The 57,671-nt window shown below is 69.5% G+C and carries 48 protein-coding genes (1 of these 48 running past the window's edge); 19 read left to right on the forward strand and 29 right to left on the reverse strand.

Annotated features, from left to right (window positions below; translation table 11 throughout):
* The 5 genes from J2850_RS18130 to J2850_RS18150 all read left to right on the forward strand — a co-directional run.
* Positions 1–3,816: response regulator (locus tag J2850_RS18130; protein ID WP_209984234.1), on the forward strand; the 3,816-nt coding region annotated here is incomplete at its 5' end.
* Positions 3,813–6,188, forward strand: a complete 2,376-nt coding sequence (locus J2850_RS18135; protein ID WP_246513190.1) for a response regulator — start codon at positions 3,813–3,815, stop codon at positions 6,186–6,188. The genes J2850_RS18130 and J2850_RS18135, both read left to right, overlap by 4 nt.
* Before the next feature lie 64 nt (positions 6,189–6,252).
* Entirely contained in the window at positions 6,253–6,627 is a 375-nt protein-coding gene (locus J2850_RS18140; protein WP_209984237.1) for a hypothetical protein, read from the forward strand.
* A gap of 30 nt (positions 6,628–6,657) precedes the next feature.
* The gene (locus J2850_RS18145) at positions 6,658–6,927 is read left to right on the forward strand and encodes a DUF5985 family protein (RefSeq protein ID WP_209984241.1); all 270 of its coding nucleotides are present in this window, start codon (positions 6,658–6,660) and stop codon (positions 6,925–6,927) included.
* Positions 6,927–7,202 (forward strand): DUF5985 family protein, encoded by a 276-nt coding sequence (locus J2850_RS18150; protein WP_209984244.1) that lies wholly within the window; start codon positions 6,927–6,929, stop codon positions 7,200–7,202. The genes J2850_RS18145 and J2850_RS18150 overlap by 1 nt, the downstream gene beginning before the upstream one ends.
* A gap of 9 nt (positions 7,203–7,211) precedes the next feature.
* Here the strand turns inward: J2850_RS18150 and J2850_RS18155 are convergent, their stop codons facing one another.
* The gene (locus tag J2850_RS18155; protein WP_209984247.1) at positions 7,212–7,616 is read right to left on the reverse strand and encodes a hypothetical protein; all 405 of its coding nucleotides are present in this window, start codon (positions 7,614–7,616) and stop codon (positions 7,212–7,214) included.
* A gap of 219 nt (positions 7,617–7,835) precedes the next feature.
* On the opposite strand from J2850_RS18155, the gene purT reads away from it, so the two are divergent.
* Positions 7,836–9,005 (forward strand): formate-dependent phosphoribosylglycinamide formyltransferase, encoded by a 1,170-nt coding sequence (gene purT, locus J2850_RS18160; protein ID WP_209984250.1) that lies wholly within the window; start codon positions 7,836–7,838, stop codon positions 9,003–9,005.
* Positions 9,006–9,034: 29 nt separating this feature from the next.
* Here purT and J2850_RS18165 read toward each other — a convergent pair whose 3' ends face one another.
* The 11 genes from J2850_RS18165 to J2850_RS18215 all read right to left on the reverse strand — a co-directional run bounded on the left by J2850_RS18165 (position 9,035) and on the right by J2850_RS18215 (position 19,223).
* Positions 9,035–10,270, reverse strand: a complete 1,236-nt coding sequence (locus J2850_RS18165) for an MFS transporter (protein ID WP_209984254.1) — start codon at positions 10,268–10,270, stop codon at positions 9,035–9,037.
* Positions 10,271–11,437, reverse strand: coding sequence for a thiolase family protein (locus J2850_RS18170; protein WP_209984258.1), 1,167 nt, complete (start codon positions 11,435–11,437; stop codon positions 10,271–10,273).
* Entirely contained in the window at positions 11,434–12,975 is a 1,542-nt protein-coding gene (locus J2850_RS18175; protein WP_209984261.1) for a class I adenylate-forming enzyme family protein, read from the reverse strand. Before J2850_RS18175 ends, J2850_RS18170 begins: the two co-directional genes overlap by 4 nt.
* On the reverse strand, positions 12,968–13,516 hold the full coding sequence (locus J2850_RS18180; RefSeq protein ID WP_209984263.1) for a biotin transporter BioY: 549 nt from the start codon (positions 13,514–13,516) through the stop codon (positions 12,968–12,970). Before J2850_RS18180 ends, J2850_RS18175 begins: the two co-directional genes overlap by 8 nt.
* Positions 13,517–13,542: 26 nt before the next feature.
* Positions 13,543–14,166: an energy-coupling factor transporter transmembrane component T family protein gene (locus J2850_RS18185; RefSeq protein WP_209984265.1), complete on the reverse strand. Its 624-nt coding sequence runs from the start codon at positions 14,164–14,166 to the stop codon at positions 13,543–13,545.
* Positions 14,166–14,840 (reverse strand): energy-coupling factor ABC transporter ATP-binding protein, encoded by a 675-nt coding sequence (locus J2850_RS18190; RefSeq protein ID WP_209984268.1) that lies wholly within the window; start codon positions 14,838–14,840, stop codon positions 14,166–14,168. The genes J2850_RS18185 and J2850_RS18190 overlap by 1 nt, the downstream gene beginning before the upstream one ends.
* Before the next feature lie 227 nt (positions 14,841–15,067).
* Entirely contained in the window at positions 15,068–15,832 is a 765-nt protein-coding gene (locus J2850_RS18195; protein WP_209984628.1) for an amino acid ABC transporter ATP-binding protein, read from the reverse strand.
* A gap of 104 nt (positions 15,833–15,936) precedes the next feature.
* Positions 15,937–16,641: an amino acid ABC transporter permease gene (locus tag J2850_RS18200; protein ID WP_209984271.1), complete on the reverse strand. Its 705-nt coding sequence runs from the start codon at positions 16,639–16,641 to the stop codon at positions 15,937–15,939.
* Between the two features lie 4 nt (positions 16,642–16,645).
* The gene (locus J2850_RS18205; protein WP_209984274.1) at positions 16,646–17,293 is read right to left on the reverse strand and encodes an amino acid ABC transporter permease; all 648 of its coding nucleotides are present in this window, start codon (positions 17,291–17,293) and stop codon (positions 16,646–16,648) included.
* Positions 17,294–17,605: 312 nt separating this feature from the next.
* Positions 17,606–18,430, reverse strand: a complete 825-nt coding sequence (locus J2850_RS18210) for a transporter substrate-binding domain-containing protein (protein WP_246513191.1) — start codon at positions 18,428–18,430, stop codon at positions 17,606–17,608.
* Between the two features lie 64 nt (positions 18,431–18,494).
* The gene (locus tag J2850_RS18215; protein WP_246513192.1) at positions 18,495–19,223 is read right to left on the reverse strand and encodes a histidine utilization transcriptional repressor HutC; all 729 of its coding nucleotides are present in this window, start codon (positions 19,221–19,223) and stop codon (positions 18,495–18,497) included.
* Between the two features lie 267 nt (positions 19,224–19,490).
* On the opposite strand from J2850_RS18215, the gene J2850_RS18220 reads away from it, so the two are divergent.
* From J2850_RS18220 to J2850_RS18230, 3 genes are read left to right on the forward strand one after another with little or no spacing between them, the layout of a single operon-like run.
* Positions 19,491–20,813, forward strand: coding sequence for a paraquat-inducible protein A (locus tag J2850_RS18220; protein WP_246513193.1), 1,323 nt, complete (start codon positions 19,491–19,493; stop codon positions 20,811–20,813).
* Between the two features lie 11 nt (positions 20,814–20,824).
* Positions 20,825–22,570: a PqiB family protein gene (locus tag J2850_RS18225; protein ID WP_209984280.1), complete on the forward strand. Its 1,746-nt coding sequence runs from the start codon at positions 20,825–20,827 to the stop codon at positions 22,568–22,570.
* 20 nt (positions 22,571–22,590) lie between these two features.
* Positions 22,591–23,181, forward strand: coding sequence for a PqiC family protein (locus tag J2850_RS18230; protein ID WP_209984282.1), 591 nt, complete (start codon positions 22,591–22,593; stop codon positions 23,179–23,181).
* A gap of 67 nt (positions 23,182–23,248) precedes the next feature.
* Here J2850_RS18230 and J2850_RS18235 read toward each other — a convergent pair whose 3' ends face one another.
* Positions 23,249–23,782, reverse strand: a complete 534-nt coding sequence (locus J2850_RS18235) for a hypothetical protein (RefSeq protein WP_246513194.1) — start codon at positions 23,780–23,782, stop codon at positions 23,249–23,251.
* 138 nt (positions 23,783–23,920) lie between these two features.
* Positions 23,921–24,820 carry a LysR family transcriptional regulator gene (locus J2850_RS18240; protein ID WP_209984284.1) on the reverse strand — a complete coding sequence of 300 codons (900 nt, stop codon included), beginning with the start codon at positions 24,818–24,820 and terminating at the stop codon, positions 23,921–23,923.
* A 123-nt stretch (positions 24,821–24,943) separates the two neighbouring features.
* Between J2850_RS18240 and J2850_RS18245 the strand changes: the two genes are divergently transcribed.
* Together J2850_RS18245 and fghA are read left to right on the forward strand one after the other, a co-directional pair.
* Positions 24,944–26,062 (forward strand): S-(hydroxymethyl)glutathione dehydrogenase/class III alcohol dehydrogenase, encoded by a 1,119-nt coding sequence (locus tag J2850_RS18245; RefSeq protein WP_209984286.1) that lies wholly within the window; start codon positions 24,944–24,946, stop codon positions 26,060–26,062.
* A gap of 30 nt (positions 26,063–26,092) precedes the next feature.
* Complete coding sequence (gene fghA / locus J2850_RS18250) at positions 26,093–26,944, forward strand: S-formylglutathione hydrolase (RefSeq protein WP_209984288.1); 852 nt, start codon at positions 26,093–26,095, stop codon at positions 26,942–26,944.
* Between the two features lie 112 nt (positions 26,945–27,056).
* On the opposite strand, the gene J2850_RS18255 is transcribed toward fghA, so the two are convergent.
* The 9 genes from J2850_RS18255 to J2850_RS31825 form a co-directional block, all read right to left on the reverse strand.
* Positions 27,057–28,280, reverse strand: a complete 1,224-nt coding sequence (locus tag J2850_RS18255) for a DUF1513 domain-containing protein (protein ID WP_209984290.1) — start codon at positions 28,278–28,280, stop codon at positions 27,057–27,059.
* Between the two features lie 3 nt (positions 28,281–28,283).
* On the reverse strand, positions 28,284–29,399 hold the full coding sequence (locus J2850_RS18260; protein WP_209984292.1) for an imelysin family protein: 1,116 nt from the start codon (positions 29,397–29,399) through the stop codon (positions 28,284–28,286).
* 49 nt (positions 29,400–29,448) lie between these two features.
* A complete protein-coding gene (locus J2850_RS18265; RefSeq protein WP_246513195.1) occupies positions 29,449–30,744 on the reverse strand; it encodes a di-heme oxidoredictase family protein in 1,296 nt (431 codons plus the stop codon).
* Complete coding sequence (locus tag J2850_RS18270; protein ID WP_209984294.1) at positions 30,737–32,233, reverse strand: multicopper oxidase family protein; 1,497 nt, start codon at positions 32,231–32,233, stop codon at positions 30,737–30,739. The genes J2850_RS18265 and J2850_RS18270 overlap by 8 nt, the downstream gene beginning before the upstream one ends.
* A gap of 144 nt (positions 32,234–32,377) precedes the next feature.
* Positions 32,378–33,652: an imelysin family protein gene (locus tag J2850_RS18275; protein WP_209984296.1), complete on the reverse strand. Its 1,275-nt coding sequence runs from the start codon at positions 33,650–33,652 to the stop codon at positions 32,378–32,380.
* 432 nt (positions 33,653–34,084) lie between these two features.
* Positions 34,085–35,245, reverse strand: a complete 1,161-nt coding sequence (locus J2850_RS18280; RefSeq protein ID WP_209984298.1) for a trans-sulfuration enzyme family protein — start codon at positions 35,243–35,245, stop codon at positions 34,085–34,087.
* Between the two features lie 163 nt (positions 35,246–35,408).
* Positions 35,409–36,479: an AbrB family transcriptional regulator gene (locus tag J2850_RS18285; RefSeq protein ID WP_307354436.1), complete on the reverse strand. Its 1,071-nt coding sequence runs from the start codon at positions 36,477–36,479 to the stop codon at positions 35,409–35,411.
* Positions 36,480–36,633: 154 nt separating this feature from the next.
* On the reverse strand, positions 36,634–37,995 hold the full coding sequence (locus tag J2850_RS18290) for a methyl-accepting chemotaxis protein (protein ID WP_209984301.1): 1,362 nt from the start codon (positions 37,993–37,995) through the stop codon (positions 36,634–36,636).
* A gap of 371 nt (positions 37,996–38,366) precedes the next feature.
* A complete protein-coding gene (locus J2850_RS31825; protein WP_209984304.1) occupies positions 38,367–40,031 on the reverse strand; it encodes a methyl-accepting chemotaxis protein in 1,665 nt (554 codons plus the stop codon).
* Positions 40,032–40,428: 397 nt separating this feature from the next.
* Between J2850_RS31825 and J2850_RS18300 the strand changes: the two genes are divergently transcribed.
* Positions 40,429–41,631 carry a quaternary amine ABC transporter ATP-binding protein gene (locus tag J2850_RS18300; RefSeq protein ID WP_246513196.1) on the forward strand — a complete coding sequence of 401 codons (1,203 nt, stop codon included), beginning with the start codon at positions 40,429–40,431 and terminating at the stop codon, positions 41,629–41,631.
* Positions 41,624–42,532 (forward strand): ABC transporter permease, encoded by a 909-nt coding sequence (locus J2850_RS18305; protein WP_209984307.1) that lies wholly within the window; start codon positions 41,624–41,626, stop codon positions 42,530–42,532. The genes J2850_RS18300 and J2850_RS18305 overlap by 8 nt, the downstream gene beginning before the upstream one ends.
* Before the next feature lie 11 nt (positions 42,533–42,543).
* Here the strand turns inward: J2850_RS18305 and betI are convergent, their stop codons facing one another.
* Complete coding sequence (betI, locus tag J2850_RS18310; protein WP_209984311.1) at positions 42,544–43,119, reverse strand: transcriptional regulator BetI; 576 nt, start codon at positions 43,117–43,119, stop codon at positions 42,544–42,546.
* 201 nt (positions 43,120–43,320) lie between these two features.
* On the opposite strand from betI, the gene J2850_RS18315 reads away from it, so the two are divergent.
* From J2850_RS18315 to J2850_RS18330, 4 genes are all read left to right on the forward strand, one after another.
* Positions 43,321–44,322 (forward strand): choline ABC transporter substrate-binding protein, encoded by a 1,002-nt coding sequence (locus J2850_RS18315; protein WP_209984315.1) that lies wholly within the window; start codon positions 43,321–43,323, stop codon positions 44,320–44,322.
* Positions 44,323–44,586: 264 nt separating this feature from the next.
* Positions 44,587–47,259: a sensor histidine kinase gene (locus J2850_RS18320; RefSeq protein ID WP_211113963.1), complete on the forward strand. Its 2,673-nt coding sequence runs from the start codon at positions 44,587–44,589 to the stop codon at positions 47,257–47,259.
* A gap of 153 nt (positions 47,260–47,412) precedes the next feature.
* The gene (locus J2850_RS18325; RefSeq protein WP_307354435.1) at positions 47,413–48,888 is read left to right on the forward strand and encodes an ABC transporter substrate-binding protein; all 1,476 of its coding nucleotides are present in this window, start codon (positions 47,413–47,415) and stop codon (positions 48,886–48,888) included.
* A 10-nt stretch (positions 48,889–48,898) separates the two neighbouring features.
* Positions 48,899–50,332: a diguanylate cyclase gene (locus tag J2850_RS18330; RefSeq protein WP_209984321.1), complete on the forward strand. Its 1,434-nt coding sequence runs from the start codon at positions 48,899–48,901 to the stop codon at positions 50,330–50,332.
* An 18-nt stretch (positions 50,333–50,350) separates the two neighbouring features.
* On the opposite strand, the gene J2850_RS18335 is transcribed toward J2850_RS18330, so the two are convergent.
* The 3 genes from J2850_RS18335 to J2850_RS18345 are packed head-to-tail and all read right to left on the reverse strand — an operon-like array spanning position 50,351 to position 54,224.
* Positions 50,351–51,976 (reverse strand): multicopper oxidase family protein, encoded by a 1,626-nt coding sequence (locus J2850_RS18335; protein WP_209984322.1) that lies wholly within the window; start codon positions 51,974–51,976, stop codon positions 50,351–50,353.
* Between the two features lie 18 nt (positions 51,977–51,994).
* Positions 51,995–53,689: a GMC family oxidoreductase gene (locus J2850_RS18340; RefSeq protein ID WP_209984325.1), complete on the reverse strand. Its 1,695-nt coding sequence runs from the start codon at positions 53,687–53,689 to the stop codon at positions 51,995–51,997.
* Between the two features lie 13 nt (positions 53,690–53,702).
* Positions 53,703–54,224, reverse strand: a complete 522-nt coding sequence (locus J2850_RS18345; protein ID WP_209984328.1) for a sugar dehydrogenase complex small subunit — start codon at positions 54,222–54,224, stop codon at positions 53,703–53,705.
* A 554-nt stretch (positions 54,225–54,778) separates the two neighbouring features.
* Here J2850_RS18345 and J2850_RS18350 point away from each other — a divergent pair.
* Positions 54,779–55,768, forward strand: coding sequence for a pyridoxal-phosphate dependent enzyme (locus J2850_RS18350; RefSeq protein ID WP_209984331.1), 990 nt, complete (start codon positions 54,779–54,781; stop codon positions 55,766–55,768).
* 160 nt (positions 55,769–55,928) lie between these two features.
* Entirely contained in the window at positions 55,929–56,585 is a 657-nt protein-coding gene (locus J2850_RS18355) for a YitT family protein (protein ID WP_211113964.1), read from the forward strand.
* 36 nt (positions 56,586–56,621) lie between these two features.
* Here the strand turns inward: J2850_RS18355 and J2850_RS18360 are convergent, their stop codons facing one another.
* Both J2850_RS18360 and J2850_RS18365 read right to left on the reverse strand, forming a co-directional pair.
* Positions 56,622–57,344 carry a protein tyrosine phosphatase family protein gene (locus tag J2850_RS18360; protein WP_209984337.1) on the reverse strand — a complete coding sequence of 241 codons (723 nt, stop codon included), beginning with the start codon at positions 57,342–57,344 and terminating at the stop codon, positions 56,622–56,624.
* Between the two features lie 53 nt (positions 57,345–57,397).
* Positions 57,398–57,671: the final stretch of a hypothetical protein gene (locus J2850_RS18365; RefSeq protein ID WP_209984339.1), read on the reverse strand. Its footprint extends 740 nt past the window's final position; 274 of the gene's 1,014 nt are visible here — the last part of the coding sequence; its start codon lies beyond the right edge, outside the window; its stop codon occupies positions 57,398–57,400.

Genomic DNA, 57,671 nt, shown 5'->3' on the forward strand with positions numbered 1-57,671 from the left:
GACCTGTCGAAGAAGATCACGGTGGACGTGAAGGGCGAGATCCTGGAGCTGAAGTCGACCATCAACACGATGGTGGACCAGCTCAACAGCTTCGCCTCGGAAGTCGTCCGCGTGGCGCGCGAGGTCGGCATCGAGGGCAAGCTGGGCGGCCAAGCGCAGGTGAAGGGCGTCGCCGGCACCTGGAAGGACCTGACCGACAACGTCAACATGATGGCCGCCAACCTGACCGGCCAGGTGCGCAACATCGCCGAGGTCACGACGGCCGTCGCCAAGGGCGACCTGTCGAAGAAGATCACGGTGGACGTGAAGGGCGAGATCTTCGAACTGAAGTCGACCATCAACACGATGGTGGACCAGCTCAACAGCTTCGCCTCGGAGGTGACGCGCGTGGCGCGCGAGGTGGGCTCGGAGGGCAAGCTGGGCGGCCAGGCCAAGGTGGAGGGCGTCGGCGGCACCTGGAAGGACCTGACCGACAACGTCAACATGATGGCCGCCAACCTGACCGGCCAGGTGCGCGGCATCGCCAGCGTCGTCACCGCGGTCGCAGACGGCGACCTGAAGCGCAAGCTGGCGGTGGACGCCAAGGGTGAGATCGCGGCGCTGGCCAGCACCATCAACGGCATGATCGACACGCTGGCCACCTTCGCCGACCAGGTCACCAACGTGGCGCGCGAGGTCGGCATCGAAGGCAAGCTGGGCGGCCAGGCCCGCGTGCCGGGTGCGGCGGGCCTGTGGAAGGACCTGACGGAGAACGTCAACCAGCTCGCCGCCAACCTGACCACCCAGGTGCGCGCCATCGCCGAGGTGGCGACCGCGGTGACCAAGGGCGACCTGACCCGCTCCATTACCGTGGAGGCGATGGGCGAGGTCGCGGCGCTGAAGGACAACATCAACGAGATGATCCGCAACCTGCGCGACACGACGCAGAAGAACGCGGAACAGGACTGGCTGAAGACCAACCTCGCCAAGTTCACCCGCATGCTGCAGGGCGAACGCGATCTGGTCACCGTCTCCAACATGATCCTGTCGGAGATCGCGCCGCTGGTGAATGCCCAGCACGGCGTCTTCTATGTCGCCACCCGCGAGCGCGACGACGCGCTGCTTGAGCTGGTGGCCTCCTACGCGCTGAAGGAGCGCAAGAACCTCTCCAACCGCTTCCAGCTCAAGGAAGGGCTGGTCGGCCAGTGCGCCTACGAGAAGAAGCGCATCCTGCTGACCAACGTGCCGCGCGATTACGTCGCCATCAGTTCCGGACTGGGCGAGGCGCCACCGCTGAACATCATCGTCCTGCCCGTCCTGTTCGAGGACGAGGTGAAGGCGGTGATCGAGCTGGCCAGCTTCAACCGCTTCAGCGAGACGCACCAGAGCTTCCTGGAGCAGTTGACCGAGAGCATCGGCATCGTGCTGAACACGATCGCCGCCAACATGCGCACCGAAGGGCTGCTGAAGCAGTCCCAGCGGCTGACCCGCGAGCTGCAGAGCCAGCAGGAGGAGCTGACCGCCACCAACGGCCGGCTGGAACAGCAGGCCGCCTCGCTGCGCAAGTCGGAGGAGCTGCTGAAGGCCCAGCAGGAGAAGCTGACCACCACCAATGAGGCGCTGGAGGAGAAGGCGGAACAGCTCGAGCAGCAGAACATCGAGGTGGAGCGCAAGAACCGCGAGGTGGTGCTGGCCAAGGCGGCGCTGGAGGAGAAGGCGGAGCAACTGGCCCTCACCTCGAAATACAAGTCGCAGTTCCTCGCCAACATGAGCCACGAGCTGCGCACGCCGCTGAACAGCCTGCTGATCCTGTCCAAGCTGCTGGCCGACAATGCCGGATCCAACCTCAGCGACCGCCAGGTGGAGTTCGCCCGCACCATCCATGCCGCCGGGTCCGACCTGCTGGGGCTGATCAACGACATCCTCGACCTGTCGAAGATCGAATCCGGCACGGTCACGCTGGAGGTGGGGGAGGTGGTCCTCGCCGACCTGCGCAGCCATGTCGAACGCACCTTCACCCAGATGGCCCAGGAGAAGGGGCTGGCCTTGACCATCGAGATGGACGAGAGCCTGCCTCCGGCGATGCAGACCGACGAGAAGCGCCTGTCCCAGGTGCTGAACAACCTGCTGTCCAACGCCTTCAAGTTCACGGAGGCCGGCGGCATCACCTTCCAGGTCCGTCCCGTCTCGGACGGCTGGAGCGCCGGGCATCCGACGCTGGGCGCGGCGCCGATGGTGCTGGCCTTCACCGTCACCGACACCGGGATCGGCATCCCCGAGGACAAGCAGCGCATCATCTTCGAGGCCTTCCAGCAGGCCGACGGCACCACCAGCCGCAAGTACGGCGGCACCGGGCTCGGCCTGTCGATCAGCCGCGAGATCGCCCGCCTGCTGGGCGGCGAGATCCGGGTGTCCAGCGTGGTGGGGGAGGGCAGTTCCTTCACCCTCTATGTCCCGCGGGTGCATGACGCCTTCGCCGTGGCCTCCGGGCAGCTCGCCGCACCGGCCGCCCTGATCGCGCACCGTCCGGCGGAGGATGCCTCGCTGCAGGAGCCGGCCGGCCAGCCGGACCTCCTGCCCTCCGGCGAGGACCGCGAGCAGCCGTCGTCCGGGGAACCGGTGGTCCTGATCGTCGAGGACGACCCGACCTTCGCCTCCATCCTGATGGACCTGGCGCGCGAGAAGGGCTTCCGCACGCTGCTGTCGACCGGCGGGGCGGCGGCGCTGCCGCTGGCGCGCAAGCACCGGCCGGATGCCGTCCTGCTCGACATCGGGCTGCCGGACATGGATGGCTGGGCGGTGCTCGACCTCCTGAAGCGCGACCCCCAGACCGGACACATCCCGGTCCATGTCATCTCGGCCAAGGACGAGCGGCGGCGCGGGCTGGCGATGGGCGCCTTCGACTATTCGGAGAAGCCGGTGGAGCGCGAGGCGATCTTCGATGCCCTCAACCGGGTGCGGAGCTTCCGCGACCGGACGCACCGCAAGCTGCTGGTGGTCGAGAAGGACAGCCGGCAGCCGGGGGCGGTCGCCGCCCTGGTGGGCAACGGCGACGTCGAGACCCTCACCGTCACCTCGACCGAGGCGGCGACCGCCGCACTCGCCGCCGACCGCTTCGACTGCATGGTGCTCGACCTGTCGAGCCCGACGCTGGCAGGGCCGACGGCCGAGGACTTCGAACTGGTGGAGTGGCTGCGCAGCCGCGACGCGATCTCCTGGATGCCGGTGGTGGTCTATATTTCCGCCGAGATCGCGCCGGAGGACGAGGCCCGCCTTCGCCGCCTCGCCGAGACGGTGGTCCTCAAGAGCACCCGGTCGCCGGCGGCCCTGCTGGACGAGACGGCGCTGTTCCTGCATCGGGCCATCGATCGCCTGCCCGAGGACAAGCGGCTGAGCATCCTCGACCTGCGCCGGCACGACCCGTCGCTGGCCGGCAGGCGCGTGCTGGTGATCGACGACGACATCCGCAACATCTTCTCGCTCGCCAGCGTGATGGAATCCCACTCGATCGAGGTCCTGCATGCCGAGAGCGGGCGGGAGGGCATCGAGCGGCTGCGGGCCGATCCGGCCATCGACGTCGTTCTGGTCGACATCATGATGCCGGAGATGGACGGTTACGAAACCATGCGCCGGATCCGCGGCATCGAGGAGTTCCGCACCCTGCCGATGATCGCCGTCACAGCCAAGGCCATGAAGGGGGACCGCGACAAGTGCATCGAGGCCGGTGCCACCGACTACATCGCCAAGCCGGTGGACATCGACCATCTGCTGTCGCTGCTGCGGATCTGGACCGCCAGGAGCGGACGGCAGCTCTCCCGCACGGGGATGCCGGCATGACGCGGCGCAAGCTCCGCCCGGCCCGCGCCGCCCGCCGCTTCCCGTCCTATCCGCCCCTGAGCACCCCGGCGGCAGCCTTGCCGTCGGCCCCGTCGGCCGCGGGGCCGCGGTCGCGCCTGCTCGGCACGGCCAGCCACCAGGCCGCGGCGATCCCGGCCGAGGTGCCTGCGGATCTTCCTCCACCGCCGTCCGGACCCGCCCCCGCCACGCCGGCGGTGACGGCGGGCACGCTCGCCCGATGGAACAGCGGGACCATGACGACCGAAGCCCCCCCGCGGCCCGACAAGGCCGACGTCGCCATCCTGATCGTCGACGACGACCCACGAAACCTGTTCGCGGTGCGCGAAACCCTGGAGGAGCTGGGGGCCCAGCTCGTCCTCGCCCGGTCGGGAGAGGAGGCGCTGAAGCAACTGCTGCGGCAGGATTTCGCCCTGATCCTGCTGGACGTCCACATGCCGGGCATGGACGGCTACGAGACGGCGGAGATGATCCGGATGCGCGAGAAGTCGCGCCACATCCCGATTATCTTCCTGACGGCCATCAACAAGGACGAGACGCACATCTTCCGCGGCTATGCCACCGGCGCCGTGGACTACATGTTCAAGCCGGTCGATCCGCACATCCTCAAATGCAAGGTCCAGGTCTTCGTCGACCTCTACCGCAAGACCGAGGAGGTGAAGCGCGAGGTCGAGGCCAAGCAGCGCCTGCTGGACGAGAACGAACGCGTCCGCCGCGAGATGCGCCACGCCGAGCAGGCCTTGCGCCGGGCGGAGGAGCGGCAGGCGCTGATCCTCGCCCAGCTTCCCATCGTGCTCTACACCGCCGACCTCACGCCGGGGATGCCCTTCCGCTACGTGTCGGACACCGCGCAGTCGGTGCTGGGCTGCCCGGCCTGCGCCTTCACCGACGATCCCCACCGCTGGGAGGCCGGCATCCATCCGGAGGACCGGGACCGCGTGCTGCGCCAGCTCGACTCCCTGCACCAGACCGGCCTGACCACCGTCGAATACCGCTGGGTCTGCCCCGACGGCAGCGAACGCCACCTTCTGGACCAGGCGGTGGTCGTCCGTGACGAGAACGGCGTGCCGTGCGACCTGTTCGGCACCATCCTGGACGTGACGGAAACCCGGCAGGCCCAGCGCCAGCTCGCCCATATCCAGAAGATGGAGATGATCGGGCAGCTCACCGGCGGCATCGCCCACGACTTCAACAACATGCTGATGGTGGTCATCGGCAGCCTCGAACGCCTCGTCCCGGCGCTGGCCGAAGACCCCAAGTCCGGCCGGCGGGCGGAGATGGCGCTGCAGGCGGCGTTGCGCTGCTCCGACATGACGCGGCGGCTGCTGACCTTCGCCCGGCGCCAGCAGCTCCACCCCGAGCCGGTCGACCTGGCGGCGCTGGCCGCCGGGATGGGCGAGCTGATGGAGCGCACGCTGGGCGGCGCCGTCACCATCTCGATCGAGCCGGCGGCCGGCGACGAGCCGCTGTGGCTTGCCGCGGTCGACCGGTCGCAGGCGGAATCGGCGCTGCTGAACCTCGTGATCAACGCCCGCGACGCGATGTCCGGCGGCGGCACCCTGCGCATCCGCACCGGGAACATCCGCTTCGACGCTCCGCGGTCGGCCCATGGCATGAGCGTCGAGGCCGGCGACTACATCCTGCTGCAGGTCGCCGACAGCGGCTGCGGAATGGCGCCCGACGTTCTCGAACGCGCCTTCGAGCCCTTCTTCACCACCAAGGAGACCGGGAAGGGCACCGGGCTCGGCCTCGCCATGATCCACGGCTTCGTCAAGCAGTCCGGCGGCCTGATCAGCATCGACAGCCAACCCGGCGCTGGAACCACCTTCCGCCTCTATCTGCCGCGGATGGCGGTGGAGGGGGCACGGTCCGCCGCCGAGGATGCCGGCGACGACGAGGCCGTCGCCGGCCGCGGCGAGATGGTGCTGGTGGTGGACGACGACGCCGACGTGCGGTCGGTGGCGGTCCAGGCGGTGGCGGCACTGGGGTATCAGGTGCTGGAGGCCGACGGGGCGGCGGCGGCGCTGGCCCTGCTGGACCGCCGGTCGGTCGACCTGCTGTTCACCGACATCGTGATGCCGGGCGGCATGAACGGCCGCGAGCTGGCGATGGAGGCCCTGCGCCGCCACCCCTCGCTGAAGCTGCTGTTCGCGTCCGGCTATGCCAACGGCACCAGCGCGCCCGAGGTGGAGGCCGGCGCGTCCGCCGGCGAGCGGGAGACCGACCCGGCCACGGTGCTGGCCCAGGCGGAAATGCTGGCCAAGCCCTACCGCGACGGCGATCTTGCCCGTGCACTCCGCCGTGCGCTCGACTTGCAAGCCCCTCCCATGCCGGCAGAGGCGGCGCGGGACTGACGAGGGGGAACGAGGGCGGCAGTGACGGGCCGCCGGTTCAAGATTACCAGGTCAGGTTTGGTTCATGGTTCTGTCCGATGACGCTCTTGCTCTTCTCCGCAATTCCATCCGATCGGTCTGGGCATTGGAGTTGCTGATGCTGTTGCGGCGCCATCCCGACCGCGACTGGTCGAATGCCGATCTGGTGCGCGAGCTGCGCGGCAGCGACGTCGTGGTGCAGGAGGCCCTTGCCGGCTTCCTCGGCGCCGGCCTGCTGGTGGCGGAGGCCGATGGCCGGCATCGCTACCGGCCGGCCGCTCCCTTGCTCGACCAGTGGGTCGAGGAGATCGAGCAGGCCTATGCGTCGCGTCCTTCCGCCATCATCCGCGAGATCTTCAACGCACCCGGCAACAAGGTGCAGATCTTCGCCGATTCCTTCCGGTTCCGGTCGAATGACTGAAAAGGGCCAAATGACTGAAAGTGGGTTGCCATGGAGGCCGTGAAATCCGCGGTCTATCTGCTGTGCTTCGCCGCCAGCCTGCTGTGCATGCTGCTGTTGGCGCGCAGCTATCTGCGGTCGCGCAGCCGCCTGCTGCTGTGGAGCACGCTGTGCTTCGTGGCGCTGGCGATCAACAACCTGCTGCTGTTCGTCGACGTGGTGGTGCTGCCGACGCAGGTCGACCTGCTGCCGCTGCGCCAGCTCTCCGCCCTGGCGGGCGTCGGGGTACTGCTCTACGGCTTCATCTGGGATGCCGGCTGATGTCGCCCACGACCCACAGCTTCATCACCGGCGTCATCGCGGCGCTCTACGGCGTCGCCGGGCTGTTCTTCCTCAGCTTCTGGCGGCGGACCCGCGACGGCCTGTTCGTCGCCTTCGCGCTGGCCTTCGGGCTGCTGGCGCTGAGCCAGACCCTGCTGGCCCTGGCGGGGCTGGAGCGGGAGGAGCAGAGCTGGGTCTACCTGATCCGGCTTCTCGCCTTCCTGCTGATCATCGCCGGCATCGTCCGCAAGAACCTGGAGGGGCGCCGGCGGTAGGGCGGGCGCCTACTTCCGCCCGTCGCCGAAACGCCGGCAGTCCCATTCGTCGCTGCCGGCCGCCGCCCGCCCGCCGTTGGAGGTCCGGTAGCGCGCGTCGTCGCAGCGGCCGTTGCCGGCATAGCGGCCGCCGTAGCCGCCACCGTAGCCGCTGCGGTAACCGCCGCCATACCCGCCGTAGCCATCGTCGTAGCGCCGGTGGTCGTGGCGTCGGCGCCGGCTGTCGTGATCGTCGTCGTCCGACCCGCTGGCCGCCAGCACGCCGAGCCCGACGACGGCAGCGCCGATCAGCAGCGCGCCGGCGACATCGTCGTTGTTGTTTCCGGCGCAGCCCGGCAGGGCCAGCGCGGCGGCGAGGCAACCGGCCATGAGCGTCCGGGAGCCGGGGAAGAAAGCACGCGTCGCTGCAGCCATGGCACCCTCCCGCAGCCGCTGCCCGGTCCGCCGGGCGGTTCTCGCGCCGCTTCCTGTATGAACGCATGGGCAACCGCATTTCATCCGGTTCCATTTGGATTTGTTTTTCGAAATATTCGGCTCGATTGACGGCATGGCGCTTGGCCGGTGCCGGGGCTTGGCCCGGCCGGCGCGAAGCCCTATGGTCGGGCCGCCGACGCTATTACGGGGAGTGCTGGGATGTTCACCGCCAAGATCCTTCTGCTGGGGTCCGGGGAACTGGGGAAGGAGTTCTTCATCGCCGCCAAGCGGCTGGGCTGCGAGGTGGTCGCCTGCGACAGCTACGCCAATGCCCCGGCGATGCAGGTCGCCGACCGGGCGGAGGTGTTCTCGATGCTGGATGCCGACGCGCTGCGTGCCGCCATCGCCAAGCACCGTCCGGATTTCATCGTCCCCGAGGTGGAGGCGATCCGCACCGAGGTGCTGCACGAGTTCGAGGATGCCGGCACCACCGTCGTGCCCTCGGCCCGCGCCGCCACCATGACGATGAACCGCGACCGCATCCGCGAGGTCGCCGCGGCCGAGCTTGGCCTGCGCACCTCGCGCTACCGCTACGCCGAAAGCCTCGATGAGGTGCTCGCCGCAGCGGAACACACCGGCTTCCCCTGCGTGGTCAAGCCGGTGATGTCCTCGTCGGGCAAGGGGCAGAGCACGGTGCGCGACGCCGCCGGGCTGGAGGCCGCCTGGGACTATGCGGTGGCCAACATGCGCGGCGACCGCCGCAAGGTGATCGTCGAGGAGTTCGTGAACTTCGAGTACGAAATCACCCTGCTGACCGTCCGCACCCGCGACGGCATTCTATATTGCGAGCCGATCGGCCACCGGCAGGAGCGGGGCGACTACCAGGAATCCTGGCAGCCGGTCGCCATGCCACAGCGGATGCTGGACGACGCCAAGGCAATGGCGGCCAAGGTGGTCGACAACCTCGGCGGCTACGGCATCTTCGGCGTCGAGTTCTTCGTGACCGCCGACGAGGTGGTCTTCTCCGAACTGTCGCCGCGACCGCACGACACAGGCATGGTCACCCTGCTGTCGCAGAACCTGTCGGAGTTCGAGCTGCACGCCCGCGCCATCCTCGGCCTGCCGATCCCGGCCATCACCTGCCGCGGCCCGTCGGCCTCCGCGGTCATCCTCGCCGACCGCGAAGCGGACGCCTTCCGCATCGAGGGGCTGGCCGAGGCGCTGCGGCTCGGCAGTGCCGAGCATGACGTGGACGTGCGGCTGTTCGGCAAGCCGACCACCCGCAAGAACCGCCGGATGGGCGTGGCGCTCGCCGCCGGCACCAGCACCGACGAGGCCCGCGACCGTGCCCGCCAGGCGGCGGACAAGGTGACGATCCGTTACCTGTAACGCATACGACGGGGAGGGGCGGCGGTGCCCTACCGGCCCAGCAGGCGGTCGACCCGCTGCAGCGCCGGGAACAGCACCGCCCAGGTGCCGGCCAGCATGATGGCGCCGACGCCGCCCAGCACCACCGCCGGCACCGCGCCCAGCAGGGCGGCGATGCTGCCGGATTCGAACTCGCCGAGTTGGTTGGAGGCGCCGATGAACAGCGACGTCACGGCGCCGACCCGGCCCCGCATGTCGTCCGGGGTGGAGAGCTGCACCAGCGTCTGCCGTACGAACATGCTGACCTGATCGGTGGCGCCGACGCCCAGCAGGGCGATGAAGGACAGCACCGGATCGGCCGAGAGGCCGAAGGCGACGGTGGCGGCGCCGAAGCCGGCGACGGCCACCAGCATCCAGCGACCGGCATGCCGCTTGACGCCCCAGCGGGTGATGACCATCGCCATGGCGAGCGCACCCAGCGCCGGGGCCGAACGCAGCACGCCGAGGCCCCAGGGGCCGACATGCAGCACGTCGCGGGCATAGATCGGCAGCAGCGCCGTCGCGCCGCCGAGCAGCACGGCGAACAGGTCGAGCGAGATGGCGCCCAGGATCTCCGGCCGGCTGCGGATGAAGGAGGCACCGGCCAGCATGCTGTGCCAGCTCATCGCGCGCTTGACCATCGTCACCGGGCGCGGCCGGCAGGCGGCGATCAGCAAGACCGACAGCAGCAGCATCGCCGTGCTGACGCCGTAGACCGCCGCAGGTCCGGCGATGTAGAGCAGCCCGCCCAGCGCCGGCCCCGAGATCTGCGCCACCTGCACGCCCGAGGACTGCCAGGCGACGGCGTTCGGCAGATCCTCGACCGGAACGGTCGCCGACAGGATGGCCTGGTTGGCCGGCCCCTCGAAGGACTTGGCCAGGCCGATCAGCGCCACCACGGCGAAGATCGCCGGGGGCGACAACCAGCCGGCGAGCGTCATGACGAACAGCCCGCCGATCGCCAGCATCTCCAGCGACAGGGCGCCGAACAGCACCGTCTTGCGGTCGTTGTTGTCGACGACGTGCCCGGCGACCAGCACCAGGGCCAGGGTCGGCAGGAACTGGAACAGCCCGACGAGGCCGAGGTCCAGCGGATCGCTGGTCATGGCATAGACCTGCCAGCCGACCGCCACCACCTGCATCTGGATCGCCAGCATCGAACAGACCCGCGCGCACCAGAACAGGGCGAAGGCGCGATGGCGGAAGGCCGACCGGAAACTGTCGCCGGTCGCGGCGGTGCTGGTCATTCAGACAGGCTCCAGAAGTGTGGCGAGCCCGAGCCCGCCGCCGATGCCGAGCGTGGCGATGCCCCGCCGGGGCGCCGGTCCCGCCGGCGGGAACAGCAGTTCGGAAAACAGCCGCGTCACCAGGATCGCACCCGACGCGCCGTAGGGATGGCCGAGCGCCAGCGCGCCGCCGCCGATGCAGACACGGTGCTCCTCGATGCCGAGAGCATCGAGGCTGGCGAGCACCTGGGCGGCGAATGCCTCGTTGAACTCGACGAGGTCGATGTCGTCGAGGGTGAGGCCGGGATTGCGGGCGAGCAGCCGGGCCACTGCCGGAATCGGGCCGGTGCCCAGCAGCTTCGGGTCCACCCCCGCCGCCGCCGAATCCACGACCACGAGGCCGCGCGGCGAGGCGAGCGCCCGGGATTTCCGTTCCGAGACGACGGCGACCACGGCAGCGCCATCATTGACCGGGCAGGCGTTGCCGGCAGTCACCGTCCCGTCCGGCCGCAGAACCGGCCGCAGGCCGGCGAGGCGCTCCAGGCTGGTGTCGGGGCGGGGGCACTCGTCGTGCGCTATGGTCCGGCCATCGGGCAGGGCGAGCGGCACGATTTCCCGTGCGAAGCGGCCGGACGATTGCGAAGCAACCGCCTTGCGGTGGCTTTCCAGGGCGTAGAGGTCCTGCCGTTCGCGGCTTATGCCGTAGGCGGTGGCGACGTTTTCCGCCGCCTTGATCATCGACGGGTCGCCGATGTCATCGGGCGCGAAGCGGGCGCGGTCGAAGAAGCTGGGACTGCGATAGAGGCTGGTCGGCTTGGCGACCCGCCAGGGGGCCGTGCTGGTGCTCTCCACCCCGCCGGCGAGCACGACCTCGGCGGCGCCGGACTGCACCAGCCGGGCGGCGAGGTTGATCGCCTCCAGCCCGGATCCGCATTGCCGGTCGACGGTGACGCCCGGAACCGCCAGCGGCAGCCCGGCGGAGAGCGACGACAGCCGCGCAACGTTGCCACCGGGTCCTACGGCGTTGCCGAGCAGCACCTCCTCCACCTCAGCCGCCTCAAGCCCGGCGTCGGCGAGCACGGCGCGGATCACCGGCGCGGCGAGGTCCTCGACCGGCAGGTCACGCAGCGAGCCGCCGATGCGCCCGACCGGCGTGCGGCGGGCGGCGACGATGACGGCGCGGGTCATGAAGGCTTCCCCGCGGCTGGCCTTTCCGCGGCGTCGGCCACCACTCCCGCCGACGCCAGCAGCCCCGAGCGTGCAAACTCCCGCACGTCGGCACGCGCGATCTTGCCGCTGCCGGTCAGCGGCATGTCGTCGGCAGTGAACAGCCGGCGCGGCGCCTTGTAGGCCTCAAGCCGTTCCCGGCACCAGGCGCGCAGCTCGGCCAGCGTCGCCGTCACTGCGCCGCGCCACCAGACCACCGCCGACACGGCATCTCCCCAATAGGGGTCGGGCAGGCCGAACACCACCGCCTCCGCCACCGCGGGATGGGCACGCAGGGCGGCCTCGACCTCCGCCGGATAGACGTTGAGGCCGCCGCTGACCACCATGTCGCCGGCACGCCCGATCAGGCGCAGCCAACCGTCCTCGTCGATCCAGCCATAATCGCCGACGGTGCCCCAGCCGTCGCGCTCGCGGTAGCCGGATCCGTCGGTGCCGCCGAGATAGCCGTTGCTCAGCATGCGGCTGCGCACCCATACGGTACCGGGCCGGCCGTGCTCCGCCGGGTGGCCGGCGTCGTCACGCAGGTCGATGTCCACCCCATGGAAGGGGCGGCCGACGCTGTCGGCGGGGGCGCCCTCCCGCGAGGACCGCAGGCTGACGAAGCTGAGTTCGGAGGCGCCGTAATATTCCAGCACCGTCACGTCGGGGCAGAGCGCCACCAGCCGGTCGTGCACCGCCGGCGCCAGCTTGGCACCGGAGCAGACCACCCGGCGCAGTGCCGGGAAGCGCCGCCCCTGCCGTTCCGCCGCGTCGAGGATGCCGACCAGCATGGTGGGCACCACCACCAGCGTGGTGAGGCCCGATCCGGCGAGCCGGTCCGCGGCGGCCGCGGCATCGAACCTGGGCTGGACCTCGACCGTCGCCCCGGCCGACAAAGCCTCCACCGCGCCGTAAAGGCCGAGGCCGTGGGTCAGCGGCCCCGGCACCAGCACGACATCCCCGGGTCTGATGCCGAACTCGACCCGGCTCGCCGCCAGCGTGGCGAGCCAGGAGCCCTGGTCGCGGATGAACGCCTTCGGCCGTCCGGTGGTGCCTGAGGTGAAGCCGATCAGGAACGGCGTGCGCGGGTCGACCGCCGGTACCGCCCAGCCCGCCGGCTGGGCGGCGATCCAGCCGGCGGCAGTGCCGGACGTCAGGTGGAGGTCCGGGCGCAGGGTGTCGAGCGCCGCGTCGGTCTGGGCGGCGCTCCATTTCGGGTCGAGCAGCCCGACCACCCCGCCGGCGGCGACGATGCCGAAGAACAGCGCCAGCAATTCCGGCTGGTTGCCGAGGCTCAGGGCCACGCGCGGCGGAACGCCGTCCCGGCGCAGTGCCGCCACGCCGGCACCGGCCTGCCGCACCTGGCCGAGCAGATCGCCATAGGTCAGCGCGTCGCCGCCGACGAGCAGGGCCGGGTGACCGGGCGCCCGTTCCGCGGCCAGCACGAACGGACGGGCGAGCGTATCGGCCTTCAGGATATCGGCTGCGGACTTGGCGGCTCGCGGACTGCGGTCAGGCATGGAGCGGCAGAATGCCGGCGCGGCGCACGGCGGCGGCGGCGAAGGCGCAAACGCCGGCCTTGATCAGGTCGCCGGGAAGGAAGGCCATGGTGCCGAGTGCGGCCTTTTCGATGGGAAGGCCGGCGACCAGCGCCAGCCAGGGGATGCCGACGGCGTAGACCGCCAGGATGCCACCGACGACGCTGACCGCGAACAGGCGGACCGGGCTGGTGCCGCTGGCGAAGCGTTCCGCCAGCCAGCCGGTGATAACGGCGCCGAGCGGCCAGGCCAGCACGAAGCCGCCGGTCGGTCCCATCAGCACGCCGATGCCGCCGCGCCCGCCCGCGAGCAGGGGCAACCCGGCTGCCACCAGCAGGACGAACAGCAGGGCGGCTAGCCCGCCGCGCCGGGCCCCGAGGATGGTGCCGGCCAGCATGACGCCCAGCGTCTGGGCGGTGATCGGGACCGGCAGGAAGCCGAGCGGGATCGGCGGCGCCATGCCGAGCCCGCCGAGCAGGGCGGCGAACAGGGCGCAGAGGACGAGGTCGCGGGTCGACAGCATGGAGGACGCTTCCTTCGGATGGCCTGTTATCGTTGGGACCCGGTGTCCGCCGGATCGTAGCCGCGCGCTTCCAGTGCGGCGGTCAGATCATCGGCCATGGTGAGGATCTTGACCAGCAGCGGAACGAACAAGGCGGCCATGTTCCGCTCGACGCCGCGGGCGCGCTGGGCCATCCGCACCTCGCGCACCAGGTCGCCCAGCAGCGGCACGAAGCGGATGGTCAGGGCGAGCATCAGCGCCATCTTGGCCGGGTTGACGCCCAGCGGGCGCAGCAGCCCGAACAGGCGTTCGAACAGGTCGACCATGTCCATGACGCGCGTGGTCAGGGTGACCACGGTCGCCAGCAGGATCAGGGCGGCGAAGCGGGCCACGGCGATTGCCGCGTCCTGCCAGCCGGTGCCGGCAAGCAGTGCCTGGATGCCGAACAGCAGCGCCAGCATGACCACCGGCGCCCTAAGGTCGCGCAGCACCCGGCCGGGCGGCAGCCGCGCCGCCGCCAGCAGCGCGGCGCCGGCGACCATGGCGGCCAGGGCGCCCCAGGCGCCAGGCAGGGTGAGCACCACCGCCGTCAGCAGCAGCAGACCGCCCATCTTCGCGCCGGCCGGCAGGCGGTGGACGGCGGAGTCCCGGTGCAGGTAGAGCCCCAGCATCAGCCGAGCCGCTCGACGTAGGCCGGCACCGCCTCGGCCGGCGGGCCGTCGGCGACGACGCGCCCGCCCTCCAGCACCACGACGCGATCGAAATCCATGATCATGTCGAGGTCGTGGGTGACCACCACCACCCGCTGGGGCAGGTCGCGCACGAGTTGGATCACCTTGCGGCGGTTGCGCAGGTCGAGCAGCGTGGTCGGTTCGTCGAACACCACATGGGATGGTTCCAGCACCAGCACCCCGGCGATGGCAAGGAGCTGCTTCTCGCCGCCGCTCATCTGATGGGCGGGCTGGTGGCGGTAGCGGGCGAGGCCGTAGCGCTCCAGCGCCGCCGCCACCCGGCGGGCGATCTCGTCCCTGGGCAGGCGGCGGGCCTTCAGGCCGAAGGCGAGATCCTCCTCTACCGTCGGATAGACGATCTGGGTGTCGGGATTCTGGAAGACGAAGCCGACGCGCTGGCGCACCGCCCGGCCGTCGCGCCGCGTGTCCAGCCCGTCGACGCTGACGCTGCCCGCCGTCGGCACGATCAGGCCGTTCAGCAGGCGGGCCAGCGTGCTCTTGCCCGACCCGTTGCCGCCAAGAATGGCGATGCGCCGCTCCTCCAGCCGCAGCGACAGGTCGTGCAGCACGGGGCGGTCGCCATAGGCATGGGTTACGGAGCGGAGTTCGATCATCGGCCGGGGCGAAGCCTTCGCGCTGCAGATCCGTTGCGGGTGCGAAGCGTCTTAGCGGGTTTGGCGGCGGCGTTCCAGGGGACTGTACCGATGTCCGGCGGCGGCCCCCTGCCGCCGCAACGGAGGGGAGAGGCTCGCCCACAGTCGGCTCCGCGCGGGGGAACCGCCCGCATCCGGTCCGGGACGGCAAGCAGACGCCCCGGCTGGAATATTTGACAATCAAGCGCTTAGAAGCTGTTCCTCTCATGATAGGTCTGAAGGAATTGCTGGACGCGCGGCTCGGCCGATTCGTGGAACACCTCACGCGGGGTGCCGAAGGCGGCGATGCGGCCATGATCGAGGAAGGCGACCTTGTCGGCGACGTTGGCGGCGAAGCCCATTTCATGGGTCACCACCACCATGGTCATGCCGTCGGCAGCGAGGTCGCGCATGACCTGCAGCACCTCCCCCACCAGTTCGGGGTCGAGCGCGGACGTCGGCTCGTCGAACAGCATCAGGTGCGGTTCCATGGCGATGACGCGCGCGATGGCGACGCGCTGCTGCTGGCCGCCGGACAGGCGGGCAGGATAGCTGTCGGCCTTGGCCGCCAGCCCGACGCGCTCCAGCATCTGGCGGGCGCGGGCGGCGGCGTCGGCCTTGTTCATGCCACGGACCTGGACCAGTGCCTCCGCGACATTCTCCAGCGCCGTCATGTGCGGCCACAGATTGAACTGCTGGAACACCATGCCGACGTTGCGGCGCAGCCCCCGCAGCTCACGGTTCGTCAGGCGGCGGCGCGGGCTGTCCTCGCTGTAGCCGACCAGCGTGCCCTCGATGCGGATCTCGCCGCGGTCGTACGCCTCCAGGAAGTTGATGCAGCGCAGCAGCGTGCTCTTGCCCGAGCCGCTGGGGCCGATCAGGCACACGACCTCCGACCGGTTGACGGTCAGGTCGATGTCGCGCAGCACCTCGTTGGTGCCGAAGCTCTTGCCGAGGCCGCGGACGGTGACCATCGGCGTGGTGCCGGCGGGGCTACCGTTGGGGCCGCCGCCGGCGGTACGGGGCAGGGAAGCGCCGTTCGGGGCGGTGTTCGTGGCGTTCTTGTCAGCGGCGATCATCACGCCCTCGCGGTCGAGGTCCGGGTGGACGGGGTGGGGGTCGAGGAATGGGTCAGGAAGCGGGTCACCCGTGCCTCCAGGCGGCGGCCGAGGCGCGACGTCACCTCCACCAGCAGCCAGTAGAACAAGGCCATGCCGAGGATGGTCTCGAAGGTGGCGAAGGTTTCCGCCGCCATGGTCTGCATCTCGTACATCAGTTCCGGCACGGTGATGATCGACAGGACGACGGTCTCCTTGGTCAGGATCGCCATCATGTTGACGATGGCCGGGATGGTCGACACCAGCATCGCCGGGACGATCACGCGACGCAGGATGGCGCCGTAGGACATGCCGAGGCTGAGCGCCGCCTCCACCTGTCCCTTGGGCACCGCCTGGTAGCCGGCACGGAAGATCTCGGCGAAATAGGCGCTGCCGTAAAGGCCGAGGCCGAGGATACCGGCGGTCGTCGCCTCCAGCCGCAGGCCGATCGACGGGCCGCCGTTGTAGAGCAGGAAGAGCTGGATCAGGAACGGCGTGCCGCGGATCACCTCGACATAGGCGCGGATGAGCCAGCGCAACGGCCGGAGCGGCACCTGCCGGAGCAGCATCAGCACGAAGCCCAGCGTCATGCCGATGGCGCAGCCGGCGGCCCAGCACAGGATGGTGACGCCGAAGCCGCGCAGCAGCGAGGGGCCGTACTGAATGATCAGGGACGTGTCGAGCATCGCCTCACCCGCGCTGAAGCCGGCGTTCGACCGCCGTGCCGAACAGGGCCAGCACGCCGTTGATCGCCAGATAGATGACGCCGGCCGCCAGGTAGATCTCCAGCGGTCGGTAGTTGCTGGCCGAGATGGTCTGGCTGGTCCGCGTCAGTTCCGCCACGCCGACGACCGAGATCAGCGAGGACGCCTTCAGCAGCAGGATCAATTCGTTGATCAGCGCCGGCACCGAAATGCGGAACGCCTGCGGCAGCAGGATGCGCGACCAGATCGTGGTGCCGGGGAAACCCAGCGCCAGCGCCGCCTCCGCCTGGCCGTGCGGCACGGCATTCAGGGAGCCGCGATAGATCTCGGAGACATAGGCGCCTGACGCCAGCCCGAGGGCGGCGACCGAGGCGACCAGCGGCGGCACATCGATCCCCACCAGCGGCAGCATGTAGTAGATCAGCAGGAGCTGGATCAGCAGCGGCACACCGCGGAAGAAGCTGACATAGACGCCGCCGGCCATGTCGGCCGCCCGGCTGCCCGACTGGCGGGCGACGCAGACGAGCACGCCGATCACCTGCCCCAGCAGCATGCCGAGCAGCGAGACCCAGACGGTCGTGACGGCCGCCTGCAGCAGGTAGGGCAGCGCGTCGATGATGACGCTGAACTTCATGGGACGCTGAACTTCATGGGACGGGGAACTTCATGGGACGGGGAACTTCATGGGACGGGGAACTTCATGGGACGGGGAACTTCATGAAATGGGCTTTCTCGTCCCTTGGCCGATGCGCGCTGCGACGGCGGGCGGGCGGCCGATCCGCGAACGGCGTCGGTGCGGCTTCTTCACCAGCCCGAACCGGCGGCCATCGGGACCTCCCGGCACGGAGGCCGCGGGACGGGTGCCTGATTTCCGCCGCCGCGGGAATGACGGACAGGCCATTCCCCCTGCCGCGAGCGGCGAGGAGGAATGGCGGATCGGCCCTGCTTAGAGCTGGGGTTCCGGAACCGTGGTCGGCAGTTCCTGCGACATGCCGAACCACTTCTTCTGGATGGTCGCCAGGCGGCCGTCCTTCTGGATCTTCACCAGGGCGGTGTTGATCGCCTCGATCAGGCTCTTGTCGTCGTCACCCATGCGGCCGACCCAGGAGAAGTAGGAGGGCTTGCCGAAGGGCGGCAGCACGACGGCGAAGGTCTCCTTGCGCTGGGCAGCGGCGAAGGCGAGGTTCGGCAGCGAGTTCACCGAGGCGTCGACGCGACCGGCGGCCAGGTCGGCGTAGGACTGGTTGCTGTCGACATACTCCTTGACCGTAGGCTGGGGGCTCAGCGTCTGGCCGAACTCCTTCACCTGGGCAAGCTGCGAGGTGCCCTTGCCGCCGCCCACCGTCTTGCCGGCGATGTCCTCGGGCCTGTTGATCGACTTGTCGTCGGCCCGCTTCATCAACGCCGCGGTCGCCTCGGAGATCGGAACGGTGAACGCGTACCGCTTCACGCGCTCCTTCGTGATGGTCACCGGGGCGATGACCAGATCGAACTTCTTGGCCTCCAGACCCGGCAGGACGCTGGTCCAGGGCAGGTCGATGTACTTGGCCTTGACGCCCAGCTCCTTCGCCACCTCGTCGAACAGGTCGCGGTCGACGCCCTTGTATTCGTTGTTCTCCAGGAAGTCGAAGGGCGGGAACTGCATTTCGGTCGCGACGGCCAGCGTGCCCGCCTTCTTCACGTCGGCCAGCGTATCGGCCTGCGCCGTGGCGGCGAACCCGGCCACCAGCAGAGTGGCGCCCAGAAGCGCCGCCTTCACCGTCTTACCCATAACGTTGCTCTCCATATCGTCGGACCCCCTGTTGCGGCCGGCATCCATGCCAGCCATTTTGTGTTTACAAATTCAACTCGGTCGCGCTGTCGGTGATGGACGCCCCGCTCAGGCTGAAGCGGTCCCCAGCCGACAGGAAATGCACCAGCGTGACCGGGCGGCTGAGATGCATGGTCTGCCGGCGGATCGACAGGCAGGCGGTGCCCGGTTCCACGCCCAGAAGGGCGGCCGCGTCGGCGGTCGCGTTCACGGCGCGCACGGTGTGTTCGGCCGACGACCACGGCACCCGGTCGACCAGCCAGCGGCTCGGGGCGACGCTGTCGAACGATTCGTCGACCACCTCCGGCACGGCGTCCAGGCTGACCAGGCGGCGCTCGAGCTGGATCGGCGTGCCGTCGCCGAAATGCAGGCATTCCAGCACGAGGATCGGGGCGCCGTCCGGCAGATCCGGCCAGCGGATGCCCTCGCCATTGGCAAGGGTCTTGCGTTCGCGGACACGGAACTCGTAAACCCGGCCCTCGCGGGCGACGATGTCGCCGATGTCCTCGATCGGCAGGGCGAAGCGGTCGCCGCGGCCCTTGGCGACGAAGGTGCCGGCGCGGCGGCGGCGGACGAGGAACCCTTCACGGGCGAGCAGGGCGATCGCCTTGTGCACGGTCTGCCGCGAGACGCCGTAGAGGGTGGACAGCGCCTGCTCGTTGGGAAGGCGTTCGCCGGCCCGCCAGTGTCCGCGCAGGATCTGTCCGGCGACGGCGCGCTTGATCTGGTCGAACAGCGGTCCCCTGCCATCCAAGGCAGGACCGTCGCGGTCCCGTCCTGCCAGGTCCTGCCGCTCCAATCCGTGCATCCCGTTTTTGCGCCGCACTGTGACGTTCGGAGGATAATGTATGTACATAAACGTCTGGTCAATCGCCAATTCCCGGGCCTGAGGCCCGGCCGCAACCCGGATTTTTCGCAATGCAGCAGGCAGAGCCTATTTCCTTCGCCAGGGCTTGCGGCGGCGACGGGAAAAGCCAATTGGAGGGCGGGTTTCCCCGGCTCCACGAGCCGGAAGCCATGCATGTCGGCAGGGTTTGGCAAGGTGGAGTTGAGAGACATTCGAGCCGTGGCGCGTGACGACCTGATCGGCTGCCCCCATTGCGGGAGGCTGCACCGGATCCGCCTTCCGGCACCCGGGCGGCGGGCGGAGTGCTCGCGTTGCGGCGCGGTGCTGTTCCGGCGGGGCCGCGGCGGGCTGCACCATGCGCTGCCGATGGCGATCACCGGTGCCCTGCTCCTGCTTCTGGTGGCGGCCAACCCGCTGATGGCGGTCCATATCCAGGGCAACGACCGGACCAGCCTCGTGACCACCGGGATCGAGGCGCTGGCCGGGCAGGGCATGTGGCCGCTGTCGCTGCTGGTCGGGCTGCTGGTGCTGGCCGCGCCGTTCGCCCGCGTCATGGCGGTCATCGCGGTGCTGCTGCGCGTGCACCGCGGGCGCCGGCCCGGCCGGCCGCGCGAGACGGCCCGGCTGTTCGCGTGGACCGAGACGTTGCGCCCGTGGGCGATGCTGGACGTCTTCCTGCTGGGGCTGCTGGTCGGCTATTCGCGGCTGAAGGGCTTCGCCAACGCCGAGGTCCTGGCGGGCGGCATCGCGCTGGGCGGCTATGTCGTTGCCCGCACGGCCATGGACCTGATGCTCGACCACCGGGCGGTCTGGCAGGCGATCGACCATGTCCCGGCCACGGACGAGCCGCCGCCGGCGCGCTGGGTTTCCTGCGGCGTCTGCCACCGCATCCACGGCTGCGACCATGGCCCCGCGCCGGAGCGCTGCACCCGTTGCCACAGCCGCCTGCACGCCCGCGAGCCCGAGAGCCTGGAGCGCACCACGGCGCTGGTAGCCGCCGGGATCATCCTCTACATCCCCGCCAACCTGCTGCCGGTGATGACGGTGGTCAATTTCGGCCAGGGCGCCCCCAGCACCATCCTCAGCGGCGTGCACGAGCTGGCGGAGGTCGGGCTGTGGCCGCTGGCGCTGCTGGTGTTCGTCGCCAGCGTCGCCGTTCCGGTGCTGAAGCTTGCCGGGCTCGGCTGGTTCATCCTGTCGGCGCGGCGCGGCTCGCCATCGCTGCTTCACGCCCGCACGCGGCTCTACCGGATCATCGACGCCATCGGGCGCTGGTCCAACATCGACGTGTTCATGATCGCCATCCTGACCGCCCTGGTGCAGTTCGGCGCCGTCGCGTCCGTTCGGGCCGACCCCGGTGCCGTCGCCTTCGCCGCCGTCGTCATTCTGACCATGATGGCGAGCCATGTCTTCGATCCCCGCGTGATGTGGGACCGAGCCGAGGAAAATCCCCGGTTGCCGGCCATCCCGGATCGGCATCCCGGCCGGCCCAATTGACTGACGACAAGATGCCCGACGACAAGAAATCCGAAGAGACGCGGAGCGGACGCGGGCCGGACGGCGATCAGCCCGCCCGGCCATCCGCACAGCCGCCGGAGGTCGCGCTGCCGCCGCGCCGCCGCCTGTCGCCCCTGTGGGCGCTGCCGCTGGTGGCGGCGCTGATCGCCGGCTGGCTCGGCTGGACCTGGCTGGAGGAGCGCGGGCCGGAAATCGTCATCACCTTCCAGTCCGGCGACGGGCTGGAGGCCGGACGGACCAAGATCAAGCACAAGAGCGTCGACCTCGGCACCATCATGAAGGTGCAGTTGTCCGACGACCTGTCCAGGGTCGTCGCCACGGCGCGGATGGAGCGCACGGCGCAGGGTTACCTGAAGCAGTCGACCCGCTTCTGGGTGGTCCGTCCGCGCCTCAGCCTGGCGGGCGTGTCGGGGCTGAGCACCGTGGTGTCTGGCAGCTATGTCGAAATGGAACCCGGAGGAGGCGACGACCGGCGCGACTTCAACGCTCTCGAGGAGCCGCCGGTCGTGCGGTCGGACGTGCCGGGGCGCAGCTTCACGCTGAGGACCGCGCAGCTCGGCTCGCTGTCCCAGGGGTCGCCGGTCTATTTCCACGGCGTCCAGGTCGGCGAGGTGATGGGCTATAACCTTTCGCCGCAGGACCGGGCGGTGACGGTGACGATCTTCGTCCGGTCCCCGTATGAAACGCTCGTGCATGAGCAGACCCGCTTCTGGCGCTCGTCCGGGATCCAGTTCTCGGCCGGGGCGGAGGGCTTCAAGTTCCAGACCGAATCGCTGCGCAGCCTGGCGCTGGGCGGCGTGGTCCTCGAAACCCCGGGGGAAGGGGAGGCCGGCCCGGCCGCGACGGAAGGGACGGTGTTCACCCTCTATGAGGATCCGGTCAGCGCGGTCGAGACCCGCGACCGCCTGCGCGTGCGCTACACCCTGGAATTCCCGGGCTCCGTGCAGGGCTTGCAGGGCGGTGCGCCGGTCCTCCTGCGCGGCATGACGATCGGGCAGGTGGTCGGCGTCCGCCTGCTCTACGACCCCAAGGACCAGCGGCTCCATGTTCCCGTCGAGATCGAGCTGGAACCGGGGCGCATCTCGCGCGTCAACGGCGATCCGGTCAGCGGACCGATGGACGAGGCGGCGGCCCGGCGCATGATATCGTCGCTGGTCGACAAGGGGCTGAGGGCGCGGCTTGCCTCCGGCAACCTGCTGACCGGGCAGAAGCTGGTGGCGCTCGACATCGAGCCGAACGCGCCGCCGCCGGTCAAGGAGGCGGAGGAGAAGCGCGGCGTCGTGTCAGGCGAGCACTCCGACCTGCCCACCGTGGCCTCCGGCGACCTCGATTCCATCACCCGCTCGGCCGGCGCGGTGATGGACACCATCGCCGGACTGCCGCTGGACGCGCTGGTCGGCGACCTGCGCCGCACCATCCAGTCGGTGGGTGGCCTTGCCGGCTCGCCGGATCTGGCGCGGTCGCTGGCGGCGCTGGCCAAGGCGCTGGGCAGTGCCGACGCGCTGATGCGCGATGCCGACCGCCAGTTGCCGGCGCTGGTGCAGAGCCTGCGCGGCGTGGCGACGGCGGCCCAGGGGACGCTGAACAGTGCCAACGGCCTGCTCGGCGGCGGCGGCGGAACGCCGGACATCGCCGGGATGCTGAAGCAGTTGAACGATGCCGCACGCTCGTTCCGCGTGCTGGCCGACTATCTGGAACGCCACCCGGAAGCACTGCTCCGGGGCAAGACGCAATGACGACCGGGGGACGAGCGACGATGGGACGGGGATGGGCTTGGCGGACGGCGGCACTGGCCGCCCCGCTCCTGGTGCTGCTGACAGCCTGCCAGGCGACACCGGAGAGCCGGCTCTACACGCTGGCGCCTGTAACGCCGGCCCCGGCCCCGGCCGGGACGTCGCCGCAGCGGCTGGCGCTGGGCAGCATCGACCTGCCGCTGCTGATCGACCGGCCGCAGATCATCCGGCGGATCGACGGCAACCGGGTGGAAACCCTCGAGTTCGACCGCTGGGCCGAGCCGCTGGCCGACGGCCTGCGCTCCACGCTGGCCGCCGACCTGACGGCGCGGCTGCCGGGCACCACCGTCCTGCCGGTGTCGGGAACGACGGTGGGGGAGGGGACCGTGGTGCTGACCACGACCATCCTGCGTTTCGAGGCCGATGCCGCCGGCCGCGTGGTCCTGGAAACGCAATGGAGCCTGGGCGCGGCCGGCGACGGCCGCAAGAGCGGCCCCTCCCACGACACTGTCGAGGCCATGGCCGGCAGCACGGAGCCGGACGCGCTGGTCAGGGCGATGAGCCAAGCGCTGGCGGCCTTCGCCGACCGCGTCGCGGCGGCGGTGCGGCGCTGAGGGGCGGGACCCCAGGGATCGGACGCGGAGACGGAGTGGGACGGCGCCGCCGGCCTTAGTGAACCCCTCAATGAAGCAGGGAGGCGCCGCGATCGGCGGTCGCCCTCGGCCGCTCCATCGCCTTGGTGGGCGACCCCGCCATCGAGCCCGCGGCCGGTTCGGGCAGCGGCAGCCCGGCACGGGACAGCGCCGTCGCCAGGATGCAAAGCGGCGCCATCGCCATGCGGACGCCGGCCAGCGGCAGCCACCCGCTCATCAGCAGGCCGGCTTCGCCGTGCCGGCCACCCTGGGCCAGCCGCAGCATGTCGAGCAGCAGCGCCTCGTCGGCGCCGAGCGCCGGGCAGGGTGGGCGGTGGATGTCGAGCGGCCGTGTGCAGGCGGCGATGGCGATCCGCATCAGCGTGTCGAAGGCAACGGCCGCATCGTTGGACAGCCCGGCATCCATCAGGCCGTCCTGCCAGTGCGGGTGCGGCCGCTCAGGGTCACGCAGAGGCTCGGTCCACAGCCGCAGGACGGAAACCATCAGCGCTTCCGGCATCTGCAGGTCCTGGAAGCGCTCGCGCATCGGCGCAGCCGGGCGGCGGGACGGCATGGTCGGCATGATGGACTCCGCAGGTGATGGAATGCCCAGCCTAGGTCGGAGGAAATGAGAATGCAAGTCATTATCATTTGCGCAGCCAGGGCGGTCCGACCACCACCCTAGCGGACGCCTCCTTTTCCCGGCGATGGCGGCGGTGCCCTATCGGTATTCCGGACGGCGTGCCAACCCGTCCTTCAGGTGCCGGATGGCGACATGCACCTTGGGCGGCACATGACGCTTCTGCGGGTAGACCGCCCATACCGCGGTGTTGGGTGGACGGTGCCGGTCCAGCATCGACACCAGCCTTCCGTCGGCCACCGGCCTCTTCACGTAATAGTCGGGCAACTGGCACAGGCCGAAGCCGCGCAGGCAGGCATCCAGAACCGAGAAGCCGCTGTTGCAGCGCCAGCGGCCGCGCGGTCGGAACAGCCAGTCCTGTCCGTTGTCGTCGAACAGCCACTGGTCGGAGGTGCCGGTCAGGCACTGGTGACCTGCAAGGCCGGCGAGGCTGTCAGGGACGCCGTGACGGTCCAGGTAGGAGGGGGCGGCGCACAGATGCATCACGCGCGGCGCGATGCGGGTCGCCACAAGGCTCGATTCGCTGAGCCGGCCGAGCCGGATCGCCAGGTCATAGCCTTCCTGCACCAGATCCAACTGGCGGTTGGTCAGTTCCACCTCGACGCTCAGGCTGGGATGGCGCTCCATCAGGTCGTTGACCAGCGGCATGACGAACTGCTCGCCGTAGGCGGTGGCGCAGGTCAGGCGCAGCAGGCCCTTCACCTCGCTGTCGCTGCCACCCTGCAGCGCACCCACCGCCAGGAAGGCGTCGTCCCGCTGCTCCGCCAGACGCTGGCACCGGGTGTAGAAGGCGCGCCCGCTCTCGGTCAGGCTGACCTTGCGGGTCGTCCGGTAGAACAGGCGGGCCTGCAACCGGTCTTCGAGCCGGGCCACGCTGCGGCTGACATGCGAGGAGGAGACGCGCAGCCGCTCCGCCGCGCGGGAGAAGCTGCCGGTTTCCGCCACCGCGAGGAATTCGTCGATCCCGTCCCACCCGCTCACGCCCGGCCTCCATTATCCCCATACGGCAAAAATCTATTCCCGAATTTGCCGTTCCTGCAATGACAGGGACGGCGCTAAACTGCGGGAAATTGTCGCCATCCGCTTGGGGAAGGAAGAAGCCACATGGTTCTGTCGCGCGCCGCCATCGCCTGGGAAGCCAACCGTCCGCTGGAGATCGAGGAGGTCGAGGTCGCGGCGCCCAAGGCCGGCGAGGTGATGGTCCGCATCGCCGCTACCGGCGTCTGCCACACCGATGCCTACACCCTGTCCGGCAAGGATTCCGAAGGCGTCTTCCCCTGCATCCTCGGCCACGAGGGCGCCGGCGTGGTGGTGGAGGTCGGGCCGGGCGTCACCTCGGTGGCGGTCGGCGACCACGTCATCCCGCTCTACACGCCGGAATGCGGCAAGTGCAAATTCTGCCTGTCGGGCAAGACCAACCTGTGCCAGGCGATCCGCGCCACCCAGGGCAAGGGACTGATGCCCGACGGCACCAGCCGCTTCTCGATCAAGGGCAAGCAGATCGCCCACTACATGGGCACCTCGACCTTCTCCGAATACACGGTGCTGCCGGAGATCGCGCTCGCCAAGATCAACAAGGCCGCTCCGCTCGAGAAGGTCTGCCTGCTCGGCTGCGGGGTCACCACCGGTATGGGCGCTGTGATGAACACGGCGAAGGTCGAGCCGGGCGCCACCGTCGCCGTCTTCGGCCTGGGCGGCATCGGCCTGTCGGCGATCATCGGCGCCACCATGGCCAAGGCCAGCCGCATCATCGGCATCGACATCAACCCGGACAAGTTCGAGATCGCCAGGCAGCTCGGCGCCACCGACGTCGTCAACCCGGCCGACTACGACCGTCCGATCCAGGAGGTCCTGGTCGAGATGACGGACGGCGGCGTCGACTACAGCTTCGAGTGCATCGGCAACGTCAAGGTGATGCGCGCCGCGCTGGAGTGCTGCCACAAGGGCTGGGGCGAGTCGGTGATCATCGGCGTCGCCGGCGCCGGCGAGGAGATCTCCACCCGGCCGTTCCAGCTCGTCACCGGCCGCGTCTGGCGCGGCTCCGCCTTCGGCGGCGTCAAGGGCCGTTCGGAGCTGCCGGACTATGTCGAGCGCTACCTGAAGGGCGAGTTCGAGCTGGACACCTTCATCACCCACACCATGGGCCTGGACGACATCAACCACGCCTTCGACCTGATGCACGAGGGCAAGAGCATCCGCTCGGTCATCCTGTACAACCAGTAACCGGCCAGCAACCGGCGGAAGGGCACATCCATGACCGATCCCCTCACCACCCTGTCGGAAACCCGCGTCTTCGGCGGTTGGCTGAAACGGGTGCGGCACCGGTCGGCGGCGGTGGACTGCGACATGACCTTCGCAGTCTTCCTGCCGCCCCAGGCCGCTTCCGCCGACCGCTTGCCGGTGTTCTACTGGCTGTCGGGCCTGACCTGCACTGATGAGAATTTCACCCAGAAGGCCGGCGCCTTCCGCGCCGCCGCCGAACTCGGTCTCGTCATCGTCGCTCCCGACACCAGCCCGCGCGGCGAGGGCGTGCCGGGCGACCCGGACGGCTCGTGGGACTTCGGCCTCGGGGCCGGCTTCTATGTCGACGCGACCGAGGAACCCTGGGCCCGGCACTACCGCATGCACGACTATGTGACGCGGGAGCTGCCGGCGCTGGTCGAGGCGAATTTCCCGGTCGGCGACCGGCGGTCCATCGCCGGCCATTCGATGGGCGGCCATGGCGCGCTGGTCTGCGCGCTGAAGCATCCGGGCTTTTACAAGGCGGTGTCGGCCTTCGCCCCCATCGTCAACCCGGCGGCGGTGCCGTGGGGCGAGAAGGCCTTCGGGCGGTACCTGGGGCCGGACCGCGACCGCTGGCTGGAGTGGGACGCCTGCGCCCTGATCGGGCAAGCGCCGGAGCGCCTGCCGATCCTGATCGACCAGGGCGACCGCGACGGCTTCCTGGAGGTCCAGCTCCGGCCGCAGGCGCTGGTCGCGGCGGCCGAAGCGGCCGGCCATCCGCTGACCCTGCGGCTGCAGTCCGGCTACGACCACAGCTATTTCTTCATCAGCACCTTCATCGAGGACCATCTCCGCCACCACGCCGCGGCACTGGCGGGCTGACGGCGCGGTCGGGCTGTGACGGTGTCGGGGCGCTTCCCCGCTCGCTGACCCTCCCCCGCGTCGCGGGGGAGGGGAGAGAGGTGCTTATCCGGGGGAGGATAGGCGCGGGGGGTCAGGCCACCCAGCGGGTCAGGTGGTTGTCCCAGCGATACTCGGGCGCCCGCCGCTCGCGTCCGGCGGCCGCACTGGCGGATACCGGCTCGATCACGCCGAGGCCGCTGGTCGCCAGATAGCCTTCGCCGTTGGGCGCCAGGCCGCAGCCGTCGGGCAGGGCGGTGGAGCCGAGCCAAGCGCCGCCCGCCGCGTCCCACAGCCCGATCACGCCGCCCATCGGCGAACTGGCGGCGACCGTTGTGCCGTCGGAGGCGACGCTGCCGATATAGCCCTGCATCCGCGACAGCACCTCCTCCGGCGCCTCGAACAGCCGCACCGCGCCGCTTCCCGGCCGATGGGCGCCGGTCAGCGGCTGCAGCATGCCGATCGGCCGCTCGTCCTGGACGCCGAAGGCGACCCCGCCGTCGTCGAGCAGCGCGATGTGGCGGATGCCGAGGTTGGCGTGCTCCTCCGGCAGGCGGACCTTGTCGAGCAGCTTGCCGGTCGCTGCCTCGACATAGGTGAGCGAGCTGTCCATGCTGTCGAGGTTCAGCTTGGCCCGGCCGGTGTCGGGATGGGTGATGACCCCGCCGTTGGCGACCGCCAGCGTGGTGCCGTCACGCATCAGGACCAGCTCGTGCGGGCCGAGCCCATGGGTTGGCATCGCGCCGAGGCGGCGATAGCCGTCGGTGGCGTCGTAGATGCCGATCGCCCCTTCCTCGCGCGGGACGTCGTCCTCGGCGACGTAGAGGAGGCGGCCGTCGGCGGAATAGTCGCCATGGCCGGTGAAGCGGCGGTCGTCGGGCGCGCGCACCACCGGGCCGGCGGCGCCGTCCTCCAGCGACAGGGTCTGGAACCAGCGGCCGGGGCGCCGGGCGAAGACCACCGCCTCCGGCTTGCCGGGCCGCGGCACGATGGCGTGGGCGCGGCCGGGCGTGGCGGTGGTGAACAGCGGCGTGCCGCTGCCGTCGAGCGCCGCGACGCCGAAGCCCGGCTCGCGCCCCTTCTCGGCGGCGGTGGCGTAGGCGTTGAGGTAGATCGGTCCGGCCGCCGCACCAGCGGCGCTGGCCCGGCCGGTCAGGACGGCGAGCAGGCTGCCGCCGCCGAAGATGCGGCCCCCGAAGAAGCGGCCCCCAAAGAAGCTGCTGCCGAACACCCGGCCTGCGGCGAGACCCAGGACGTTGCGGCGGTCCACCGATCCATTGCTCGCAGAGCCATTGCTCGCCGATCCCTTGCTCGCCATGGCTCAGTCTCCATCCAGTTCGTTGAAGCCCAGCGTGATGTCGAGCAGCGGCGCCAGCGTGCCCAGCATCTCAACCCGTGCCGCCTTGATCAGCCGCAGGGCGCTTTCGGTCTTCTTGCGGGCGGCAGGGTCGCTCACCGCCTTGTCGAGCGGGCCGGGGACCGCCTCGATGGCGCCGATGGCGGCGGCGAAGCTCTCGTCGATGGCCTGCTTGGCGGTGGCGCCGTCCTCGCTCTCCGGCAGCAGCGAGATGAAGCCGGGACCGCCATGCTCGCCCATCAGCAGGGCGCGCAGCCCCTTCAGGTTCTGCGCGATGTTGGGCAGGCCGCGCCGGCTGCGCAGCGCCTCGACCACCAGCGGCTTGGCATCCTCGATGCTCGTGCCGAGCGGCGCCATCAGCTTCTGGTCGACGATGACCTGCATCGCGGTGATGGCGGAGGAGAAGAGGGTGTTGACCGCTTCGGTCGGCGTCGGGCCGAGCACCGTCTCCCGTCCGGCGGCGAGCGGCCCCTCCAGCTCCTTCCAGCCGTCGCGCGCCTCGGTGGCGATGTGCGCGATGTTGCGGGCGGCGGCGGCGGCGAGCTTCGCGCGGTAGAGCTTGGCGTCGCTGCCGGCGAAGCTGTCCACCGTCACGGCGTCGTCGAACAGCAGCCGCTCCAGGACGGTCAGCCCCTGCACCGCTGCGCTCTGGCGGGCGAGCGCCTCCGGCTGCAGCAGCTTGGGATCGTGGTCGCGCAGGATCTGGCCGATCTGGCGCTGGACCACGCCCGGCCGTTCCGGCCAGAAGGAGATGCGGTCGGCCCGCAGGTTCATGGTCAGCGGGCCGGGCCGCAGATGCTGCACGGCGGCCCAGGCGTCGGTGACGGCGATGTGGGCAGACCGTCCCTCGTCCAGCCCGGCGGCGGTCGGGTTGGCGGCGAAGCGGTCGAGCGTGTCGGCATAGGCCGTCGCGGCCGTCACCAGAGCGTCGAAGCGCGGCAGGGCGTGGGTGCGGACCATGCCGGCCAGGAAGGCGGTGTCCTTGTCCGCCTGCCGGGCGGCGAGCGCCGGCCCGCGGGGAAACAGCGCCACCACGGCGGCGGCGGCCGACATCAGTCCAAGCACTATGCGGCGTCGCATAAAATCACGTCCCTTCGGTTTTCCGTGGAAGAGGCCCCCCGCCCTTCCTTTACAAACCCAGCACGTAGCGCACCAGCCGTTTCCGCTCGGCGCCTTGCATGCCCATGAAGCGCCGCCTGGCCTCCTCGGCCTCGCCGCCGTGCCACAGGATCGCTTCGGCCACGCTGCGGGCGCGGCCGTCATGCAGCAGGGACAACTGGCCGTCCCTGGCCGCCAGCCGGTTCAGGCCCCACAGCGGCGTGGTGCGCCAGTCGGCGCCGCGCGCCTGTCCCATCGGCAGATCGTCGCCCAGCGCCGGGCCGAGGTCGTGCAGGAGCAGGTCGCTGTGCGGGAAGATGTCGCGGTTCGACAGGGCCGGATGCTCCGGATCCTCCGCCGTCCGCCAGGACGGGCGGTGGCAGGCGGCGCAGCCGGTGTCGGCGAACAGCGCGGCGCCGGCCTTGTCGGCGGAGGCGGTCAGGCTGCCGTCGGGCGGCAGGTCGCGCAGGTAGCCGTCGATCAGGCCGATGACGGTGCTGGGGATCTCCAGCCCCTCGAACTGCTTGGAGTCCCCGTGCGGCGCCTCGCGGCAGGCGGTCTGCGCCGGGGTGCAGTCGCCCCAGGGATCGCGGAACGCCGGGGTGGACATGCCGATGTCGAGGCTGAACGCCTCGGCGTCCTGGTGGTCCAGCGTCGGGTGCATGGCCTTCCAGCCGAAGCGGCCCACCTGGGAACGCCCGTCGACCACCACATGGTTGACCCGCCCGGCCACCGCACCGCCGGCGGCGGCCTGCCGCGCCGCCTCCGCTTCGATCGCCTCGGCGGGGATGCGGTCGAGCAGCCCCATGCCGTGGACCCGCGGCGGAACGCGGGCGGACATCACCGTCGCCTCGGCCAGCGGGCCGTAGCCGAGGTCGGCGACCACCGGGGTCGGATGGCGCAGCCGGACGGTCTCGCCGTCGGGGAAGCGCACCTCCTCTTCGCGGTAGGTGACGCGCGGGCGGCCTTCGATCACCTGGCCGAGAATGGCGTTGGACTGGATCTGCCGGCCGTAGACCGGGTCGTCGCTCAGCTTGATGGCGTAGCCGACGCCCTGGTCGCCCTCCACAGCCGGGTTGGGCGGACGGCCGCCGGCACCGCGCGGGTGGCAGGTCGCACAGGAGCGAGCGTTGTAGAGCGGCCCCAGCCCGTCCGCCGCCTGGGTCGCGGTGGGGGCGGCGACCCACATGCGGCGGAACAGCGCCTCGCCGATGCGGTTGTCGAGGCTGTCGGCGGCGATGCCGCTGGCGGGGGCCAGCGCGAGGAGCAGGCCGGCGGCGAGCGTGGCGCGGCGCATCAGCGGGCGGGCGGCACGGAGCTCAGGCAACGCGGATGTATCCCATCATGCCGGTGTCCTGGTGCTCGATGATGTGGCAATGGAACATCCAGTCACCGGGGTTGTCGGCCCTGATGGCGACGCGCAGCCGCTCCTTGGGCTCCAGCAGCACGGTGTCGGCATGGTGCGGCACCACCTTGCGGCCGTCCGACGACAGCACCTTGAAGGTGTAGCCGTGGATGTGGATCGGGTGCAGGTGCGGGGTCAGGTTGGCCAGCTCGAAGATGTAGCTGCGGCCCTTCTCCAGGGTGAGCAGCGGCGGCGGCAGGTGCTCGTGCCCGCCTTCGGGCCAGCTCTGCTGGTTGATCGCCCAGAAGGTCTTGGCCGACAGGCAACTGGCGTCGGCGGCCGGAAGGCCGGCCAGGACCGCCTTGTCGAGGCCGTCGAAGCTCTGCGCCACCGCCGTCGCCGAGAAGGCCATCGGCACGATCGGCGCGTCGGTCAGGTCGGGCTCGGGGATGTCGGCGGCCGGCAGGGCCCGAGGCTTGAATCGCTTGTTGGGCAGCGACGGGCCGACGGCGCGGAAGGTGGCGAGCGGCCGCGGTTCCGCCGAGTAGACATTGGTCAGCCGCAGGGTCTGGCCGGCCTTGGCGGGTGCCCGGAACAGCACGTCGATGCGCATCGCCGGCCCCATCGGCCAGCCCTCCTCCAGCCGCCGGGGCGGCAGCGGGTTGCCGTCGACGGCGATGATCCAGCCTTCCGCCCCCTCGACCCGCAGGTCGACCACGCGTGTGCTGTCGATGTTGTAGAGGCGGGCGCGGATGTCGCCGTTCGCCGGTACCTCGATCACCGGCTCGATGGCACCGTTCACGGTCGACACGCTGCCGAAGGTCCCGGCGCGCGAGGCGCCGCGATCGGTCAGGAAGGTGCCGAAGCTGCCGTCCTTGTTCAATTGCCAGTCCTTGACCAGGCAGACGAGGTCGGCATCGAATTTCGGGGCGTCGGGCTCCTCGACGATCAGGACGCCGGCCAGCCCGCGGCCCAGCAGCTCCACCGTGTTGCAGTGGGGGTGGAAGAAGAAGGAACCGGCATCGGGCGGCGTGAATTCGTAGACATGGCGTTCGCCCGGCCCGGTCGGCGGCTGGGTCAGGTAGGGGACGCCGTCCTCCAGGTTGGGCAGGCGGATGCCGTGCCAATGGATCGAGGTGTGCTCGTCCAGTTCGTTGACCAGGGTGGCGCGCAGCCGCTGGCCCTTGCGCATGCGGATCACCGGCCCAGGGAAGTGGTCGGCGTAGGTGATCAGCGGCGAGGGGGCGGCCGGTTCGGCAAGGATGCGCTGCATCCGCTGCTTGGCCACCAGCTCGACCTCGACGAGGTCGCCGTCGGCGCTCACCGGGCGGGGTGCCGCGAGCCCGGCCTTCAGCGCACCGGCGGTCGGTGCCGCCAAGCCGGTGCCGCCGAGCGCCGTCGCCGCGATGGCGGCGCCCCCGGCGCGCAGGAGGGCACGGCGGGAGAGCGGGGGAGCGAAGCGGTAAGGCATGACGGCGGTCCGGAAACTAAGACTTGGACAGGAAAAGACCGGCCCCGGCCCGGCGCCCCTCCGTGCCGGAGCGGCCCGGAAGGGAAGCGAGGGGCACGGCCCTGCGCGGGTGGGCGCGGGGGCCGGGGCCGGATGGCAGCGACCTTACTTGCCGACCTTCGACGGGTCGTCGAGGCTGTCGGAGCCCTGGACGCTGACCGAGACGCCGAGCGCGTTGACTGCACCCTCCAGCGCCTTCTTCTGGTTGACGAGCTGGTCGACGGCGGTGGCGACCAGCTTGTTGCCTTCCTCGTTGTCGGCGCCGATCATCTGGTCGTAGGCCATCTTGCCGCTGTCGGCGGTGTCCTTGATCGCCTGCATCGCCTTCATGGTGTCGGCCATGGCGGTCTTCACCGCGGCGTCGGCGTCGGCCGACTTGGCGGCGACGAGCTGCGACAGCGAGGCGCCGGAGACGGTCTTGCCGTCGGTGCGCTTGTAGCTGCCGTTGTAGACGTTCACCATCCCGACTTCGTCGTAATAGTGCGAGTTGTGGGTGTTGTCGGAGAAGCAGTCATGCTCCTCCTCGGGATCGTGCAGCATCAGGCCGAGCTTCATGCGCTCGCCGGCCAGTTCGCCGTAGCTGAGCGAGCCGAGGCCGGTCAGCATGCGGGCGACGCCCTCGCTCTCCGGCGCCTTGGCGATCGAGGCGCGGGCCTTGCCCTTGGCCGCCCAGTCGGCGGCCATCTCGGACAGGTCGTCGACAAGCATCTGGGTGGCGACGGTCAGGTACTGGGCGCGGCGGTCGCAATGGTCGTTGGTGCAGGCCTTGCCCTTGGCGTAGTCGGTCGCCTTGCGCTCGCCGGCACCCGGGCCGGTGCCGTGCAGGTCCTGGCCCCACAGCAGGAATTCGATGGCATGGTAGCCGGTGGCGACATTCGCCTCGACCTTGCCGGCCTCGTGCAGCTTCTCCGACAGCAGCGCCTTGTTGATCTTCGAGGCGTCGATGGTCTTGCCGCCTGCGGTGATCTTCGGGTTGGCGATGACGTTCGCCTTGGCGTAGGGGTTGCTCTCGCCGCCGGCATAGCCCTCGTCGACATAGTCGATCAGGCCCTCGTCGAGCGGCCAGGCGTTCACCTTGCCCTCCCACTCGTCGACGATCGGGTTGCCGAAGCGGAAGGCTTCCGTCTGCATGTAGGGGACCCGGGCGGCCTTCCAGGCCTCGCGCGCCTTCGCCAGCGTGTCCTCGGTCGGGTTGGCGACCAGGGCGTCCACCGCCTTCTTCAGCGCCTTGGCGCCGTTGGCGGCATCCTCGTAGGCGGCATGGGCGATGTCGGCGTAGTTCTTCGCCACGTCCTTGTAGGCCGGGGCCGCCGCATGGGCGCCGAACGGCAGCAGGGCAACGACGGCTACGGCGGCAAGGCCGGCAGCGCGCTTCGACATGGAGGTCTCCTCGAACGACGGTGATCGGATATCGGCGAAAGGTGCGATTGATTCTCAGCGCATAACGTCGCGAATCATTCTCACTGTCAAGCCCTATCCGCGCTGTGGGTACTCCGGCAAGCCTCGGCCGCCCTGCCCACCGGACGGATCACCATCGGAATAGCGGCGCCGCAAATGGCACCGCAAGCGGACCGGCGGCCTGCGCGACGGATTGCCGCGCCGCTGCGGTGGTTGGCCTGCATGGCCTGCATGCCGGGCGAGGCACGGAAAATCGTTGCCAGGCCATTGTAAAGGAAGTGCTTTTGCCATGATGAAGCGAAGGGGAGGTGGGGAGCCGGACGATGCGGGACGCCTTCCGCTCCTCCTCCTGAACGCCGGCCGCCGATCCGGAAGCCCTTTCGGGTCCGAAGGCGGGCGGCGTTGCGGCGAGGGTCAGTCCTGCCGCAACGCCGCCCGCCGCAGGGCTTGGTCCAGATCCTCATACAGGTCGTCGGGCGACTCCAGCCCGACGGAGAGGCGCAGCAGGTCGCCCGGAACCGGGGAGGCCGGCCCCTCGATGCTGGCGCGATGCTCGATCAGGCTCTCCACCCCGCCGAGCGACGTCGCGCGGCGCCAGACGCCGACGCCGGCGGCGGTTGCGATCGCCGCCTGGGCGTCGCCCTCGACGCGGATCGACAGCATGCCGCCGAAGCCGCCGGTCATCTGCCGGGCGGCGATGCCGTGGCCGGGGAAGCCGGGCAGGCCGGGATAGAGCACCTCCGCCACCTGCGGGTGGGCCGCCAGCCGCTCCGCCAGCGTCATTGCCGCGGCGCTCTGCCAGCGGACACGGGCGAACAGGGTGCGCAGCCCGCGCTGCAGCAGCCAGGCCTCGAAGCTGCCGATGATGCCGCCCTGCTGGGCCTGCACCGCCTTGATCCGCGCCCAGAACTCGTCCTTCCGGGCGGCGGTCAGGCTGCCGGCGACGACGTCGGAGTGGCCGTTCAGGTATTTGGTCGCCGAATGCATGACGATGTCGGCCCCCAGCTCCAGGGGCCGGGTCAGCACCGGGGTCGCCACCGTGCTGTCGACCGCCAGCCACGCGCCGGCCTCGTGCGCCAGCTCCGCCACCGCGGCGATGTCGGTGACCGTCCACAGCGGGTTGGCCGGCGTCTCCACCCAAACCAGGCGCGTCTGGCCGGGCCGCAATGCGGCGCGCACGGCGTCGGTGTTGCTGGTGTCCACGCCTTCGACCTTCAGCCCCCACCGGGTGGCCGGGCCGTGGACCCAGTTGCGGAAGGCCCAGTACATCACGTCGGGCACGATCACATGGTCGCCGGGATCCAGTGCCTGGAAGACGGCGGTGGCCGCCGCCATGCCGGAGGCGAACAGCAGGGTGTCCGCGCCCTTTTCCAACGCCGTTATGGTCTGCGCCGGAACGTCGAAGGTCGGGTTGTCGGCCCGCGCATAGACCCGGCCGCGGCCATAGCCGTTGTCGGGGTCGCGGACGTAGGTGGTGGAGGGATGGATCGGCGGAATGACGGCTCCGCTGGCGGCGTCCTCGAAGCCGAGCGCGCCGGCGGCAATGGTCTCGGGACGGTGGAAACGGTCGGTCATCGCCGGGGCACTCCGGTTGGGCTCTGCATCGGGGGGAAAAGGATAAAACCCGCGGCGCCGGATGCGCAACGGCGCCATCGCCCGTCTTGCCCGCGCTCCCGGCCGACCCTGCCGCCAGCCCCCGCGATGCCCCGCGGGGCGGCAGGACCGCAGGGAAAGCGGATCAGGCGTAGCGGGCGATCAGCCGGGCAAGCGGCGGCCCGGACAGCACCACCACGAACAGCCGCAGCGTCTGCAGGGCCAGCACCAGCGGCAGATCCACCCCGGTGCCAAGCGCGATCACCACCACCGAATCCAGCCCCCCTGGGCTGGTGGCGAGATAGGCGGTGAGCGGGTCGGTCGGCAGAAGGGAGACCAGCACCCACGCCGACAGGCCGCAGAGGGCGATCATCAGCCCGGTCGACAGCAGCATCTGCGGCACGGCGCGCAGGGCATGCCGCAGGACGTCCCGCGTGAAGCGCAGGCCGATGCTCCAGCCGATGACGCCGTAGGTGACGGTCAGCAGCGGGTGCGGCAGTTGCAGGGTCACGCCGGCACCGGATTGCAGCAGGGCTCCCAGGACCATCGGCACCAGCAGGGCGCCGGACGGGATGCGGAAGCGCTGGCCGGCCCAGCCGCCGACCGCCGCCACCAGCAGTGTCGCCGCCAGCCCGAGCGGATCGACCAGCTCCACCGGCGCGACCGGAACGGCCCCGCCCTGCGGACCGGCGGTCAGCGCATGCGTCACCAGCGACGCGCTGAGCACCACCAGCACGACGCGGAGATATTGCATCACCGCCACCAGCCGGACGTCGGCGCCGTATTCCCCGGCCATCGCGACCATGGCAGAGGCGGCCCCCGGCGAGACGCCCCAGGCCGCGGTCGTGCCGGGCAGGCTGCCGTAGCGCACGAACAGCCAGCCGACGATGCCGCTGACCAGCACGGTGACTCCGACCGCACCGAACATCAGCGGCCAGTTCTGGGCGATCGACAGCAGGATCGACGGGGTGACCGCATGGGCGACGAGGCAACCGATGATCGCCTGCGCCGCCGTGAATCCGGATGGCGGCACCCGGACCGAGGCGCCGCCGACACCGAGCGCGATCGCCGCGATCATCGGCCCGATCAGCCAGGCGGCGGGCAGTCCGGCGGCGTCCAGGCCAAGCGTCACCGCCACCGACAGGGCCAACAGCCCTGCCCACTGCGCCACCGTCCTCATCCGGCCGCCATCCATCCGATCCCCCGCTGCGGTCACGCATCCGTATCTGTACGAAACAGGCACGACGCCCGCATGCTGCCCGTCGGCGGTCCGGTCCGTCCAGGAGGAGCGGAGGAGCGCCGCGGCGAGGCAGCCATGCGCAGAGGCGGGGGGACGTGGTCGGGGAGGGGGCCGGTGAGCCGGCAGCCGGTCAGGCCGCCGTTCGGATGCGGTTCAGGAAGTCGCCGACGCCGTGGTTCAGCTCGTCGGCCTGGCGATGGAGGCTGCCGGCCGCGGTCAGGACCTCCTGCGCGATGGTCCCGGTTTCCGTCGAGGACTGCGTCATCTGCGCGATGGAGGAGGTGACGCGGCGGGCGCCGGCCGCGACGTCCTGGACGTTGCGGGTGATGTCCTGCGTCGCGGCGGCCTGCTGTTCCACCGTGGCCGCGACGGTGGTGACGATCTCGTTGATGTGGGTGATGGTGCGGCCGACGGCGTGGATCGCCTCGGCGGCGCTGCCGGCGGCGGACTGCATGCCGGCGATCTGGCTGGAGATGTCCTCCGTCGCCTTGGCGGTCTGGTTGGCCAGGTGCTTGACCTCGTTGGCGACGACGGCAAAGCCTTTTCCCGCCTCGCCGGCCCGGGCAGCCTCGATGGTGGCGTTGAGCGCCAGGAGGTTGGTCTGGCTGGCGATGCTGTTGATCAGGTTCACCACCTCGCCGATGCGCTGCGCCGCGGCCACCAGGCCGCTGACGGTCTCCTTGGTCCGCTCGGCCTCCTCGACGGCCGAGGTCGAGATGCGGGACGACTCGCCGACATGACGGCTGATGTCGGCGATCGAGGCGGAGAGCTGTCCGGCGGCGCCGGCGACCGTCTGCATGCTGGCGGAGGAAACCTCCGTCTCCGACGCGACGTCCGCCGAACGGCGGCTGGTGGCGGTGGCGATCTCGGACATGCGCTGCGCGTTTGCCTGCATCCGGTTGGACGCGGCGACCGTTCCCTCGACGATGCCCTTGACGCTGTCCTCGAAGCTGCGGGCGAGCCGGTCCAGGGTGGATCGCTTGCTCTCCTCTTCGGCGGTCCTGTAAGTCTCCAGCAGCAGCTCCAGGTCGAACCAGGCCATCTTGGTCAGCGCCTGAAGCATCTCCGCCCGGTGCCGGCGGGCGCCGGCGGCGAACAGGCCGCTCATCATCCCGCCTTCGCTCGACGTCAGTCCGAGTTCGCGGGCGATGTTGGAACTGACGATGTAGTGACAGATCGACACGGCATAGGCCGGGACGCCGTTCTGATAAAAGAGCGTCGCCAGCCGCCGCGCCGAGTCCGCGAAGCCGGCGTCGATGCGGCCGGACGCCGCCCGGGTCCAGTGGTCGACGCGGGCCGCATGGACGTCGGGCAGCATCAGCGCCGTCTGGATTTCCGGCCAGGCGGCGAACTGGTCATGCCATTGTTCGAGAAGGGCCGGAAGCCGGCGCTCCGCGAACTCCCGGCCGGACCGCAGCAGGGCAAGATCGTCTTCGGTGATGGCGAAGGTCGCGAGGCGCTTTGCCTGCGCATCGTTCGGGTCGGCACTCATTTTCTGACGACTCCCCCAGCATTTTTTCGCGTATGGGTGGCGACGCTAACCTTGAAGCACAACCGCGGAGAAAGGCGAAAACCTTCAATCGGCTTGCATATCGTTGTATGCGTCGGCGAGAATAAACACTGGTGACAAAAAATAATAAAGTGTAATCTTTTAGCTATATATTTCGTTGGAAATCCAACCCGCGACTAAAGCTTTCAGTCATGGACATATTTATTTCATAACCGATGGCATGATCTTAGGACGCGGCATAGCCCCCTTAGCAGAGGGCTTGAAGCACCGGACAATTCCCGCAAAGGAAAAATGGGAAAGCCCAGGCCTTCCCATTTTTACCTGGCCTTCCCCGAAGACCGCCAATCCTGTGCTCAGGCGGCCCGGATGCCGGACAGGAAACGTTCCACCTCGCGCCGCAGGTGGGTCGATTGCCCGGCGAGATCGCCCGACGCCCCCTTCAGCTCCGATGCCGCCGCCCCCGTCTGAGACACAGCCTGGCTGACGCCCAGGATGTTGGACGTCACGGAGCGGGTGCCATCCGCCGCCGCCTGGACGTTGCGGGAAATCTCGGCCGTCGCCGCACCCTGCTCCTCGATCGCGGCGGCGATCGAGGAGGCCACCTCGCGGATCGACCCGATGGTGCCGCCGATGTCCGCGATCGCCAGGGCGGCGCCGTCGGTCGCTCCCTGCATGGAGGCGATCTGGGCCGAGATGTCCTCGGTCGCCTTGGCGGTCTGGGTGGCCAGGTGCTTGACCTCGCTGGCGACCACGGCAAATCCCTTGCCGGCCTCGCCGGCGCGCGCCGCCTCGATGGTGGCGTTCAACGCCAGCAGGTTGGTCTGGCTGGCGATGCCTGCGATCATGTCCACGATCTCACCGATGCGCCGCGCCTGCTCGACCAGCCCCTCGACCTGCCGGTTGGCCTGCTCCGCCTCCGCCCCGGCACGGGTGGTGATCTCGGTGGAGCGGTGGACCTGCCCGCTGATCTCCTGGATTGAAATGGCCAGTTCTTCAGCAGCCGCGGCGACCGTCTGCACGTTGGTCGATGCCTCCTCTGCGGCCTCGGCGGCGGCGGAGGCACGGATATCGGTTCGCTCGGCCACCGATCCCATGCTCTGCGCGGTGGTATCGAGGGTCGACGCCGCTTCCGACACGCTGCGCATGATGTCGCCGACCTCGACCTCGAAACCGGCGATCAGGCGTTCGATCTCCGCCGCCCGGCGTTCCCGAGCCTCCTGTGTCAGCAGCCGCTCGGCTTCCAACCGGTCGGCGGTCTGCATGGCGTCGCGGAACACGGTGACGGCCTTCGCCATCGCGCCAACCTCGTCGGTCCGGCCTGCGTCGGAGAGGTCGATGGCGTAATGCTTCTGCGACAGGTCCTTCATGGCAGCCGTGAGCCGGTCCAGCGGGCCGGAGATGCCCCGCCGGGCGACCAGCCAGGAGCCCACGACACCGACGAGGATGCCAAGCCCCCCGAACGACAGGGCTGAAGTCCAGACGGAGGCCTCGACCTGCGACAGGTTCTCCGTTAGCCGGTCGACCTCTTCCGCGCCGCGCTCGATGATCGGGTCGGTCAGGGTGGAAGCCGCGCGCTCGCTGGCGCGCAGTTCGTTGCGGAAGATCGATCGGGCGCCATCGGACTTACCGCCCACCGCCTGTTCCCTGACCCTGGCCAGCGACGCCACCACCTCGCCCTGCAGTGCGCTCAGGCGCGCCGCGTCGCCGCTGCCCGTCAAAATCAGGAGGCGACTGACCTCGGACACCTGGGTCCGCATCAGGTCGAGCCGGTCGCCGAAGCGCTCGTCGATCATGGCGCGGCCCTGCGCATCCTCCGCGATCAGGTTCAACGCGTCGCGCTGCAGTGAGCGACTGGTCGATCTCAACTCCGATGCCGCAACCACAAGACGGTTGGTGACCAGCAGCGATTGCGTGGCATCGGCAATGCGGGACATTCCCCACAGGCAGATGCCGCCGATGACAACGGCCACCAACGATAGAATGATGGCTGGCGCCATCACCTTGGTTGAAATTTTCACGGAATTTTCCCCGATTCTCGTCGCGGACCCATCCGAAGAATATCCGCTAAATCAATGATGCTAATTGAATATGTGGGAATTATTTAGAATCGGGGGTTACCCCTATTCTTTCTATTTTGAAGAAAAAAGAAATATCCTTCGTGGAGCTGTTATTTTTCTTTCTGATGGCCGGCACGTTCATGCCCGAGCACCGGACACAGCCAGAGTCATATTTTTCATTGAACGACCAATCAAAATAAAATGGGTCGCTGACCGCGGCAAAACACGCCGTCCCGTCATCAAAATGCAAATCTGGTCAACGCCGCTATCGACCAAGCCCCTCGTCTCGGGGCAATCTACCGGCCGCTTGTCCAGCCTGCCCCCGACCTTCAGTCCGTTGCGTTCCGAAAGCCTTCCCATGACGATGATCCTTCCCACCCCCACCGGTTCGTCTTCCGTGACGACGGGGGAGGTGCGCCTGACGGTGCGGAACCTGCGCAAGGTCTTTGCCGACGATCCCAAGCCGGCCCTGGCCATGCTGCGGCAGGGAGCGACGAAGGCGGAGGTGCTGCAGCGCCTGAACGTCAATGTCGGCGTGGCGGAGGCGAGCTTCGACATCCGCGCCGGGGAGATCTTCGTGATCATGGGCCTGTCGGGATCGGGCAAATCCACGGTCATCCGCATGCTGAACCGACTAGTCGAGCCGTCGGAAGGGGAAATCCGCCTGGATGGCCGCGATTTGACCCGGCTTTCCCGCTCCGATCTGGTTTCGGTCCTGCGGCGCGACATGAGCATGGTCTTCCAATCCTTCGCCCTGCTGCCCAACCGCACCGCACTGGAAAACGCCGCCTTCGGCCTCGAGGTGGCCGGCATGCCCCGGGCGCAGCGCCGGACGGCGGCGCTGGCCGCGCTGGACCGGGTGGGCCTGTCGGCCTACGCCGACCGCTATCCGGGCGAGCTGTCGGGGGGGATGCAGCAACGGGTCGGGCTGGCGCGGGCGCTGGCCAAGAACCCGACCATCATGCTGATGGACGAGGCCTTCTCCGCCCTCGATCCCCTGATCCGCGCCGACATGCAGGGTGAACTTCTGCGTCTCCAGCGCGAGGACGCGCGAACCATCGTCTTCATCTCCCATGACGCCGACGAGGCGATGCGGCTGGCAGACCGGATCGCCGTGATGGAGGAGGGGCGCATCGCCCAGATCGGCACGCCGGCCGAGATCCTGCGTTCGCCCGCCGACGACTATGTCCGCGCCTTCTTCCGCGGCGTCGATGCCTCGCGCCTGCTGCGCGCCCGCGACTTGGCGCAGCCGCCCGGCAGTGCCGCCGGCGAGGGCTTCGGGGAACATGGCGAGCCGCGCTTCCGCTATCGCACCGACGGGGCAGGGCTGTTCCGCGGCGTCGTCGCGACCGGGCGTGCGGGCGATGGGGCCACCGCGCTGTTCGGGCTGGAGCCGGCCGATGCCGACGCGCCGCTGCAATCCCTGCTCGGCCGGGTGGCGGCGGCCCCCTGCCCGTTGCCGGTGGTGGAGGCCGATGGACGCTTCGTCGGCGTGATCTCGCGGGCGGCGCTGCTCGCCGCCCTCGACCGCGGCGCGTCCGCCGAGGTGCGCCATGGTTGATCTGCTCTCCGTCGAATGGCTGAGCGAGACGATCGGCGGCGGTATTTCAGCCGGATCGGAGTGGCTGGTCAACCTGATCCTCGACCATGGCCAGCCTGTCCTGGGTGCCATTTCCGGCGCCGTGGACGGGCTGGGCGGGGCGCTCGACGGGATGCTGCTGGGGGTGCCGCCCTGGGTGCTCGCGCTGGTGCTGGGGGCAACGGCCTGGTGGCGGGTCGGCTGGCGTTTCGCGCTGTTCACCCTTCTGGCGGTCGGAGCCATCTTCGTGATGGGGCTTTGGGAGCCGACGGTGTCCACCCTCGGGCTGGTGCTCGCCTCCACCGTGCTGAGCCTTGCCGCCGGCATTCCGCTGGGCATCCTGATGGCGCGCAGCCGGATCGCCGACGGCGTGGGCAAGACGCTGCTCGACCTGATGCAGACGATGCCGGCCTTCGTCTACCTGATCCCCGCGGTGCTGTTCTTCGGCCTGGGGCGGGTCCCGGGAATCATCGCCACCGTCGTCTTCGCGATGCCGCCGGCGGTCCGGCTGACCGCGCTCGGCATCCGGCAGGTTCCGGCGGAACTGGTCGAGGCGGGCCGCGCGTTCGGTTGCCGCGACCACCAGCTCCTGCTGAAGGTGCAACTGCCGAATGCCCTGCCGTCGATCATGGCCGGCGTCAACCAGACGATGATGATGGCGCTGTCGATGATCGTCGTCGCCTCGATGATCGGCGCCGGAGGGCTCGGCAACGTGGTGCTGCAGGGCATCCAGCGCCTGGACATCGGCCTGGGCGTGCAGAGCGGCTTGAGCGTCGTGCTGCTCGCGGTCGTGCTCGACCGCATCACCCAGAGCTTCGGCCGCACCGCCCGGTCCCGCTCGCCGGCCTCGCCGCGCCGGCGGCTGTTGCCCTGGGGGCGGTGACGGCCGTGGGCCTAAGCCGCCAGTTCGGAATCGAGGTAGCCCAGCGCAACCGCGCGTGCGGCGCTGCCGTCGATGGCGCCGGTCAGGGCGTAGCGGAGCCACAGCCCGTCGATCAGCGCCGCCAGCCCGACCGCCACCCGCTCCACCCGGTCCGGCGGCAGCAGGGGCCGCATGGCATGCAGCAGGTTGGACTGGAGGCGGCGCGCGTTGATGCGCTGAAGCCGCGCCAGTGCCGGGTTGTGCGGCGCCTGGGCCCAGAAGCCCAGCCATGCCGCGACGACCCGCGGCTCGAACTGGCCGGGAGCGAAGTTGCAGTCGATGATCGCCTCCAGGCGCGCCCGCGGGGAGTGGGCGGCGGCCAGCCGTTGGGTGGCGTCGTCGCGAAGCTGCTGCAGCATGCTGCGCATGGTGGCGGCGAGCAGTTCGTCCTTGCCGCCGAAATAATGATGGATGATGCCGGGCGACAGGCCGGCGCCACGGCTGATCGTCTGGACCGTGGTGTCCACGAGGCCGTGCTCGCCCATCGAGGCGATGGTGGCGTCGATCAACTGGCGGCGGCGGATGGGTTCCATTCCGACTTTGGGCATGGGCGAACGGTCTCCTGTCCTTTTCCGCTACGCAGCGTCGCCGAACCCGCGCCCGGACGGGCGGCGGGACCCGGCGAATCCGCAGGTCCTGCCCGGGTCCGGGGTCAACCCGAGCCTTGGCATTCCCGCAAACAGATGCGCCATTTTCACCTCTGCGTCGATGGCGAATGTGACTGATCAGCATAACGAGGAGTTGACGATATGAAGGCGTGGAAGGCTCTTGCCCGGAAGACGGCAGGCGCGGTGGCGGGGGCTGCGGCAGGCGCCGCGCTGGTCCTGGCGCTCGGGGCGGGCGTCGCCCAGGCGGCCGATCCGGCGGACCCGGCGGCCTGCCGGACGGTGCGGTTCGGCGATGTCGGCTGGACCGACATCACGGCGACGACGGCGCTCGCCTCGGTCACGCTGGATGCGCTGGGCTACAAGCCGACGACCACGATGTCCTCGGTGCCGCTGGTCTACACCGGGCTGAAGACCAAGTCGCTGGACGTCTTCCTCGGCAACTGGATGCCGACGATGGAGCCGTTCCTGACGCCAGCACTGGCGGACGGATCGGTCGAGGTCACCCGCGTCAACCTTGAAGGCGCCAAATACACGCTGGCGGTGCCGAAATACGCGGCGGATGCCGGCCTGAAAACCTTCGCCGACATCGCGAAGTTCAAGGACAAGCTGGGTGGCAAGATCCACGGCATCGAGGCCGGCAACGACGGCAACCTGCTGATCGACAAGATGCTGAAGGCGGACGCCTTCGGCCTGAAGGACTTCAAGCTCGTCGAGTCCAGCGAGGCCGGGATGCTGGCCGAGGTGAAGCGTGCGGCGCGCGGCAAGTCCTGGATCGTCTTCCTCGGCTGGGAGCCCCATCCGATGAACAAGACCTTCGAGATCTCCTATCTGGAAGGCGGCGACGACTGGTTCGGCCCCAACCTCGGCGGAGCCACCGTGTCCACCAATGTGCGCAAGGGCTACGCCGCCGACTGCCCCAACGTCGGCAGGTTCCTGTCCAACCTGTCCTTCACGCTGGCCATGGAAAACGCGGTGATGGACGACATCATGAACGGCAACAAGAAGCCGGATGCCGCCGCCCGCGGCTGGCTGAAGAGCAATCCCGACGTGCTGAAGGCGTGGCTGGCCGGCGTCACCACCGTCGACGGCAAGGACGGCCTGGCCGCCGTCCAGGCCAAGCTGGGACTGCCGGCGAAGTCGTAGCGCGGGCAGGGCGCGCGGGCCGGTACTGCGAATCCGGCCCGCAGGATGCCGGGAGGTGTGGCGGGCGGCCGGCCGCCTCCCGTTGAGGTTACGCCGTTCGCCGCCACATCCTTATCCCTTTGCCCCGGGCCGTTGCTCTGGTATGGCCGTATCGGTCCTGTCAGTCGGAGCATCCGTGGCGCGTCGCCGACCAGCGTTTTCCAACCCCGCCGTCGTCCGGTGCGGAGACTGGACCCGCTTGCCTGGAAGGCGGGCGGGTGCGCCATGAGGATTCGCTCGCGCATCGCGGTGGTCGGGGGCGTGCCGGTCGCGGTGGCGGCGGTGATCGCCGTAACCGGCGGACTGCTGCTGGCCCGCAGCGAACGGGTGTATGAGGCGGCGGTCCTGGCCGGCTCGGTCTATCGCGACGTCCTGGCCGCCACCGCGGCCCGCATCGACTACCTCCAGGTCGCCCCGGACCAGCGCGCCGGCCGCGCTGCGCGTTTCGAAGCACTGTCGGCATCCGCGGGCGACGAGCTGGCCCGGCTGCGGACGGCGGATTCCGCGGCCGGGCACCGGGCGGCCGCCGACCGCGCGGTGGTCGTGCTGGACCGTTATGTCGGGCTGATGAGGGCCTTCATCGACGTGACCGGGTCCAACGACGACGCGGTCGCCGACATGGGACGCTATTCCGCCGCGCTGATGACGCTGACCGACCGCGCCCGCGAGCGCCAGCACGCCGCCAACGTCGACCTGCTGTCGTCCCTGGCCGAAGCGGACCGCCGGCTGCGGGACAGCCGCGACGTGGTGGACGGAGCCCACGAGCTGCGCGAGGCATTGCTGGCGCTGCAGCGCACCGAGGCGCTGCACGTCGCCGGGCTGGTATCGGGACTGGTGTCGGGCCAGGGCGTGGCATTGACCGCCACCGACTTCCGCATCGCCAGCGACAAGCTGGTCGCGACCGCCGACCGCCTCCAGGAGGCGCTGCGCCGCACCGACCCGCTGGCCGACCGGTATCCGGCGGCCAAGGCCGCACACCGCTACGCCGGTGCCGTCACCGCCCTGCAGGGCGCGGTGTCGGCCTTGCGCGCCGCGCGTGAGCAGCGCGACCAGGCATTGACGAGGTTCGAGCAGGCGGCGCAGGCCGGGGCGAACCGGCCGGCCGACGGGACGGGGCTTGCCGAGCGGATGCTGACCGAACAGGTCCTGCGGAGCTTGCCGGTGGTGCGGGCGCTGGTGCTGACCGGCACCCTCGACCATCAGTCGGAGGTGACCTTCCTGTCTTCGCTCCTGCCGACGCTGCGTCCGCTGCTGGAAGGGCTGCGCACCGCCCAGCAGCGGTCGGCCGAGGCACAGGAGACGCTGGAGGAGGCCCGGCAGACCGGAGCGGAAGCCGCCAGCACGATCGAGACCCTGACCGCCCGGATCCTGATGGTGAAGTCGACCGGCTACACCGCGTTGCAGGACGAGGTCGTGCAGCTCCTGTCCTACGCGATCAAGGCGAACGACACCGAGCAGGAGACACAGAACGTCGCCGTCGTCGCCCTGCGGCTGGGCCGGCGGGCCGCCGATGCGGTTTCCATGCGCGACGCCGGGGAGGCCGACCGCATCGTCGCCGATGCCGGCGAACTGCTGGCGACGGTCCGCAGCCTGCCGATGGCGCCGGTGTTGCAGGACGAGGTGCTGAAGGCGATCCGCAACTGGGGGGACAGCCTCGGGCGGACCGCCGAGGGATTGCGGCGGCTGAACCAGCTCCTGATGGCGATGGACCGCGATGCCGGCCTGCTGGTCGAGATGGCTCGCGAGCTCGACGAAGCCTACCGCGAGGAGGCCGCCCGCATCGGCGAGCTCCTGACCCGCATCCTGGTGATCGGCGCCACCATCGGCCTGCTGCTCGGCGGCGGCGCCGCCCTGGTGGTCGCCCGCTCGATCAGCCGCCCGGTGCTGCGCCTCCAGGAGCAGATGACCCGGCTGGCGGCGGATCCGCTGGGCGGGCGCATCGACGGCACGCGCCGCCGGGACGAGTTGGGAGCGATGGCACGCGCCGCCGCCTTCATGATCCGCGAGATCGGCCTGCGCGAGCAGGCGGCGCGGCACGCCAAGGAGCGCGCCGACGCTGCGCTGGCGGACCTGCAGCGCACCCAGGCGGGCCTGATCCAGGCCGAGAAGATGGCGTCGCTCGGTGCCCTGGTGGCGGGGGTGGCGCATGAAATCAATACGCCCCTCGGCAATGCGCTGATGGGCGCCACCCACCTGGAGGACCGGCTGGAGGCGGTGGGCCGTCTAGCGCGGGGCGGCGGGCTGCGCCGCGGCGACTTCAACGATTTCCATGGGACGGCGGAGGAGCTGGCGCGGCTGATGGTCTTGAACCTCCGCCAAGCCGGTGAGCTGGTGCAGAGCTTCAAGCAGGTCGCCGCCGACCAGACCAGCGGCGAATCCCGCCGTTTCGAGCTGAAGCCCTACCTCGACGATCTCGCCACCAGCCTCAGCCCCTCCTGGCGGCGGGCCGGCCACAGCCTGCGGGTGGCCTGCGGCGAGCCGATCGAGATCGACGGCAATCCCGGCGTCCTGGCCCAGATCCTGACCAATCTGGTGATGAACTCGATCGCCCACGGCTACGAGGATGGCCGGCCAGGCCAGCTCGCCATCGCCGCGGCGATGGTTCCCGAGCCGGCGTCCGGACTGGTGGAGCTGGTCTACACCGACGACGGCGGGGGGATCCCGCCGTGCGACCTCGGCCACGTCTTCGATCCGTTCTTCACCACCCGGCGCGGGGCGGGCAACACCGGGCTCGGCCTGCACATCGTCTACAACCTTGTGACGAATAGGCTGGGCGGCCGGGTCATGGTGGAAAGCAAAGTCGGGCATGGAGTCCGTTTCACCATTCGCTTCCCACGCCGTTTTACCAATGATACCTTTCCAGCGATCTTCGAACCGCTTTCTCCGCTGGAGCATTGAATGGCGTTGACCGGGAAAATCCCGACCCAAAACCTTGTAAAGGGTATGGCTGTTTTCAGCGCGCTCTTCGGGTTGATGGCGACCGGCCCGGCCTTTGCGGAGAAATCGCTGGTTTTTTGTTCAGAGGCCAATCCGGAGAGTTTCAATCCACAGGTGACGACCACCGGCACCAGCATGAACGCGGCACTGCCCCTCTACAACAATCTGGTGGAATTCATGCGGGGGACCACACGCGTGATCCCCGGCCTTGCGGAGTCCTACACCGTCTCCCCCGACGGGCTGACCTATGAATTCCACCTGCGGCGCGACGTCTGGTTCCATTCCAACAGCCATTTCACGCCGACGCGCCCCTTCGATGCCGATGACGTGCTGTTCTCGATCGAGCGGCAGTGGAAGGACGACCATCCCTTCCACAAGATCGGCAGGGCGACCTACGACTACTTCAAGGACATGTCGATGGCCGCGCTGCTGAAGACGGTGGAGAAGGTCGACGACCATACCGTCCGCATCACGCTGAACCGCCCGGAAGCGCCGTTCCTGGCCAACCTGGCGATGCCCTTCTCCTCCATCCAGTCGGCGGAATATGCCGACGTCCTGGCCAGGGCCGGCACCCCGGACCTGTTCGACGAGCAGCCGATCGGCACCGGCCCCTACCGCTTCGTGTCGTTCCAGAAGGACATGGCGATCCGCTACAAGTCCTTCGACCGCTACTGGGGCGGCCGCCAGCCGCTGGACAATCTGGTCTTTTCCATCAATCCGAACGGCGCCGTCCGGCTGAACAAGCTGCGGTCGGGCGAATGCCACCTGATGGTCTTCCCCAACCCGGCGGAACTGGCCAAGATCGCGAACGATCCCAATCTGGTGATCCAGCGGCGCGAGGGCCTGAACGTCGCCTACATGGCGTTCAACACGCGCAAGCCTCCGCTGGACGATGCGAGGGTGCGCCGCGCCATCGCCATGGCCGTCGACAAGCAGACCCTGATCGATGCCGTCTACGAGGGCGGCGGGCGGGTGGCGAAGAACCCGATCCCACCGATCATGTGGTCCTATGACGACAGCATCGAAGACACTCCGTTCGATCCGGAGGCGGCGCGCCGGCTGCTGGCCGAGGCGGGCCATGCCGATGGCCTTTCCATCGAGCTTTGGCATCCGTCGGTCGCCCGCGCCTACCTGCCGAACGGCAAGCGGGCGGCGGAACTGATCCAGGCGAACCTGGAGCGCGTCGGCATCAAGGTCACGCTGGTGACCGACGAATGGCGGGAGTACCGCCGCCGTCTCGCCCAGGGCGAGCACGACATGGCGATCTACGGCTGGACCGGCGACAACGGCGACCCGGACAATTTCCTGTTCGTGCTGCTGGGCTGCGACGCCGCGCGGCCGGGCGGCGGCAATTTCGCCAAGTGGTGCGACCCCGCGTTCGAGGATGAGGTGGTGAAGGCCAAGCGCACCGGCATCCAGGAGGAGCGCGTGGCCCATTACCAGGAGGCACAGAGGATCTTCCACCGGGAGCTTCCCTGGCTTCCCATCGCCCATTCGGTCGTGTCGGTGGCGCTGCGCAAGGAGGTGAAGAACTACCGGATCGACCCGTTCCTCCAGGTCTTCACGGGCGTCGACATCGAGGGCGAGTGAGCGGGCACGCATGATCGAACGGGAAGAGGACGAACTGTTCGCCGACGACGACGAGGACTTCGTCGAGGGTCGACCAACGGTCGGCGACGGCTGCGCCGGTTCGCCCGGGGCCGAGCCATGGCCGGTGCTGGTCGTCGACGACGACGACCAGGTGCATGCGATGACGCGGGTGCTGCTGAACGACTTCGAGTTCGAGGGCCGCCGCTTCGCCATCGTCAGCGCCTTCTCGGCCGCCGAGGCGCGGGCGATCCTCGCCCGGCAGCCGGACCTGCCGGTGGCGCTGGTCGACGTGGTGATGGAGACCCAGGATGCGGGCCTGCAACTCGTCCATCACATCCGCCGCGAGCTCAACAACCGCCACATACGGATCATTCTGCGCACCGGCCAGCCGGGCCAGGCGCCGGAACGGGAGGCGATCGTCGCCTATGACATCAACGACTACAAGAGCAAGGCCGAATTGACGGCACAGAAGCTGTTCACCAGCCTGGTGGGTGCGATGCGCGGCTGGCGTGATCTCGTCACCATCGAGAAGCTGAACCAGTCGCTGGAGCTTCGCGTCGCGGAACGAACCGCCGAACTGGAGCGCCAGAGGGCGCTGGCCGAGGAGCAGCGCCGGTTCATCGAGAATCTCGTCGAGATGATACCGAGCCCGGTGTGGTTCCGGGACATGGACGGTCGCTACGGCCTGTGCAACCGCGCCTTCCGGGAGCTGTTTCCCGGCACGGCGGAGGGGGAGGAGGCGATCGGCGCCGAACTGCGGGCGCTGTCGAACGGCCTGACGGCATTCTCCGAATCGATCACCGTGGAGACCAGCGTCACCGGGCCGGACGGCGGACGGCGGGAACTGCTGGTGGTCAACCGCCCGCTGAGCGGCCAGGACGGCCAGCCGGCCGGGCTGATCGGCATCGCGACCGACATCACCGAGCGCCGGCGGATGGAGCGTGACCTGCACCGTCTGGCGACCACAGACCCGTTGAGCGAGGCCTTCAACCGCCGGCATGTGCTGCACCTGATGGAGCGGATGCTGGCCGGCAGCCGGGACGAGGCCGGCAGCGTCATCATGCTCGACATCGACCATTTCAAGAGCATCAACGACGGGTTCGGCCATGCGGCCGGCGACGCCGCCATCCGCGCCACGGTGGCCGAGATCCGCCGCCATCTGCGCGGCAGTGACGCCGTCGGGCGGATCGGCGGCGAGGAGTTCGCCATCCTGCTGCCCGCCACGCCGCTCGCGCAGGCGGCCGGGATCGCCGAGCGCCTGCGCGGCGGCCTCGCCGCACTGAGCGTCACGCTGCCGAACGGCCGGCCCCTGAGCCTGACCGCCAGCTTCGGCGTCACCCAGCTCGATCCCCCCGCCGACACGGTCGAGGCGGTGCTGGGCCGCGCCGACCAGGCGCTCTACCGGGCCAAGGGCGGCGGCCGCGACCGGGTGGAACTGGGGTGAACGGCCGGGCCGGCGGCCTCAGCGTTCGACCGTGACCTTCCGCATCATGCCCTGGTCCTCGTGGACCAGGGTGTGGCAGTGGAAGACGTAGATGCCGTCATAGTCGAGGTAGCGGGTGCGGAAGCGGATGTGGCCGTTGGGCGGGATGGTGATGGTGTCCATCCAGCGGCCGGGCGGAACCGCCACCGGCAATCCCTTGGCCTCCAGCACCTGGAACGGGTTGATATGGATGTGGAAGGGGTGGGGATCGTCCGTCTGGTTGCTCAGCGTCCACTCCTCCGCGGTTCCGAGCTTGGCCTGGAAGCCGGTCTCCGTTTCCGAGAAGGGGCGGCCGTCGATGGTCCAGGTCCAGTAGGGCAGGGTGCCGATCTGGCCGAACCCGACATGGCGGCCGCGCAGGATCTCCCGGTCGTCGACCGGCCGGAGATGGCCGGCGAAATCCGTGCCGTAATCGACCAGCGGTCCTTCGTAGAGCGTCATGTCGTCCGCCTCACGCCCGATCGTCACGGTGGCGAGCGGGCCGTAGCTGACGCCGAAGTTCGTGCCGCCGTCGAGGGTGTAGCGCCCGGGCCGGTTGGACGCCTTCACCAGCAGTTCGGCACGGTTGCCGGGTGCCAGGAAGATCGCCGGGCTGGTCTCCGTCGTCTCCAGCGGGATGCCGTCGAACCCGAGCGCGACGAACCCGTGCTCCTCCAGGGTCAGGGTTAGGAAGCGATCGTGCGTGGCGTTGACGAGGCGCCAGCGCTGCACCTCGCCGCGCTTCATCGGGATCGACGGCCGTCGTTGCCCGTTGATGTAGACCTGCGTGCCGTTGCCCAGGGTCGCATAATCCTCAAGCGTGCCCTTGCCGTCGACCGGAAGGCTCTGGAGCAGCATGACCACGTCCTTGGCCTTGGCGATCGCGCCGATGCGGTCGACCTTGCCCTCGACGATCAGCGCGCCGGCCATGCCGCTCGCCACCTGCAGGGCGACCGACCCGTGGCGGTGGGCGTGGTAGAAGTTCAGGCCGCAGGGATGGGACTCCGGGATGCGGTAGCTGTAGTTTTCCGTCTGGCCCGGCTCCACGGTCAGCAGCACGTTGTCGGCCGGCGATTTCGGCGACACATGCAGGCCGTGCATGTGCATGTTGGTCATGTCGAAGCCGTGCGGCACATTGGGTCCGGACATGCCGGGCATGGCCGGAGCGGCGTGGTGGCCCTGGCCATGCCCTCCTTGGCCATGCCCTCCCTCACCATGCCCACCCTGGTTCGGGGGCGTCTGGGCGCCCGCCGGCGGCGTGGGGAACCCGTTGCGGAGCGCCAGGTTCAGCGTGCCGCCGGCAGCGACGCGCAGGGTTCGGGGGCGCGGCCCGCCGTCGTAGCTGCGCAGCCGCACCGTCCGCCCGTCCAGGTCGTAGGTGCGATAGGCCGCCATCACCGCAACGGACAGCGTTCCGCTCCGCGGGTCCGCGCGGACATCCTCCGGAAGAATCAGCTCGCCGGACGATGCCGAGGGCGTTCCCGCGTCACCGGGCTTGCCCGGAGGACCGCCCTCCGGCGTGCAGGCCGCCAGCAGGCCGGAGAGGCCGGCGCAGAGCGCGGCGGCGCTGGTGCCGGTGAGCAGGGTGCGGCGGCCGAGCAGCGGCAGCGTGACGTGGTCTTTCATGTCCCCGGTTCCGTCGGTTCAGCCCAGGCTGAGTTCATGGTGGATCTGGTCGGCGGCGCGCAGCGCCAGCGCGGCGGCGGTCAGCGACGGCGATACGATGCCGGTGGTCGGATAGACGCCGGTGCCGATGATGAAGAGGTTCCGGTGGTCATGAGCCCGGCATTGCGGGTCGACGACCGATGCGGCGGGCGACCGCCCCATCACGGTGGTCCCGACGATGATCGCCGTTTCCACCGCCGGCGTGATTTCCTCGGTGATGGTCCCCTGCAGGGCCTTGAACACCTCGCGGTGCATCTGGCGGGCCACCTCGATGCCGCGGCGGGTGTAGTCGTCCCAGCCGAAGGTGATCCGCGGGCGCGGGAAGCCCAGCCCGTCGCGTTCCTTCTCGTCGGGGACGATGCGGTTGTTGGGGTTGGGCAGGACGTCGACCATGCTGCCGAGCATCACCTCGCGCTCGGTCCGCTCCCGCAGCGTCCGGTTCAACGCCTCGCCGAACAGGCCCTGGGCGATCAGGTCCTGGACGCGGTCGGCCGGCCCCAGCGTGGCGTTCCAGCCGCCATTGACGAAGTTGGTGGCGATCGCGCCGTGGGTCGCGCGGAAGTCGCCGTCACGCAGCGACTTCAGGCCCCCGGTGGCGCTCACCGGGCCGCGGTAGGGGAAGGTGGCGTGCGGCGCGTAGCCCTGCGTGTTGACGTCGGCCAGCCCGATCAGGTTGCGCCCGACCATGTCGGAGGAGTTGGCGACGCCGCGGCGGCTGTATTCGCCCGTCGACATCAGCAGCAGCTTCGGCGTCTCGATGGCGTGGGCGGCGAGGATATAGCGCCTGCCGACTGCGCGGCCCTCCCAGCCGTCGGGATGGCGGTAGCGCAGGCCGGTCACCAGCCCGTCGCTCCCGACCTCGATGTGGTAGACCACGCGCTTGTCGAAGACCCGCGCCCCCCGCTCCTCGGCCTTGGTGACGTGGACGCTGGCGTCGTACTTGGCGGCGATGGGGCAGATGAAGCGGCAGGAGGCATTGCCGCAGCATTGCGGCCGCCCGTCATGGGGAATCGAATTGCGCGAATGCGGGTAGGGGCCGAAGGCCAGCCGGGTCGGGCCGAACCGCCGGCCCTCGCATGTGTAGGAGAAATCGACCGTCGCCGCCTTCCCGCCGACGGTCAGGTCGGTATAGGACATCGGCACCTTGGGCAGGGGAAAGGATTCGCCATGGCGGTCCGGCCCGATGTAGTCGGTGCCGTCGCCGGCAACCCCCCATTCCGCCTCCGCCCGCGTGTAGTAGGGCAGGATCTCGCTGTATTCGATCGGCCAATCGACCCCGACGCCATATGCCGACCGCATGCGGAAATCGTTGGGGTAGTGGCGCTCCGCATGGCCGGTCCAATGCCAGGAACTGCCGCCGACACCGCGCAGGAAGAGGCCCTGGAACCGCTGCTGCCCCTTGCCGACCTCCTGGATGTAGTAGTTGCGGACATCCTGCTCGTTGGGCTGCGGCGCGTACCAGGGATTCTCGTAAGGGGCGTTCGTGCCCTTCAGCGGCGAGGCGCGGAACCGTTCGACCGCTTCCACCCGGTCGATGCGCGGCCCGGCGTCGATCACGGCGACCTTGTGTTCGCGGGCCAGCTCATAGGCGGCAAGGCCGCCGACGACACCGGAGCCGATGATGATGATGTCGGCCTCGATGGTTTCCACAGGGGCCGGGTGCTCATGCTGCATGGGGGTTCCCTTCTCAGATCCGATCATCCGCGCCGGCGGGCGCGTAGGGATTTTCCCAGTAGCCGAACGGGCCGCCGCAGGTGGCCGGCGGCTTGGTGAAGGCACAGGAGCGCCACATCAGCGCATCGTTGTAGAACAGCGCGGTACCGCCGTTCCGGCCCTTCCGGGCGGTGGAGCCGGTGTACCAGAGGCTCGTCAGTTCCTGCGCGATCGGCAGCAGGTCATGCCGACGCAGGAGCGGCGCCAGATCGCTGCCTTCCGGTGCGCCATTCACCACAGCCAGCAGGCGGACCAGCGGCGCCTCGCCATGGCTGCGGCGCATCGTGTTCCAGACGATTTGGCCGATGTCGAGATAGGAGAGGTCGAGCGGAATGCCGGTCAGCCGCTGCGAAGCCGCCAGCAGCGGCTTGAGGTCCTTCAGCGCCGCCGCGACGGCGTCGAGCGGGGAAAGGGCCAGGGCGGCGGTGCCGGCTATTCCCGCCAGCACCTCCCGCCGGGAGGGTGTCAGGGGAGAAGGGGCTGGCGTATCTGACATGTGGCGTGCTCCCGGTCTGACCTGCTTCCGCAGTCGCCCGACTATCCGGGTTATAAGGTGTAGGAGTCAAAATATTTTCTCCTTTTGAGAGAGTTTTTACGCATCAAAACTACCGTGTCGAGATTGAATCCGCTCTCGCTTCCCGATTTCCAGCCCGATTGCGCGAATCCACGCGATGACGGCTTGACCGGCGCCAGCGCAGGAGCTATGCAGATCCCATGGACACCACCGCCACCATGCGAATGCGAATTACCGGCCCGACGCTCTGAAGCGTCGGAGAGTTGCCGTCTTCGTGTTCAATGGTCGTGTGGAGCGTGTGGCGTGTCGCTGCACCCTGTGGTCGCCGGAACCCCTGATCCGGTCTTTCAAGGCAAACGCATCACTCTTCTGACCGCCAGTCCGGTGCGGAACAGCCGTCGCTGCATCAGCGGCCGCATCGGCCCCCGTCTTGGCGAGCGAATGTGTGGCTCGGCGCGAATTATCATCCCGGTCCGCTGAGGCGGTCCGGGGCACGCCCGCATCTCTCCAGAATTCGTTCGCCGAGGACTTCCGCGATGTTCACCGCGCATGCCGCTGCCGCGCGCATCCTTGCCCTTTGCCCGCCTCTTTCCGCTCCCGATCCTGGGGAGCGCCTGCCGGCCTGGCTGCCGCTGTCGGCGGTGACCGACGCCGCCCGCCGCCTGTCCGGCCAGATCGTCCGGACTCCGCTGCTGCACGCCCCGACGCTGGCCCCAGCCGCCGGCCGTGACCTCTGGCTGAAGGCCGAAGTGTTCCAGGCCACCGGAGCCTTCAAGGAACGTGGCGCCCTGAACCGCCTGCTGCGGCTGACCGCGCCGGAACGTGCCGCCGGCGTGGTGGCGATGTCGGCCGGCAACCACGCCCAGGGCGTCGCCCTCCATGCGGCGCGGCTGGGCGTGAGGGCGACCATCGTGATGCCGGAGACCGCGCCCCGCTGCAAGGTTGAGCGGACCGCGGCGCTGGGCGCAGAGGTGGTGCTGCACGGCGCCACCGTGGGAGAGGCGAAGGGCAGGGCGCTGGAACTGGCGGCGGAGCGACGGCTGACCTTCCTCCACCCCTACGACGATCCCGACGTCATCGCCGGCCAGGGTACGGTCGGGCTGGAGATCCTTGCCGACCGCCCCGACGTCGACACCGTGGTGGTGCCGGTCGGCGGCGGCGGGCTGCTGGCGGGCGTCGCCGCCGCCGTCAAGGCGAGGCGGCCGCAGGCGCGGGTGGTCGGCGTTCGCCTCGCCCGCCGCGGCGGACCGACGCTTGCCGACGGCATCAACGTCCACGCGCTGGGCAAGCTGCCGCAGGCCATCGTCGCCAGCCTCGTCGACCGGGTCGTCGAGGTGGAGGAGGGCGAGATCGCCGCGGCGATGCGGGCGCTGCACGGCTCCTTCGGCGTGGTGGCCGAGGGGGCGGGTGCCGCCGGCGTCGCGGCCCTCCTTGCCGGCCGGTTGGGCCGCACCGGCCGCACGGTCGCCGTCCTGTCCGGCCGCAACGTCGATGGCGACACCCTCGCACGGACCTTGGCCGCCTGAGCGGACTGGCCTGGGAGGCGGTGCGGGTGGGGCGAGCCCGCACCACCGGCAAGGCGGGTAGCCCCATTTCGCAATGCGGTAAAGTATGGATAGGTCAACCGAGATGACCTATATTGGAGGTCGCATGTAAAACCCCTGGCGGCACCGAGAGGTGATTGGCATGACGAACAATTCCGCGTCGACTATTTCGCCATCCCCTGTATCGGTCACTTACGATCGCCCCAGCGCGTCGCACAGTTTCTTTGACAATCTGCAAGGCCAGCTTTTCGGCGTCGTGATGACGTCCTTCGGGATCGCCATCCTGCATGCGGCGGGACTGGTCACCGGTCAGGCTGCCGGACTGGCCTTTGTGCTGTCTTACGCAACCGGGGCCGATTTCGGAATCCTGTTCTTCCTGGTCAACCTGCCCTTCTATTTTCTTGCGCTGGCGCGGATCGGCGTGCGCTTCACCATCAAGTCGCTGATCGCGGTCAGCGGCATTTCGGTGCTGGCCAGCCTGCTTCCGCAGATGATGAGCTTCAACGCCATCAACCCGTTCGTCGCCGCCGTGCTGGCTGGGTTCTGCGTCGGCATCGGGGTGATCGCGCTGTTCCGCCACGGCTCAAGCGGCGGCGGCGTCGGCATCCTCGCCTTCTACATCCAGCAGAAGACCGGGTTCCGCGCGGGCTGGCTGCAGGCGCTGGTCGATCTGGCGGTCTTTTCGGCCGCCGCCTTCGTTCTCGATTCGCAGGCACTGGCGGCGTCGGCACTGGGAGCGGCGGTGCTGAACGCCTTCGTCGCCTTCAACCACCGCGCCGACTGGTACGTAGCGCGGTAACGGTATCGGCATCGGGCTCGGGCTCGGCGGTCACGTTCACTCGCGGCCGAGCACCCGGTCCACCACCGCGTCGGCCCATTCGCGCGACCGGAAGCTCGCCTTGGCTTCCACCGGGTCATAGACGCGCTCGACCCAGTCCCAGAAGGGGATCGGGCGCTTCTGGTTGTAGGCGGCGTAGAGTTCGAAGAAATAATCCAGGATGCCGGTCTTGGCCTGCTTGAAGTGGCCGTACCGCCAGGAGAGCTGCTTCATCGCCTGGTCGAGCGGCTGGCCCTCATGCGCGAACAGGTAGAGCGTCGACATGAAGCCGGCGCGGTCGGCTCCCGACTTGCAGTGCATCAGCGCCGGATAGGTCATGGTCCGGAACAGCTCGCGCGCCTTCAGGAGCGTCTCCTTCCTGGGCATGTCGCGGGAGCTGACCGGGAAATCGACCAGTTCCAGGCCCTGGGCGCGGCAGGCCTCCGCCTCCAGGATGTAGGAGGCGCAATCGCGCGAGCCGCGCAGGTTCAGGATGGTCTTCACGCCGTTGCGCCGCGCCGCAGCGATGTGCGAGGGCGACGGCTGGCTCGCCCGGAACATGCGGGGCGAGATGCGGTAGGTATTGGAGTAGATCAGCCGGAAGCAGGCATGGTCGATGAACACGCTCTCCAGATGGCCGAGCGCGCGCTGCCACGGCGTGGCCATGCGGCTGCGGCTGCGCTTGATCGCGTCGGCGAGCGCCGTGGTGGTCACCGCCCGCAAATAGCTCTTCTTCGCCAACTTCTACCTTCCGACTCTGACGGAGTGCCAACATAGGCACGACCGGCCTCGCGTCAAGGTTCCGTCTTCGCGCCCGCCGTCTCCTGCAGCCGCCCGTAGATGCCGTACTGCGCGGCCAGCGCCAGCACGATCTCCATGTAGAGGTTGATCAGGCCGTTGGCGTAGAAGGCCGGGCACCCGGTGTAGTGGCGTTCGCCGGCCATCGCCGTCGGCTCGATCAGATCGGCGTTGAGGACGATCAGGTCCTTGTCACCGTCATAGAGGAAGGCGGACTGGTCGGAGCGCAGCGGGTGGATCGCCTGATGGTCGTCGGCCTCGATCCGTCCG

The organism is Azospirillum picis, from assembly GCF_017876115.1.
Taxonomy (GTDB): Bacteria; Pseudomonadota; Alphaproteobacteria; order Azospirillales; family Azospirillaceae; genus Azospirillum; species Azospirillum picis.

Coding starts and splice junctions, on each gene's coding strand:
- J2850_RS18135 (WP_246513190.1), top strand. CDS start 3,813: ATGACGCGGCGCAAGCTCCGCCCGGCCCGCGCCGCCCGCCGCTTCCCG.
- J2850_RS18140 (WP_209984237.1), top strand. CDS start 6,253: ATGGTTCTGTCCGATGACGCTCTTGCTCTTCTCCGCAATTCCATCCGA.
- J2850_RS18145 (WP_209984241.1), top strand. CDS start 6,658: ATGGAGGCCGTGAAATCCGCGGTCTATCTGCTGTGCTTCGCCGCCAGC.
- J2850_RS18150 (WP_209984244.1), top strand. CDS start 6,927: ATGTCGCCCACGACCCACAGCTTCATCACCGGCGTCATCGCGGCGCTC.
- J2850_RS18155 (WP_209984247.1), bottom strand. CDS start 7,616: ATGGCTGCAGCGACGCGTGCTTTCTTCCCCGGCTCCCGGACGCTCATG.
- purT (WP_209984250.1), top strand. CDS start 7,836: ATGTTCACCGCCAAGATCCTTCTGCTGGGGTCCGGGGAACTGGGGAAG.
- J2850_RS18165 (WP_209984254.1), bottom strand. CDS start 10,270: ATGACCAGCACCGCCGCGACCGGCGACAGTTTCCGGTCGGCCTTCCGC.
- J2850_RS18170 (WP_209984258.1), bottom strand. CDS start 11,437: ATGACCCGCGCCGTCATCGTCGCCGCCCGCCGCACGCCGGTCGGGCGC.
- J2850_RS18175 (WP_209984261.1), bottom strand. CDS start 12,975: ATGCCTGACCGCAGTCCGCGAGCCGCCAAGTCCGCAGCCGATATCCTG.
- J2850_RS18180 (WP_209984263.1), bottom strand. CDS start 13,516: ATGCTGTCGACCCGCGACCTCGTCCTCTGCGCCCTGTTCGCCGCCCTG.
- J2850_RS18185 (WP_209984265.1), bottom strand. CDS start 14,166: ATGCTGGGGCTCTACCTGCACCGGGACTCCGCCGTCCACCGCCTGCCG.
- J2850_RS18190 (WP_209984268.1), bottom strand. CDS start 14,840: ATGATCGAACTCCGCTCCGTAACCCATGCCTATGGCGACCGCCCCGTG.
- J2850_RS18195 (WP_209984628.1), bottom strand. CDS start 15,832: ATGGTCACCGTCCGCGGCCTCGGCAAGAGCTTCGGCACCAACGAGGTG.
- J2850_RS18200 (WP_209984271.1), bottom strand. CDS start 16,641: ATGCTCGACACGTCCCTGATCATTCAGTACGGCCCCTCGCTGCTGCGC.
- J2850_RS18205 (WP_209984274.1), bottom strand. CDS start 17,293: ATGAAGTTCAGCGTCATCATCGACGCGCTGCCCTACCTGCTGCAGGCG.
- J2850_RS18210 (WP_246513191.1), bottom strand. CDS start 18,430: ATGGGTAAGACGGTGAAGGCGGCGCTTCTGGGCGCCACTCTGCTGGTG.
- J2850_RS18220 (WP_246513193.1), top strand. CDS start 19,491: ATGTCGGCAGGGTTTGGCAAGGTGGAGTTGAGAGACATTCGAGCCGTG.
- J2850_RS18225 (WP_209984280.1), top strand. CDS start 20,825: ATGCCCGACGACAAGAAATCCGAAGAGACGCGGAGCGGACGCGGGCCG.
- J2850_RS18230 (WP_209984282.1), top strand. CDS start 22,591: ATGGGACGGGGATGGGCTTGGCGGACGGCGGCACTGGCCGCCCCGCTC.
- J2850_RS18235 (WP_246513194.1), bottom strand. CDS start 23,782: ATGCCGACCATGCCGTCCCGCCGCCCGGCTGCGCCGATGCGCGAGCGC.
- J2850_RS18245 (WP_209984286.1), top strand. CDS start 24,944: ATGGTTCTGTCGCGCGCCGCCATCGCCTGGGAAGCCAACCGTCCGCTG.
- fghA (WP_209984288.1), top strand. CDS start 26,093: ATGACCGATCCCCTCACCACCCTGTCGGAAACCCGCGTCTTCGGCGGT.
- J2850_RS18255 (WP_209984290.1), bottom strand. CDS start 28,280: ATGGCGAGCAAGGGATCGGCGAGCAATGGCTCTGCGAGCAATGGATCG.
- J2850_RS18260 (WP_209984292.1), bottom strand. CDS start 29,399: ATGCGACGCCGCATAGTGCTTGGACTGATGTCGGCCGCCGCCGCCGTG.
- J2850_RS18270 (WP_209984294.1), bottom strand. CDS start 32,233: ATGCCTTACCGCTTCGCTCCCCCGCTCTCCCGCCGTGCCCTCCTGCGC.
- J2850_RS18275 (WP_209984296.1), bottom strand. CDS start 33,652: ATGTCGAAGCGCGCTGCCGGCCTTGCCGCCGTAGCCGTCGTTGCCCTG.
- J2850_RS18280 (WP_209984298.1), bottom strand. CDS start 35,245: ATGACCGACCGTTTCCACCGTCCCGAGACCATTGCCGCCGGCGCGCTC.
- J2850_RS18290 (WP_209984301.1), bottom strand. CDS start 37,995: ATGAGTGCCGACCCGAACGATGCGCAGGCAAAGCGCCTCGCGACCTTC.
- J2850_RS18300 (WP_246513196.1), top strand. CDS start 40,429: ATGACGATGATCCTTCCCACCCCCACCGGTTCGTCTTCCGTGACGACG.
- J2850_RS18305 (WP_209984307.1), top strand. CDS start 41,624: ATGGTTGATCTGCTCTCCGTCGAATGGCTGAGCGAGACGATCGGCGGC.
- betI (WP_209984311.1), bottom strand. CDS start 43,119: ATGCCCAAAGTCGGAATGGAACCCATCCGCCGCCGCCAGTTGATCGAC.
- J2850_RS18315 (WP_209984315.1), top strand. CDS start 43,321: ATGAAGGCGTGGAAGGCTCTTGCCCGGAAGACGGCAGGCGCGGTGGCG.
- J2850_RS18320 (WP_211113963.1), top strand. CDS start 44,587: ATGAGGATTCGCTCGCGCATCGCGGTGGTCGGGGGCGTGCCGGTCGCG.
- J2850_RS18330 (WP_209984321.1), top strand. CDS start 48,899: ATGATCGAACGGGAAGAGGACGAACTGTTCGCCGACGACGACGAGGAC.
- J2850_RS18335 (WP_209984322.1), bottom strand. CDS start 51,976: ATGAAAGACCACGTCACGCTGCCGCTGCTCGGCCGCCGCACCCTGCTC.
- J2850_RS18340 (WP_209984325.1), bottom strand. CDS start 53,689: ATGCAGCATGAGCACCCGGCCCCTGTGGAAACCATCGAGGCCGACATC.
- J2850_RS18345 (WP_209984328.1), bottom strand. CDS start 54,224: ATGTCAGATACGCCAGCCCCTTCTCCCCTGACACCCTCCCGGCGGGAG.
- J2850_RS18350 (WP_209984331.1), top strand. CDS start 54,779: ATGTTCACCGCGCATGCCGCTGCCGCGCGCATCCTTGCCCTTTGCCCG.
- J2850_RS18355 (WP_211113964.1), top strand. CDS start 55,929: ATGACGAACAATTCCGCGTCGACTATTTCGCCATCCCCTGTATCGGTC.